The organism is Paenibacillus sp. LHD-38, assembly GCF_031157315.1.
Lineage (GTDB): Bacteria > Bacillota > Bacilli > Paenibacillales > Paenibacillaceae > Pristimantibacillus.
On sequence record NZ_JAVIFU010000007.1, the window covers coordinates 1 to 57671 of the forward strand.

Annotated in this window: 38 protein-coding genes and 2 pseudogenes (1 of these 40 running past the window's edge); 33 read left to right on the forward strand and 7 right to left on the reverse strand. The window is 49.8% G+C overall.

What is annotated here, in order from left to right; all coding sequences use genetic code 11:
- The first annotated feature begins 482 nt into the window (after positions 1–482).
- The 6 genes from RCO25_RS07810 (at position 483) to RCO25_RS07835 (ending at position 10443) form a co-directional block, all read left to right on the forward strand.
- Positions 483–3368 carry a family 78 glycoside hydrolase catalytic domain gene (locus RCO25_RS07810; RefSeq protein WP_308995580.1) on the forward strand — a complete coding sequence of 962 codons (2886 nt, stop codon included), beginning with the start codon at positions 483–485 and terminating at the stop codon, positions 3366–3368.
- Between the two features lie 98 nt (positions 3369–3466).
- Positions 3467–5206, forward strand: coding sequence for a sensor histidine kinase (locus tag RCO25_RS07815; protein WP_308995581.1), 1740 nt, complete (start codon positions 3467–3469; stop codon positions 5204–5206).
- 11 nt (positions 5207–5217) lie between these two features.
- Positions 5218–6825, forward strand: a complete 1608-nt coding sequence (locus tag RCO25_RS07820) for a helix-turn-helix domain-containing protein (RefSeq protein ID WP_308995582.1) — start codon at positions 5218–5220, stop codon at positions 6823–6825.
- Positions 6826–6986: 161 nt separating this feature from the next.
- Positions 6987–7919: an ABC transporter permease gene (locus RCO25_RS07825; RefSeq protein ID WP_308995583.1), complete on the forward strand. Its 933-nt coding sequence runs from the start codon at positions 6987–6989 to the stop codon at positions 7917–7919.
- A 21-nt stretch (positions 7920–7940) separates the two neighbouring features.
- A complete protein-coding gene (locus RCO25_RS07830) occupies positions 7941–8819 on the forward strand; it encodes a carbohydrate ABC transporter permease (protein ID WP_308995584.1) in 879 nt (292 codons plus the stop codon).
- Positions 8820–8904: 85 nt separating this feature from the next.
- Positions 8905–10443: an ABC transporter substrate-binding protein gene (locus tag RCO25_RS07835; protein WP_308995585.1), complete on the forward strand. Its 1539-nt coding sequence runs from the start codon at positions 8905–8907 to the stop codon at positions 10441–10443.
- 154 nt (positions 10444–10597) lie between these two features.
- On the opposite strand, the gene RCO25_RS07840 is transcribed toward RCO25_RS07835, so the two are convergent.
- A complete protein-coding gene (locus RCO25_RS07840; RefSeq protein WP_308995586.1) occupies positions 10598–12607 on the reverse strand; it encodes an alpha-L-arabinofuranosidase C-terminal domain-containing protein in 2010 nt (669 codons plus the stop codon).
- A gap of 117 nt (positions 12608–12724) precedes the next feature.
- Positions 12725–12973 (reverse strand): hypothetical protein, encoded by a 249-nt coding sequence (locus RCO25_RS07845; protein ID WP_308995587.1) that lies wholly within the window; start codon positions 12971–12973, stop codon positions 12725–12727.
- A gap of 264 nt (positions 12974–13237) precedes the next feature.
- On the opposite strand from RCO25_RS07845, the gene RCO25_RS07850 reads away from it, so the two are divergent.
- A complete protein-coding gene (locus RCO25_RS07850; RefSeq protein WP_308995588.1) occupies positions 13238–15007 on the forward strand; it encodes a DUF5605 domain-containing protein in 1770 nt (589 codons plus the stop codon).
- 14 nt (positions 15008–15021) lie between these two features.
- Positions 15022–16134, forward strand: coding sequence for a glycoside hydrolase family 5 protein (locus tag RCO25_RS07855; RefSeq protein WP_308995589.1), 1113 nt, complete (start codon positions 15022–15024; stop codon positions 16132–16134).
- A 482-nt stretch (positions 16135–16616) separates the two neighbouring features.
- Here RCO25_RS07855 and RCO25_RS07860 read toward each other — a convergent pair whose 3' ends face one another.
- The 4 genes from RCO25_RS07860 to RCO25_RS07875 all read right to left on the reverse strand — a co-directional run bounded on the left by RCO25_RS07860 (position 16617) and on the right by RCO25_RS07875 (position 22011).
- On the reverse strand, positions 16617–18995 hold the full coding sequence (locus RCO25_RS07860) for an ABC transporter permease (RefSeq protein ID WP_308995590.1): 2379 nt from the start codon (positions 18993–18995) through the stop codon (positions 16617–16619).
- Positions 18996–19000: 5 nt separating this feature from the next.
- Positions 19001–19759: an ABC transporter ATP-binding protein gene (locus RCO25_RS07865; RefSeq protein ID WP_308995591.1), complete on the reverse strand. Its 759-nt coding sequence runs from the start codon at positions 19757–19759 to the stop codon at positions 19001–19003.
- Positions 19760–19854: 95 nt separating this feature from the next.
- Positions 19855–21291, reverse strand: a complete 1437-nt coding sequence (locus RCO25_RS07870) for a sensor histidine kinase (RefSeq protein WP_308995592.1) — start codon at positions 21289–21291, stop codon at positions 19855–19857.
- A gap of 21 nt (positions 21292–21312) precedes the next feature.
- Positions 21313–22011 carry a response regulator transcription factor gene (locus RCO25_RS07875; RefSeq protein WP_308995593.1) on the reverse strand — a complete coding sequence of 233 codons (699 nt, stop codon included), beginning with the start codon at positions 22009–22011 and terminating at the stop codon, positions 21313–21315.
- 807 nt (positions 22012–22818) lie between these two features.
- Here RCO25_RS07875 and RCO25_RS07880 point away from each other — a divergent pair.
- From RCO25_RS07880 to RCO25_RS07960, 17 genes are all read left to right on the forward strand, one after another.
- Positions 22819–23799 (forward strand): ABC transporter permease, encoded by a 981-nt coding sequence (locus RCO25_RS07880; protein WP_308995594.1) that lies wholly within the window; start codon positions 22819–22821, stop codon positions 23797–23799.
- A 46-nt stretch (positions 23800–23845) separates the two neighbouring features.
- Positions 23846–24697, forward strand: coding sequence for a carbohydrate ABC transporter permease (locus tag RCO25_RS07885; protein WP_374992082.1), 852 nt, complete (start codon positions 23846–23848; stop codon positions 24695–24697).
- A gap of 72 nt (positions 24698–24769) precedes the next feature.
- The gene (locus RCO25_RS07890; RefSeq protein WP_308995751.1) at positions 24770–26392 is read left to right on the forward strand and encodes an extracellular solute-binding protein; all 1623 of its coding nucleotides are present in this window, start codon (positions 24770–24772) and stop codon (positions 26390–26392) included.
- 102 nt (positions 26393–26494) lie between these two features.
- The gene (locus RCO25_RS07895; protein WP_308995596.1) at positions 26495–28234 is read left to right on the forward strand and encodes a sensor histidine kinase; all 1740 of its coding nucleotides are present in this window, start codon (positions 26495–26497) and stop codon (positions 28232–28234) included.
- Positions 28231–28947, forward strand: coding sequence for a response regulator transcription factor (locus RCO25_RS07900; RefSeq protein WP_308995597.1), 717 nt, complete (start codon positions 28231–28233; stop codon positions 28945–28947). The genes RCO25_RS07895 and RCO25_RS07900 overlap by 4 nt, the downstream gene beginning before the upstream one ends.
- Positions 28948–28967: 20 nt before the next feature.
- Positions 28968–31334: a glycoside hydrolase family 95 protein gene (locus RCO25_RS07905; RefSeq protein ID WP_308995598.1), complete on the forward strand. Its 2367-nt coding sequence runs from the start codon at positions 28968–28970 to the stop codon at positions 31332–31334.
- Between the two features lie 229 nt (positions 31335–31563).
- Entirely contained in the window at positions 31564–33105 is a 1542-nt protein-coding gene (hutH, locus tag RCO25_RS07910) for a histidine ammonia-lyase (protein ID WP_308995599.1), read from the forward strand.
- Between the two features lie 21 nt (positions 33106–33126).
- Positions 33127–34800 carry a urocanate hydratase gene (gene hutU, locus RCO25_RS07915; protein ID WP_308995600.1) on the forward strand — a complete coding sequence of 558 codons (1674 nt, stop codon included), beginning with the start codon at positions 33127–33129 and terminating at the stop codon, positions 34798–34800.
- A gap of 10 nt (positions 34801–34810) precedes the next feature.
- A complete protein-coding gene (gene hutI / locus RCO25_RS07920; protein WP_308995601.1) occupies positions 34811–36085 on the forward strand; it encodes an imidazolonepropionase in 1275 nt (424 codons plus the stop codon).
- Complete coding sequence (locus RCO25_RS07925; protein WP_308995602.1) at positions 36082–37350, forward strand: Zn-dependent hydrolase; 1269 nt, start codon at positions 36082–36084, stop codon at positions 37348–37350. Before hutI ends, RCO25_RS07925 begins: the two co-directional genes overlap by 4 nt.
- A gap of 1 nt (position 37351) precedes the next feature.
- Entirely contained in the window at positions 37352–38677 is a 1326-nt protein-coding gene (locus tag RCO25_RS07930; RefSeq protein ID WP_308995603.1) for an amidohydrolase family protein, read from the forward strand.
- A 75-nt stretch (positions 38678–38752) separates the two neighbouring features.
- Positions 38753–39040 carry a hypothetical protein gene (locus RCO25_RS07935; RefSeq protein WP_308995604.1) on the forward strand — a complete coding sequence of 96 codons (288 nt, stop codon included), beginning with the start codon at positions 38753–38755 and terminating at the stop codon, positions 39038–39040.
- 16 nt (positions 39041–39056) lie between these two features.
- A complete protein-coding gene (sigK, locus tag RCO25_RS07940; protein ID WP_374992083.1) occupies positions 39057–39629 on the forward strand; it encodes an RNA polymerase sporulation sigma factor SigK in 573 nt (190 codons plus the stop codon).
- 418 nt (positions 39630–40047) lie between these two features.
- Positions 40048–42708, forward strand: a complete 2661-nt coding sequence (locus tag RCO25_RS07945; RefSeq protein ID WP_308995605.1) for a winged helix-turn-helix domain-containing protein — start codon at positions 40048–40050, stop codon at positions 42706–42708.
- An 87-nt stretch (positions 42709–42795) separates the two neighbouring features.
- Positions 42796–44043 (forward strand): NAD(P)/FAD-dependent oxidoreductase, encoded by a 1248-nt coding sequence (locus tag RCO25_RS07950; RefSeq protein ID WP_308995606.1) that lies wholly within the window; start codon positions 42796–42798, stop codon positions 44041–44043.
- A complete protein-coding gene (locus RCO25_RS07955; protein ID WP_308995607.1) occupies positions 44043–46598 on the forward strand; it encodes an Ig-like domain-containing protein in 2556 nt (851 codons plus the stop codon). The genes RCO25_RS07950 and RCO25_RS07955 overlap by 1 nt, the downstream gene beginning before the upstream one ends.
- The gene (locus tag RCO25_RS07960; RefSeq protein WP_308995608.1) at positions 46591–47157 is read left to right on the forward strand and encodes a hypothetical protein; all 567 of its coding nucleotides are present in this window, start codon (positions 46591–46593) and stop codon (positions 47155–47157) included. The genes RCO25_RS07955 and RCO25_RS07960 overlap by 8 nt, the downstream gene beginning before the upstream one ends.
- A gap of 445 nt (positions 47158–47602) precedes the next feature.
- Here RCO25_RS07960 and RCO25_RS07965 read toward each other — a convergent pair.
- Positions 47603–47803 (reverse strand): annotated as a pseudogene (locus RCO25_RS07965) (MFS transporter); the annotation flags it as partial.
- Positions 47804–47905: 102 nt separating this feature from the next.
- Here RCO25_RS07965 and RCO25_RS07970 point away from each other — a divergent pair.
- The 8 genes and pseudogenes from RCO25_RS07970 to RCO25_RS08005 all read left to right on the forward strand — a co-directional run.
- Positions 47906–48127, forward strand: a pseudogene (locus RCO25_RS07970) (TetR-like C-terminal domain-containing protein); the annotation flags it as partial.
- A gap of 521 nt (positions 48128–48648) precedes the next feature.
- A complete protein-coding gene (locus RCO25_RS07975; RefSeq protein ID WP_308995609.1) occupies positions 48649–50199 on the forward strand; it encodes a response regulator transcription factor in 1551 nt (516 codons plus the stop codon).
- A 217-nt stretch (positions 50200–50416) separates the two neighbouring features.
- A complete protein-coding gene (locus RCO25_RS07980) occupies positions 50417–51379 on the forward strand; it encodes an ABC transporter permease (RefSeq protein ID WP_308995610.1) in 963 nt (320 codons plus the stop codon).
- Positions 51380–51392: 13 nt separating this feature from the next.
- Positions 51393–52262, forward strand: coding sequence for a carbohydrate ABC transporter permease (locus tag RCO25_RS07985; protein WP_308995611.1), 870 nt, complete (start codon positions 51393–51395; stop codon positions 52260–52262).
- A gap of 31 nt (positions 52263–52293) precedes the next feature.
- Complete coding sequence (locus tag RCO25_RS07990) at positions 52294–53967, forward strand: type 2 periplasmic-binding domain-containing protein (RefSeq protein WP_308995612.1); 1674 nt, start codon at positions 52294–52296, stop codon at positions 53965–53967.
- Between the two features lie 156 nt (positions 53968–54123).
- Entirely contained in the window at positions 54124–55878 is a 1755-nt protein-coding gene (locus tag RCO25_RS07995) for a sensor histidine kinase (RefSeq protein ID WP_308995613.1), read from the forward strand.
- On the forward strand, positions 55875–57167 hold the full coding sequence (locus tag RCO25_RS08000; protein ID WP_308995614.1) for an ABC transporter substrate-binding protein: 1293 nt from the start codon (positions 55875–55877) through the stop codon (positions 57165–57167). The genes RCO25_RS07995 and RCO25_RS08000 overlap by 4 nt, the downstream gene beginning before the upstream one ends.
- A gap of 12 nt (positions 57168–57179) precedes the next feature.
- On the forward strand, positions 57180–57671 hold the 5' end (the start) of the coding sequence (locus RCO25_RS08005) for a glycoside hydrolase family 88/105 protein (protein WP_308995615.1). The gene runs 537 nt beyond the window's last position; only the first 492 of its 1029 coding nucleotides appear in the window; it begins with the start codon at positions 57180–57182; its stop codon lies beyond the right edge, outside the window.

The following is a 57671-nucleotide window of genomic DNA, read 5'->3' on the forward strand; positions in this document are numbered from 1 at the left end:
AAATGGACACTAGCTACCTGAGCTAAAGGCCCCTTGAGTTTTTAGCCTTTGTCTACGAGTATTTATTTTCAGATAATTCAGATAAATATCCATGTTAGCGTTTATGCAACGCTACTGATGATTTATAAACACCTTTGACCGTTCAAGAGAAATGGGTCGCTACATGACAAAAATATATACGCTTAGGAAGCCGCATATTAGCGGCTTTTTTCATTATTTCGATATGTGTTTCTGGACGGCTCATGTGTTTAGGATAACGAACAGGATTCTCCAGAAAAGAAGGTAAACGGAACGCAGCCTATGCGGCTGCTTTTTTTGAATGTAGGGGTGAGTTATACTCCATTCGAATTGAAAGGCGGCCATTTTGGTCGGAAAACCATAAATATAAAGTCGTTATACCGAAAGCGGACGGAGGATGGAATTCGGTAAAATAAAATCGGGATATTAGACTGATTACGGCAAATGAAAGGGAGAATGTTGATATGGCAGAACTGAAGGTAACTCATCTAACCGCGGAATACCGCCGCCAACTGCTCGGGACGGATGTTACTCATCCGCGCATGAGCTGGCGTATTGAATCCGACCGTCAGGGGACCTCGCAAAAGGCTTATCGAATCCAGACGGCCGGGGAGAACGGGAATTTCGATGAACCGCTGTGGGATTCTGGCCTTTGCGAGTCGGACAAGAACGTTCTGGTTCCGTATGATGGGCCCTCACTTTCATCCTGTACCCGGTATCTGTACCGGGTGAAGGCATGGGACAATTTCGGGCGTGAGTCTGAATGGAGCGAGCCGGCGTGGTGGGAAACGGCGTTCTACGACTCGAAGGAATGGGTGGCGCAGTGGATTACGCCTTCTTCCGAATCGATTGATCCGCAGGCAGAGCCTGCATTCTTGCTTCGTAAGCCGTTCTCACTGAAGGGCACGGATATCGCTTCGGCGCGCATTTATGTAACCGCTGCCGGCGTGTACGAGCTTTACTTAAACGGGGAGAAGGTCGGAGACGACGAGCTTGCGCCAGGATGGACAAGCTATCGCTCCCGCCAAGCCTATCAGACCTACGATGTGTCGGCGCAGCTTCAGAAGGGTGACAACACGATCGGAATCATGGTAGCCAACGGCTGGTACAAAGGACGGCTGGGCTGGGAGAACAAGGCCAATCATTACGGCGATCGCCGTGCTGTTCTTGTACAGCTGTATGTTAGATATAACGACGGAACCGAAGAGGTGATGGGATCCGATCCAACTTGGAAAGCCTCGACGGGAGCGATACGCTTCTCTGAGATTTATGATGGAGAAACGTACGACGCCCGCATGGAGCAAAATGGATGGAGCGAGCCGGGATTCGACGATTTGTCTTGGGGCGCTGCCGAACGTCTGGAGCTGCCGCTCACGCATTTGGTCGCGCAAGAGAATGTTTCGACACGCTTGACGCAAACACTGAAGCCGCTGGCTGTAATCGTTACGCCATCCGGCGATACCCTGCTGGATATGGGACAGAACATGGTGGGTCGAATCCGCTTTAACGTCTCGGCGCCGGAGGGTACGGTAATTAAGCTGACCCATGCCGAAGTTTTGGACAAAGAAGGCAACTTCTACATGGGCAACATTCGCACCGCCAAACAGTTGGTCACATTCATTGCCAAAGGCGAAGGAACCGAAACCTATGCGCCGCATTTTACATTCCAAGGATTCCGATATGTCAAAGTGGAAGGCTACCCGGGTCAAGAGAAGGGATTGCCGCCAGAAGCATTTACCGGCGAAGTGATTCATTCCGATATGGATCAGACGGGAGCATTCGAATGCTCGGATGAAATGGTGAATCAACTGCAGCGGAACATCGTGTGGGGCCAGCGGGGTAACTTCCTCGACGTTCCAACAGACTGCCCGCAGCGCGACGAACGCCTTGGCTGGACAGGTGACGCGCAGGTATTCGCCGGTACGGCTTTGTTCAACTACAACGGCGGACCGTTCTTCACCAAATGGCTGCGTGATCTGAAGGCAGACCAACTGGCCGACGGCCAGGTTCCATTCGTCGTGCCAAACATTATTCAAGGGTATTCGTCAGCTGCTTGGGGCGACGCCGCGACAGTGATTCCATGGGCGATGTACACGAGCCTGGCTGATGAACAAATTCTCGCCGAGCAATACGACAGTATGAAGGGTTGGGTGGATTACATCCGCTCCCAGGGCGACACCGAGCATATCTGGAACACTGGCTTCCATTTCGGAGATTGGTTGGCCTTGGACGCCAAGGAAGGAAGCTATATGGGCGCCACTCCGAGCCACATGGTAACGGCGGCATATTTCGCACTTTCCACGCGAATTATACGGGATGCCGCCAAAGTGCTTGGCTTCGAGGAGGACGCCGCTTATTACGGGGCGTTGGCCGAGCGGATCGCTGCGGCGTACCGCGATGAATTCATCACGCCGAACGGGAGGGTCGCCGCTCGAACGCAAACCGCCCATGTGCTGGCTCTTGTCTTCGATCTTGCTGAGTCGAAGGACCGCGCAAGAATCGCGCGCGATCTGAACGAAATGATCGTGGAAAACAACTATCACCTGACCACCGGTTTCGTTGGTACGCCTTATCTTTGCTTCGCGCTCTCGGATAACGGATACCATGAAACGGCGGTTAAGCTTCTTCTACAGAAAACGTATCCTTCCTGGCTCTATTCCGTTTCCAAGGGAGCGACCACGATTTGGGAGCACTGGGACGGGATTAAGCCGGACGGCTCGTTCTGGAGCGATGACATGAATTCCTTCAACCACTACGCCTATGGGGCGGTGGGCGAATGGATGTACCGCAAAATAGCCGGTCTTTCGCCGGATGCGGAACAGCCGGGCTACAAGAAAGTCCGGATCGAGCCCGACTTCACAGGCGGAAGGCTGAGCCATGCACGGGCGTCGTATGAATCGATGTACGGGACTGTGGAAGCCGGATGGACGTTTCATGACGGGCAAATCCGTGTCGAGGCCGTCGTTCCAGCCAACGCAGCCGCGTCGATCCTGCTGCGCGGAGCGCATGCAGGCGAGGTAAAGGGCAGCATAAAGGACGAAGGAATATTGTCCATCACACAAGAAGCAGAAGGAGTCCGGGTAGAAACCGGATCGGGCCGTTACGTGTTCACATACGCTAGGACGGATTCTACTTACCGGATTTACACGCCTGACATGCGGCTAAGCGAAGTCGTTCAATGGGAAACGGCCAAACAAATCCTAGACCGCCATGCGCCGGGTTTTTCCGGTAATTTGAATCATTTTGCCAACCTGCCTCTAGCAGCGGCAGCGAATAGCCCCATGGGTACTGCCATATCTAAAGAGCAATATGAGGCCATCAGCCGTGAGCTCTCCCAGATCCGTGAGTAAAGGCGGAGACGTCTCCCATCCTTTGGCTTGTATCGCGAATGAAAAAGAAAAGATATAATACAAGGAAAGTCAACCGTAATAAAGGAGGAACGGCGGCATTGCTCAGGATCAAACCAGTAGTCAACTCACTCCGCTTCAAATTTTTTGCCGCCGTTCTCGTTATTTTCATTCCTCTGGTTACCGTTCTTATCGTCAATAATTACTATTCCGTCGACGTAGTCCGAAACCAGGTGGCGCAATCTAACAAAAATATGTTGAGTCTGTATAAGGACCAGATCGACCGCAATCTCGAAGAAGTGGACAAATACCTGGCTAATACGTTGGAGAGCGATTTGAACGTGCTTGATCTCGAATTTCCCAAAGAGATGGACGAGGATCGCTATAACATCGCAAAAATTACCCTATTTAATATGATTCGTGAAGATCTCGGCTACTATCCAATTCTGGATTCATTTTTCGTCTATTCCGAGATCAACCGCGACCTGATCGTGATTCAAAACTCGTTAGATACTTTTGAAGCACGCGAGTCGGCGCGGAACGAAATGCTGGAAATGATTAAACTTAACGCCAATTCAATCGATTACGCACGCTGGCATCTCTGGGAAGGCAAGAACGATTATTACTTGTTCCATCTATTGAAGTCCGGCAATGTGTATATGGGGGCATGGATGAGCAGCGATAAATTGATGGTGCCGCTCAATCTGATTGATCTGGGCAAATCCGGGGTTGCGCTTATTACGACGGACAACGACGAGCCTATCAGCCATAAGAACCTAATTCAGGATAAGGAAATCGACTTGGAATTCCCAGAAGAATCCTATACCATCACAGGGGAAGGCAAGGATCAGTATCTCGTGATGGGTGAGCCTTCCACGCAGGGCAAATTTAATTTAGTGGTTGCAGTGCCCGACAGCACGATTCTTCAGAAGCTTCCCTATCTGCAGCGGATCTCATCTTTCATCTCGCTGGCAGCCGTCCTATTTCTCTTTCTCTTCATCTTTATGATGAGAAGAGTATTCCTGAATCCGGTCAAGCGGATCGTCATTGCTATGCGGAAGCTTCGGGACGGCAACTGGGATTCCAGGATGGAGCAGGTGCCGACCTCAACGGAGTTCGAAATTGTAAACGAAACGTTCAACCGCATGATCACCGAGATTCACGATCTTAAAATTAACGTGTATGAGGAAAAATTAAACCATCAACGAGCGGAGCTGCGCCATCTGCAGCTTCAGATTAATCCTCACTTTTTTTTGAATTCGCTCAATATCATTTATAATCTGGCGACAGTAAGGGATTTTGCACTGATCCAGGAAATGACCAAATGTCTGGTGTCCTACTTCCGGTTCATGTTCCGAAGCAATTCCTATTTTGTGGCGCTTAGGGACGAGCTTGCCCACACGGCAAACTATCTGAGGATCCAGCAGCTTCGATTCCCGGATATCTTCCAATACCATGTCGAGATGCCCGATCATCTGCTCGATACGGATGTTCCGCCTTTGATCGTTCAGACCATGGTGGAGAACACAATCAAATACGCGGTCAACATGGAGGAGCTGATCCTTATATCGGTTGAAGTCTGCATAGAAGAGACCGGGGGAGATTCGCGCCTTGTCATTCACATTAAGGACACGGGTCCCGGGTTTCCGAAGGAGGTACTCCAGCGGCTTGCGTATGAGGGAGAACCAGTCAACGAGACAGGGGAACAGATCGGGATTTGGAACGCTAGGCGCAGGCTTCGCTTGCTGTATGAAGACCAGGCGGATATTGGTTTCTATAACGAGAACGAATCGGGAGCCGTTGTGCGGATTTCCATTCCCATAAAGACAAAAGATCCTTGAGGTGATGATTCATGTATCATGCGTTGCTTGTTGACGATGAAGTCCACGCGGTGAGAGGACTGCAGGCAGGCGTTCATTGGGACCGCCTGAATGTAGGATCTGTGTATACGGCGCATAGTTTGAAGCAGGCACAGGAAGTTTTCCGTTCCCAGTCCGTGCATTTGATGGTTTGTGATATCGAAATGCCTCAAGGGTCTGGATTGGAGTTGGCCGCTTGGGTCAAGGAGCATTATCCCGATACCGAGACCATTTTCCTGACTTGCCATTCGGATTTTCAATTCGCCAAACAAGCCATTCAACTCGACAGCTTCGATTACTTACTGAAGCCCGTTGATTATTCGGAGCTTGAATCGGTGATCGGCAAGGCGTTCGACAAGATGGCCAAAGCCAGGGAGCTGCGTTCCTTCGAGGAAACCCATCATCATTACAGGCAGCTATGGGAATCGCATCAGCCGGTCGTGGCAGAGCTTTTCTGGCAAGACCTGATTCAGCGGAAAATCCCTTCAAATCCGGAAGCGCTCTGCGGGCACTTGCGGAAAGCTGGACTCGCGTATTCCGAAAACATCCGTTTTCTGACCGTCTACACCCGCGTCCAGCGCTGGCACAAAGAGCTGTCCGAACGGGATCAGCGAATCATGGAATATGCCCTTCGCAACGTGCTGCAGGAAGCCATGGAAACAACACCCGGCGCGGCGGTCATTCCGGCAGCTAACGGTTCTTTTCTGACCGTGATTCCTTTGGAATTGCCTGTGAACGAGGCGGAAACACGTGAGCATTGCGATGCGTTCATCCGCAATTGCAATCAGTATTTGTATTGCGATATCAGCTGTTACGTCGGCGATCGCGTGCCGCTTTACGAATTGGTCGGCATGCTGCGCTCCCTTCAACAGCTTGACGAGAATAACGTGACCCAGATCAACCGGACGTTCATCCTTAGTGAGTCCAAGAAAAAAGGGTCAAGGCTGGATCCGGCACCTCTCGCCGGATGGGCGGAATGGATGAAGCAGGGTGCACGGGATAAGCTGTCGGAACAGGTGTCGAAGTATTTGGAGTCATGGAAAGCTTTCGACGGCTCTGTCGATGCGCAAGCCCTGCATGCCTTCTACCAGGACTTCCTCCAGATGATATTTTTCGTCCTTCAGTCGAAAGGTCTGCAGGCTAATCAGGTATTCGCGCAAAATCTGCTGACGGACAAGCCGGAATCCGTGCTTCGCTCGCTGGCATCCCTGCAGGAGTGGGTAAGGTATGTCATCGAAGTCGCGATGAACCACATTCATGCCATAGAAGAAAACTTATCCGTCGTGGACAAAGCTAAACGTTTTATTGCGGACCAGATCGGACAGCAGGACTTATCTCGGGAAGACATCGCTAGACATGTTTATCTCAATCCGGACTACTTGTCGCGAATCTTCAAGAAAGAGACGGGAATGTCGCTTTCGGACTTCCTTCAGCAAAGCAGGATCGAATATGCGAAGGAGCTGCTCGCCAATACCGGTCAATCGGTCAGCGACATAGCGGTCGCTTCCGGGTACTCGAATTTGTCCTACTTCTCGACGATCTTCAAGAAAGCAACAGGAGTGAACCCGGTGGATTATCGCAAGCGGACGCAGCAAAATTAAGCTTTGAGCCGATTCCGTACCAGCGGAATCGGCTTTTATCTTTTATGGACCCGGAGATGGTCGGAATTTTGAAAGTGGGAAGTCGTTTTTTTGGTAAGCGGCACGATGTCCTGTCCCTTAGAATGAGAATATAACAACAGCAAGAAAGAAGGGGACAGCAGATGGTACAAACAGGATGGACTCCGTTTTTCAAGAAGCTCAAGCGTTACCGGGCATTATTTTTGATGATGGTTCCAGGGATCGCTTACCTCATTATCAACAATTACCTGCCAATGTTCGGAGTCGTCATCGCCTTTAAGGACATCAACTATGCCAAGGGCATACTCGGCAGCGATTGGGTGGGGTTCAAAAACTTCGAGTATCTGTTCAAGACGGCAGATGCTTTCATCATCACCCGCAACACCATTCTTTATAACGTATCATTCATTATTCTTAATACGGTAATGGCCATCGCGGTTGCGATTCTGCTCAATGAGGTAAGAAGCAAGCTCTCGGCCCGTTTCTATCAAAGCGTCATTCTTCTTCCATTTCTGATTTCTATGGTTATCGTAGGTTATCTAGTACTCTCAATGCTAAGCGCTGAGAGCGGTTACCTGAACCTGAATCTGCTTCCGATGTTCGGAATCGAGCCGATATCCTGGTACTTCGAACCGAAATACTGGCCTTACATCCTAACCATCGTTCAGGTCTGGAAGTCTACCGGATACCTGTGCGTCATCTTCCTGGCAGCGATCATCGGCATCGACCACGAGTATTACGAAGCGGCGACGATCGACGGAGCGACGAAATGGCAGCAGATCCGCACCATTACGGTACCGCTCATTGCGCCTACCATTACGATCATGACGCTGCTGGCGATTGGGCGCATTTTCTACTCAGATTTCGGCTTGTTCTACCAAGTGCCGCTCAACTCCGGTCCGCTGCAGCCGGTTACGGACGTTATCGACACTTACGTTTACCGCGGCCTCATGACGCTCGGGGATATCGGAATGTCATCCGCAGCCGGTCTGTACCAATCCTTGGTCGGATTTATCCTGGTCCTGCTGTCCAACTACATCGTCAGCCGACACAACAAAGAAAACGCCTTGTTCTAAGCGGAAAGAGGGAAAATGACTATGAAAACCAACGATATGAACCAGACCGTCGTCCATGCGATATTCATCATTCTTGTAGTGCTGTGCCTGTTTCCATTCGTACTTCTTATCATGTCCTCGTTCACGGAGGAAAGCGCGATCGTAAGTAACGGATATTCGTTCTGGCCAAGCGAGTTCAGCCTGGATGCTTATTCGTACCTCTGGATACAGAAGGCGGCAATGTTCAACTCCTACGGGATCACTATCCTGATCACGATCATCGGCACTTTCGTAGGACTGCTGATCAGCGCCTTGCTTGCTTATCCGTTATCCCGGCGGGATTTGCCGATGCGCAGCATCCTAAGCTTTCTGGTGTTCTTCACGCTCCTGTTCAACGGAGGCCTTGTGCCGACGTACCTGATTTATACCGAAGTTTTCCACATGAAGAATACGCTGATGGCCCTGATTATTCCCGGACTGCTCACCAATGGTTTCTTCATTCTGCTGATTCGGACTTTTTTCGCCAATTCGATTCCGGTCCAGATTATCGAGTCGGCTTATATCGACGGAGCTACGGAGTTCAAGATTTTCTACCGGATGGTGCTGCCGCTGTCGCTGCCGATACTAGCGACGATCGGCCTCATGCTGACGATCAACTACTGGAACGACTGGTTCAACGGCCTCATCTATATCACGGAGCCAAAACTGTTCAGTATCCAGAACCTGCTCAACCGGATGCTGGTTAACATCCAATTCCTCCAGCAGAACAATCTGGGCGGACAACAGATGGCGGCCAACCCGCCGATGAACTCCGTGCGGATGGCAATGGCCGTTATCGGAATCCTGCCGCTGATCCTAATTTATCCGTTCTTCCAGAAATATTTCGTCAAAGGCCTCACCATCGGGGCGGTCAAGGGTTAATACCAGGATAAGCCAGTTCCGGGCCTTTGCGCCCGGTTGGTATAGATTACAGCTGCAGTGCCAACATAATCTAGGGGGAAAATACATGCCAAGAAAGTCAAAAGCCGTAACACTTCTGCTCTCTGTTCTGCTAATCCTGTCACTGCTCGTTTCCGCTTGCTCAGCATCGAACAATACGGGCAATAATGCCGGTTCTTCCGATCCGGCTGCCAATGACGGCGCAGCAGCCACTTCCTCATCTAACGAGAAAGAACTGGAGTTGACGATAGCGTTCATCGGACTCGGGAATATGAATGAAGTCGCTCTCGTTGAGGAACAAATCAGCAAAATTACTAAAGAAAAAATTAACGCAACGGTCAAATTGATGCCGATCGACATTGGCGCGTGGGTACAGCAAGTCAACCTGCTGCTTGCAGGCAATGAGCCTCTGGATCTTCTTGTTACTTCTTCTTTCTTCAACTTCAGCTCGCAGGTAGCCAAAGGACAGCTGCTGCCGATCGACGAGCTTGTGGAGAAACATGCTCCAACCATTAAAGATACGATGGAACTGGCTATTTTCAACGCAACGAAAGTCGGAGGCAAGAGCTATGGCGTGCCGAGCGTGCGTGATACGGCGGCCGACCACGGTTTCGTGGCCAGAAAAGACCTGATGGACAAGTATGGCCTGACGTTCGATAATGTAAAAACGTATGCGGATCTTGATCCGATCTTCCAGAAGATCAAAGAGAACGAGCCGGGGATGTATCCGCTGGTTCAGCGCTCCCAAACTTTGGGGATTGGGGCTGAAATCGTGCGCGGTTACATCGATACGCTCGGTGATACGCCAGGTGTCCTAATCGTCGACAATCAGGATCTGAAAGTCGTGAACCTCTACGAACAGCAAATGTATAAGGACGCACTGCAGCTTGCCCGCAAGTGGTATCAGGCTGGATACACCATGCCGGATGCCGCAACGACGCAGGAAGGCAATAATAGTCTGGTGAAAGCGGGCAAAGGCTTCAGCTACCTGTCCAACATGAAACCAGGCTTCGAATCCCAGGAGAAAACGATTAACGGATATGAAATGGTGGCTGCCCGATTCGTGCCCCCGATTTCCACTTCCGACTCCGGTACGGGATTCATGATGTCGATCCCCAAAAATACACAGGATCCGGATCGCGCAGCACAGCTGCTGAACCTGCTCTATACTGACAAGGACATCGCTAATCTGATCGCCAACGGCGTCGAAGGTAAGCATTACGTAGATGCCGGCAACGGACAGATCAAAGCGCCGGAAGGCGGAAGCAACTACGTCTTCAACCAATGGCAAGTAGGCAACAACGCGCTGGCTAAAGTATGGGAAGGCACGGCGCCGGATATTTGGGAGCAGACGAAGGCGTTCAACAATTCGTCAACCTTCTCCAAAGCGCTCGGCTTCTCGTTCGATTCTTCTCCTGTGAAGACCGAGATCGCTGCGGTAGCCAACGTAAACAACCAATACAAGGCTGGTCTGGAGTCGGGAACGATCGATCCCGCCAAGCTGGATGAATTCATCAGCAAGCTGAAATCTGCCGGCCTCGATAAGATCATAGCCGAGAAGCAGAAGCAGCTCGATCAGTGGGCGGTAGAAAACAACGTGCAATAACTGGATATAAGGATAGATATTTTTTTGAACGGCTAAGTGTAAACACCCCGCGATCAGAGGATCGCGGGGTGTTTTTTGTAAAGAATATTCTCTCCGGTGTCCCCCAAAAGTAATAACGAACGCAAGGCCTTCGTCACCTGTTGGGGGACATTGTTTATATTTTGATGCGGAGGATCGCGGCGGCGTACGGCGGCAGCGGATAAACGCCGTCATCGCATCTGAAATCCGATTCCTTGGGCGACACCGATTCAGGCCGGTCGATCGTATTCGCGTCATTCGGATTCCCGGAGGTCAGTACCGTTTGTATGCCTTGCACCGGAACGTTTCCCGCGCCGTGAATATGGATTTCCGTCTCCAATAGATAAGGAGACGGATTGACCAGCTTGATAATCAGTTCGCCTGCTGTACGGTCCAATGTCGAAACGGATGTCAGATACGGAATCGGCGCCGACTGGTACTCCTGGATGAGCTCGCCATTTAGGAAACATTTTACCGTGTCATTGACGATAGTCACCTGCATGTGCTGCCAATCCGCTTCCTGGACGGCGATCTTTCGGTTGGGCGCCAATTTGACGCGGGACCAGCCGACGATGCGGACCAGGCGGCTTTCTCCATCTGGATCCAATTCCCATAATAGATAATTCTGCTTGTCCCACGGCTGATGCCGGTCCAACAGGCGAAGCCGGATTCCTTCCGAACCTAGTATCGCTTTGACGGAAACGTCATACTGGCTCCAAGAAGGATCGCCGATCCACAGCGTGCCATGGAACTCCCTGCACTGCGGCTGACTGCCGGATAAGCGGTTCAGGTGCAGCAGGGTTTCGCTGCCGTTGCTTACGACGAGATCCTGAATCCGGTCAAGCGCCTTCTCCTCGACGCCCAAGCCTCCGTAAAGGTCGGCCGGACGGCTTTCTGTAGCGACATAGCTATCTACCACGTACTTTCCGCGATGCTTGCCGAACATCTTCTGAATGTGAAAGGAAGGCGTGCCGTACACTTTCGTTCCGTCGAAATAGATCAAGCTGGGATCCCATACGGTATGATGAATATTGGCGAATAGCGGAGCATACGACGACATGGTGACCAGATCCTGATTTCTTTCCATGCCCGTCATAAAAGCCGCCTCGCTGAGCGCTCCGAGCAGGGTGCCGCTCTTGTTGTCGACGATCATCGCATATTCCCCGACATAAATCTTGGGTCCATTGCGGTCATAATGGTCATACATGTCATGATATTGCTGATAGAAATCGTTATCCGCGTAGAAGTGCTCATCCATGATCTCAACCGGCAACCCCTTCGTCTCCGTCCCCACTTCCCAATGCGTGTTCCATATGGTCACGATTTCCGGATATTTCTCTTTTACGGCTTCATAGAAAACCCGGTATCTGAGGTTATACTCAGGTCCGAAATTTTCGTTGCCGATCTCCAGGTATTTCAGTCCAAAAGGTTCGGGATGGCCGTTCTTGGCACGCAAGGAACCCCAATAGCCGGCGACCGGCCCGTTCGCGTATTCGATGGCGTCAAGCATATCCTGCACCCATTCGGACAGATCCTCCATCGGGATCATTTCACCGGGCCTGCCCTGGCAGGTCAACCCGCAATTCACCACGAACATCATGTCCAATCCCATATCTTCGGCCATTTGTAGATACTCGTGATAGCCGAGGCCGTTCGTCGTGCGGTACTGCCACAACGTCCAATGAGAGGTCCTTTCGGATAGGTCTCCTATCGTTTTTTTCCACCTGTATGCGGTCTCGACTGAGAACCCTTCCACGAAGCAGCCTCCGGGGAACCGCAGGAAGGAAGGCTTAAGCTGCTGAAGCATGCCGACCAAATCGGGACGCAGCCCGTTCTTTCTATGAAGGAAGGTGGTCGCTGGGAACAAGGAAACGAGCTCCAGCCAGAACGTTCCCGCTGATCGGGTGGAGAACGCGAGTATCGCCTCGGCGTCATCCCGGTCGCTTTCCAGCGTCAATTCATACTTCCGCCATTCACCGGAGGTTAAAGTAACCGAGCCAGAGGCATAAATGTTTCCCGAACGGTCTTCCAGGGTGATCTCGAGATCTCCCTGAAATCCGTCGGCTTTCTTCCCATAAAATGAAAGGTTGTACGTCTCCCCGGACCGAACGGGAATGCCCCAAAACCCGGTATTGCAGACGGACACTCTGCCGTGCGGAACGGACGCCGCCTCAACCCTCAGGGAAAGCGGATTCGTTTCGTTCAGCGGAAGCGCGTCGTCGAGTTTGATTTCAGCTTCGCATCCTTCTGGAATCTGTGTATATCAGCCGGGAATGGGATCACTATGTTCAAAAGACGAGACCCAGCCGGCCGGAGAATGAAGCTTGCAATTTTCGACATGGCATCTGTCCGGAACCAACGTATCTTCGAAAGACCGGTTACGGATCAGCTCCGCGTAGATCCCTCCGTCTCCGGCATGGCTGATTTCTTCGAAAAATAAACCGTACAGGGTTGGGCTTACCGGAAAACGAATTCTATCTGCGTGAACAGTTACTTTTGCTGATTTACGCATGAGCAGGCACTCCTTTACGGATATCTAAAACTGCTACCATTATAAAACAGTACGTTCTTCAAAGCTTTCAATATGGCGACTATGAGTTTGTGTTTTGACGACTTGCCGAAATGCGGGAGGAAGTCAGATTATCGAAAGCGGAAAGTCGTATTATTGGTGGGTGTTCTGCCGGATAGTTCTTTAGAATGAGAATCAAAGCAATAGTATAGAAAATGATTATACACAGCAAGGCAAAAAACCAGAACAGTAGGGAGATCAATGAACATGACCTTTACCGAGAAGACCCGCATTGGCACGATCTACAAAAATGAAGCGGCCCGCGGGGTTATCATGCGCCGGATACCGGCGCTGCACACAGCTGCGCCGCATATCACGTCCCTCTTCAAGAGCCTGTCCCTGGATCAATACTACCAATTCAATCAAGAAGAGCTGTCGCAGCCGGATTGGATAGCAGAAACGCTGTCCGAGCTGGCTGATATACCTTATGAAGTGTTAACCCTAGAGCCGGAACCCGAAATGATTCCGACCGCAGATTACGAGCCTTCCGGTGTCCCGTCCGCTTCCGCTGTCGTTCAGGCGCCTGCCCGGGCCGAACAATGGGGCGTTTACGAAATCGAAATTAAGGGCCCGAGCCACGGCAATCCCTTCACGGAAGTTTCCCTTCATGCCGAGTTCAGTTCAGGCGGCACGACCGTCCGAATGGGGGGATTCTACGATGGAGACGGGATATACCGTATTCGCTTCATGCCGGATATCCATGGTGACTGGAAGTTCCGTACATCCAGCAATGCGCGGTCGCTCGATGGTATTGAAGGAGCCTTCCGGAGCGTGGAGCCTTCACCAGGCAACCACGGCCCTCTGCGTGTGAAGGATACTTTTCATTTTGCCTACGCAGACGGAACATCTTACATTCCTGTGGGGACAACCTGTTACGCCTGGACTCACCAAGGGGACGAATTGGAGGAACAGACGCTCGAAACGTTGAAAGCTTCCCCGTTCAATAAGATGAGGATGTGCGTGTTTCCAAAATCGTACCTGTTCAACGAGAACGAACCGGTCTATTATCCCTTCGAAGGATCCTTGGCGGAAGGCTGGGATTACACCCGACCCAATCCAGCATTCTTCGAGCACCTCGAGAAACGCATAGCCGATTTGGACATGCTGGGCATCGAGGCGGACCTCATTCTGTTTCATCCTTACGACCGCTGGGGCTATTCGGAAATGCCTCCAGCAGCGGACGACCGTTATCTTCGCTATATCACGGCAAGGCTTTCCGCATACCGCAACGTGTGGTGGTCGCTGGCAAATGAGTATGATCTTATGTGGTCCAAGGAGGAGGACGATTGGGAGCGGTTTGCAAAATTAATCAAAGAAAACGACCCGGCCAACCATCTCATTTCGAACCATAATTGCCTAAGCTTTTACGATTATAGCAAGCCCTGGGTTACGCATTGCAGTATCCAGCGCATCGACGTCTACAAAACCTCGGAGGCAACGAACGAATGGCGCGAAAAGTGGAAAAAGCCCATCGTGATCGACGAGTGTGCATACGAGGGGGATATCGATCAAGGCTGGGGCAACATCAGCGGAGAAGAGATGACCCGCCGTTTCTGGGAAGGCGCAGTTCGCGGGGGATACGTAGGCCATGGCGAAACCTATCTCAATGCGGAAGAAATTCTATGGTGGTCCAAAGGCGGTAAACTGACGGGAACGAGTCCGGATCGGATTGCTTTTCTTCGCGGAATTACGGAAGAAAGCCCCGGAGGCGTGCTCAATCCGCTGCCGTCCGACTGGGATGTGCCTTGCGCGGGAATCAAGGACGAATATTACTTGTATTATTTCGGATTCAACCAGCCTCGTTTCCGGAAATTCAACCGCAAGCCGGGAATCCGATACCAGGTCGAAGTGATCGATACTTGGATGATGTCCATAGAGAAGCTTCCGGGTACTTATGAGGGTTCTTTCCGAATCGAGCTTCCGGGGAGAGCGTACATGGCAGTGAGACTAACGAAGGTTGACACGAAACACGAATGAAAAGGAGAACCAAAATGAAACAAATCAAAGGTGTTAACCTAGGGAATTGGCTTGTCTTGGAAAAATGGATGAATCCCGTTATGTTCTCTGGAACAGAATGCGAAGATGAAACATGGCTATGCAGAACTTTGCCCCATGATATAAAAGTCGACAGATATACCCAACACAGAGCTACCTACATTACGGAACGTGACTTTGCTTATATTGCAAGCAAAGGATTAAACACTATACGTATCCCCGTTCCCTATTTTATCTTCGGGGATGTAGAACCATTTGTAGGTTGCGTAGAGTATCTAGACAAGGCATTCAACTGGGCAGAGAAATACCATCTTCAGATTCTGATCGACCTGCATACGGTTCCGGGGAGCCAGAATGGTTTTGACAACGGCGGAATTTGCGGAGTGTGCAAATGGAGCCAGAATCCGGAGGCAGTGGAGTTTGTGCTGACACTGCTGGAGCGTCTGGCGCAGCGCTATGGAACTAGGGAAGGATTATGGGGCATTGAGATCCTCAATGAGCCTATTTCTGAAGAAGTGTGGAATCTTGTCATCGATCGCTATCCGGCAGTCGATAAGGAAGAGGCGGAGGGTTCCGGTCCGGTACCGAGCGAGTTTCTGCGAAACTTCTATATTGAGGCCTACCAAAGAATGAGGAAGTATTTACCGGTAGATAAGGTTATTGTATTCCATGACGGGTTCCGGCTCCACGAGTGGAAGGACTTCATGAGACAAGAGGAGTTTGTAAATATTGTTCTCGATACGCATTTGTATCTGATGATAGCAGAAGTAATGGGCTGTGAGAAGAATTTGGATGCCTACATCCATTACATCGATAATAACTTCGCTAAAGATGTTACCGAGATGCAGGCCTATTTCCCGGTCATCGTTGGAGAGTGGTGCCTCTTTAACAATACCGAGGGCCTGAAAGAAATGAACGAAGAAGAGCGGAAGCGCCTCTATATGAAAATTGCTAACGCGCAACTGCAAGCTTGGGAGAAGGGGCAGGGTTGGTTTTACTGGAGCTACAAATTACTGTTGGATACGGTCGGCGATTCAGCGTCAGAAGGCTGGGACAGCTGGGATATGGGCAAGAGCATTGAGCAGGGGTGGCTGCCTGATCGGTATTGATGCGCAGAATTCCGGTATCCATTTAGCATGCCGAACGCCAATTTAGTTTCTGTAGAGAATAATGTAGGATATAGTACAGGTAGCGTAAGGACTGTAGAGAGATTCTCGGCAGTCTTTCTATTTACAGCCAAGCCGTGTGATAATCAGGATCTTCTCCTGATTGTCGCCCGGCTTTTTCGCGCTCTTTGTCCCAATAAACATATTTATGTTCCATTAAATCCGAATCTACTCCCGTGAATGGAAATTTTGCGTGAATCATCTGTTTAAGAGGGAGAGGGGCAGAGCCTCATCAGGTGGAAGGGCTGCTGAAAACGAACCTCTATTTCCGATATTTGAAATTCACCATTTTCACTACCGCAGTTGGTCTTATGAAGGATGGCAGCTTCAACCAGTGTGTACCAAAGCTACCGGAAATCGAGAGATAAAAGCGAGTGGAGAAGGCAGTCCCTCGTTTGTCACCTCCTTCGCTTAGCTGATGCCTGTTATTCAACTACAAGAATTCGAGGCGAAGCTTTCCGAATGACTTTGGATGATGCCCATGAGCCGAGCGCAGCTGACAGAATGCTTATGCAAGCCACGGCTATAATACCGCCCCAGTTTAGAATGACCTTTAATTGAACAATACCGTAGCTCGATAGAATAGTTTCTAATAGGACAGGGAGCAGGTAAACGCCTGCTACTATGCCTAGCAGGGCTCCTACGGCCGCTAGAGCGGTTATGCCTAGAGTGATGGACAATCGGATTCGGTTGGAGGTCATGCCTATCGATTTATAAATACCATAGGTTTTGCTCTCAATCCGAATATTAATGCGGCAGGTGCTGTAAATAATAATAAAGGTCACGAAAATAAAGAGCAGTCCCATCAGGCTCATCGGGTAGATTAGAATATTAGCGGCTTCCTTGAAGACGGAATCGAGAAGCGTCTGCTGCGTTACGACAGAGGTTGACTCCTTGAATCCGTCATTCAGATCGCGGACGACTGCATCGGCTTGCGATAGACTGTTCACGTTAATGAAGGCGACATCCATTTCGTTGTAGCCAGGGCTAACCGTTCTTACTCCCTCGATGGTCATTCGAGCGGAATTGGACATATTCGAGATCGCTTGATAAATGCCTGTGATGATCAGGGATTGTTTCTTGCCTTCGATATACACCTCGATAACATCGCCCAGTTTTTTGTCCAAGCTCCTCGCCACATTTACTCCAATAGCGATTTCGTTCTTTTGGCGAGGGTTATGGCCTGTCACCGTCGCGAAACCAAACTTCTCGTAGCTTCCATCCAATACGCTTAAATAGATGCTTAGGTTAGGAGCGTTAGTTTTCCCCATGTTCGGAGCGGGTTCCGAATTGACGATAGCGGTCAGATTGCCCTGCCACCCAAAGTCTTTAATTCGGGAATCGGAGGTCAAGGCCTTCTCGAATTCAGCACGCGGGAAGGTGGATTTATTGATAACCATGGCTGCAATGTTGGCTGAATCATAGCCCCATTTCGCCGCTGTTTGCTGGATCCCAATGATGCTGCTCAGCACCACATATCCTAGCACAAGCACCGAGGATGCCATCAGGGTCAATACAAGCATTAAAGCAGAGCCCTTCAGATTTTTAATCAGGTTTCTTAAACCGATTTTGCGCGCGCCGGTCGAATTCATCCTTGATTTTATTTTGTTGTTTTCCATCTCGGATATGCCGTAGCGTATCGCTTGTACCGGCTGCACGGAACGTGCTTTCTTGGCATATAAGACGACGCACAGTAGAACGAGTACAAATAAAAGCAGTCCGACGAGAAGGGCAGCGCCGATTCCTTGAATGTTGAGATCAGAATGGTCCGTTCGAAGTGAGGATACAGAAAGATTGATGATAACTTTGGACAGCATGGTACTTAGCGCCAATCCGGGAATTATCGCAATGACAGACAGGAAGCCATATTGAATGACATAGGTGCTGATCGTTCGACGAGAGGTCAGCCCTAATGATTTCAAAACGCCTACCGTTTTGTAATTGGCAAGAATCGCATCAGAAATCGTGAAGCCGATTGTGATTAGCGCAATAAGCATCATGACTAAACCAAGGAAAATCATGACAAAGCCTATAATCTGATTAATGATCAGATAGAAGGAGGATATGCCCTCGAATTCCATTTTGGATTCCAAGAAAGGAGTGCCAAGCTCGCTCGTGAAGCGATCCCAATAACCGGTGTTCGCGCTGTAATCATCAAAGCGCAATCCCATCATATAGTTGTCTTCACCCTCAAGTGCAGTGAACTTGCTCTGATAATCCTCGCTATTCATCCATACGCGTGCCGTGTTCGTAAACGGTGCTCCGTAGGGAACATCAATGACGATAGCGGATACCTTTAGCTCCAAAGGCGCCTTGCCGGTATTGAAACCAATGGTATCGCCGACGGCAATATTATTGGCGTAAGCCATGGAAGTCGGAACCCATACCGTGCCCTTCTCCGGTCTGGCACTTTGCTGGCCCTCTGCAAAAACAAGCTTATCAACGCCAATAGGAAGCTTCGGCATATCCATCATGAATAAATAAAGATTCGGAATATCTTGCTCTTGATGGGTAATCCCCGATAAGGTGCGGTAGCGCATGAGACTCGATACATCGACGCCTGTTTGTGATTCCCACCATTGATGGATAAGCTCGGGATTATGAAGCCCTTTCTCGAAGGTTAGGATTTGATGGGAGCCATTGGTCTGGTTGTGCATATCGGTAAACAGATTTCCAGTGTTTGAAATGATAATGGTTGCTGTAGCGACAAGCAGGGTGGATAACAGGATGAGCAGTGCAATGAACAGGTTCTGTATTTTGCTCTTTTTGAGGTATGACAAGCTAAGCGTCCAAACGGCAGACATCAAGATTACTCCTTCCCCGAAACGAAAGAAAAGATCATGGATTCTCTGTCCAGGGTATTCTTGTCGTCGAACTTCTCGAATTCAAGGATGCCGCCGATCTTGCCGTCTCTAATAAAGATCAGCCGGTCGGCCCGGCAAGCGGCCTTAATGTCATGGGTAACCATGACGACAGTCTGGCCTTGTCGGTTCATCTTGGTCAGAATATCAAGAACGGCTTTGCCGTGGTCGTAATTCAAGCTTCCGGTAGGCTCATCCGCGAAGATGATGTCGGGGGAATTAATTAACGCTCTGGCAATGGCGGCGCGCTGCTGCTGCCCGCCCGAGGTTTGAGAGGGAAGCCGGTTGTTTTGGCCTTCAATGCCCATGGCATTGATTAGCTCATGTGCTTTGGCCTTTACTTTATTTTTTTTGTTCCCGGCAATGTAACCAGGCAACGAAACATTGTCCAGGATCGAAAGATCCGGAACCAAGTTGATGCTTTGATAGATATAACCGATTTTCCTGGTGCGAAAGTCGGAAAGTTCTTTTTCGTTATATTGGTCAATGCGCTGATCGCGGAAATATACCTCGCCGGCTGTGACGTTATCGAGCCCGCTTAACAGATAGAGCAAGGTGGATTTACCCGATCCGGAATTCCCCATAATGACGGTGAACTCCCCTTCGTGAATCTCCAGATCAAGATTCCGAATCGCATGATACTGCTCATTGCCGGTGTTGTAGGTTTTGCAAAGATTTCTTGCATGAATAATCGCTTTCTTAGCCATTGGTTATCACTCCCAGTTTCTATGTAAGTAATAGTATAGATCCTCGATCTTTAAAAAAGCTTATCAAGTTATTAATAAACTATTACAGTGGAAACTTAGCATAACGGGAGTGTAAAATGGAATGTAGTTCCTTGTCCCTCCTTGCTCTTGAAGGAAATGGAACCCCCATGCGCCTCAATGATGGTCTTGCAAATTGAAAGGCCGAGTCCTGTGCCCTCTTGGGCGAAGGTATTGCCCTCTGTTTTCGCTTTTCCTCTGAAATAACGCTCGAATAGAAAAGGCATGTCCTGTGGCAAGATGCCTCTTCCTGAATCCGTAATGGTGAATTTCAGCTGTGCGGACGCAAGCTCTACGCCAATCCGGATGGTGTCGCCCCGCGAGGTGTGCTTTAGTGCATTGGATACAAGATTCGTAATGACCTGCTCTATGCGGACGGCGTCGATCGGGATGAGTACATTCGGTATGTCCTGGGACTCGATGTAGTTCACGCCGTTTGTGCGCACATAATGGCCAATCGGTTTTAAAATATCCTGAAGGACGTTCAAACTATACTGCTCCTTAGGATCTACTGAAATTTGGCCCAGCTCCTGCAAGGCATGAATGAGCAGGTCCTCTATGAGCCGGGCCATTTTGTCCGTGTTGCTCCGCATCACTTCGACATATTCCATCATCGTTTCTGTATCTGGACACACTCCCTCTAGTATCGCTTCAATATAGGCTTTTATGGTAGTAAGAGGTGTTTTGATCTCATGAGAGATATTTGTAATCAGCTCTTTCTGCGCTTTCAAATGTTTGACTCTCTGTGTGCTTAGATGCTTAATTTCCATTCTCATTTGGTCGAACGTGGCATATAGGTCGCCTAGCTCATCCATTCGGGCATAATTGGTTTTCTCCTCGTAATTTCCTTTTAAGATCGCTTCGGAATGGTGCTTAAGCGTATGAATGGGCGAGATAAGATGGTGCTTGATTTTGTTTCTTACCATAATCAGCATAATTGCTAATATTAGGGAAAATGAAATCGCGAGAAAAAATATAGCAAGAGGAATATGATTGGATTTTTGGCTATAAACCATGTCTTTAGGCAGGTAAAATAGGGCGTTTCCGGTTTGCGTTCGGGATACTTCGTCTATGACGGGAAAAGCAATTTTAAAGAGGTTGCCCTCTTGTTCCGCATCATGCAAATCATAGTGCAGAGAAGTACTCAGGTTCAAGCGGGGAGCCGGCATGGACTGAAAGGAGGTGAAGGCAACCGTTCCGTCCAATTCCGCATATATCATGTTCATTTCGTTGTGTGTAGACATCGTGTCCAAAGTCTCTTGTACCTTCTTGTTTCTGATATCTCCGCTGTTCTGCTCCAAATAGAGAAGGATGGGGTTCACCGCCAACCGTGCTTGGTTAATGACGTATTTTGGGTTGGATTCACTGTCATTATTAAAAATATAGAGAAGCAAGCAAGCAATGCATGCGGTCATGATGATAAGAATTACCGTAACGGCTGTTAACCATTTTTTTAACCAAAGGCTCAAAGACATGTGTCATCTCCAATCGTATGCTTAGTCCAGACTGAACTTATATCCTACGCCCCATACTGTCTTCAGATAGGCAGGATGGGATGGATCCGCTTCGATTTTCTCCCGCAGCCTGCGTATATAAACCGTAACCGAATTCTCGTCACCGTAAGAGTCATATCCCCAAACCGCATCTAGCAATTGGGTTTTGGAGAACACCTGGTTTTTATGGCTGGCCAAATGATAGAGCAGCTCAAACTCTTTCGCGGAGAGGGCAGCCTCTTTGCCGTCAACCGTTACTTTGTAAGCCTTTTTGTCGATAACGAGATTTCCCAGACTTAGCGAGTGAGGATCTTGCTGCGCGACAGCCATGCTTTCATATCGGCGGAAGTGGGCATTGATCCGGGCTAATAATTCGCTTAATGAGAAGGGCTTTGTCATATAGTCATCCGCACCGAAACCAAGGCCAAGGACTTTATCGGTATCACTCCCTCTGGCGCTTAAAATAAGGATAGGGACGTTGCTTTTCTCGCGAATTTCTCTGCAAAGATCTATGCCGTCTATATCCGGAAGCATTATATCGAGAATAATATAATCCGGCTGCAGAAGCTCCATCATGTGCAAGCCGTCTTTCCCATTTCCTGCGATAGCAGTCTCGAATTTGTTCTTAGTTAAATAGTCCCTTAGAATGCGCGAGATATCCTTCTCGTCTTCTATGATAAGTATAGTTTTTTGTCGATTCATCGTTATTCACCATTTTCAATGTTTGATTTGAGTAGCTAAACGAAAAAAAATAACTTTCAAAATTGGTTATATATCCATTTCTTTGAAGGTACTAAGTATGAAGTCGAATGCGGCTGATGCATGTAGGGCTTATATTATGCCGCAGGCATCGTTAACCTCTGCATAAACCTTGAAAGGCCGAGGTATACACACAGCTGGAGCTGCGCACAGAGCCATATTGAACCTAATTCATGGTCGGAATTCCCTTTTCATTCTACTTTATTTTCCATTTTTTTAATAGGCTGAGCAAAGCTCGTAGTATTGATAATGAATACATATGCACTTGAAGTCGCTTAAGAAAAGAACTTAGTCTTTGCATGATCCAATCGGCACGGACTATGAAGTCAATGAGATTACGCTGATCGATATCCTATCCTCGGTACCGAGGCAGATTTTATCGTGGATAAGGTGGGCACTGAGAATACAATTATTCACATGGACAAGAATGCCCCGTAAAAGGGGAACCGTATTTTATAATAGGTGAAATCATGGATCTTAAAAACTTTGGTCGACATCCATCATCATGGCGGGGATGAGCGGACGCAGAGCATATCACGCGGCAGCTGCTCATTATGTATCTAGATCACAAAAATGAAGAGGTCATTTCCATTATACTCCCCAAAAAAGAGTTGAATTTAGCCTTGATTTAGGTTCGAAATTCACGAAGCTCAGTGTATTTGGCCTTAAAAAATGACAACGCTTTCTTAAGAATGTTGTCTTTTAAACGCTAGAGCAGGAGAGTAAGATTAACACAAAGGAGGATAGCATATGAACTTTGAGACAGATTTGGCAACACCGTTTAAAGCAAAACGCCACCAGCAGATATGGAAGCGCTTCAAAAAACAAATTGTGCTTCAATTATTTGTGGGAATGGGCATGGTATTCCTGCTGATATTTTCCTTCACGCCGATGTTCGGGGTTGTGATGGCTTTCAAAGACTACTCGATCGTCACCGGCATAAAGGGGATTTTTACGAGCGATTGGGTGGGACTTAAATATTTTGACGAATTCGTCAATGATTATCGATTTGGTCAAATTGTTAGAAACACGCTCGTCCTAAGCTTCCTCAAAGTGATCTTCGCGTTTCCGGCACCTATTTTGTTCGCGATTTTACTGAATGAAGTAAGACACATGGCGTTCAAACGGTTTGTGCAAACGGTAAGCTATCTTCCGCATTTCATTTCGTGGGTCGTTGTGGTAGGCATCGCGTTCTCTTTTCTATCAGCCGATATCGGGATCATAAACAAGTTACTGGTCAAAATCGGTCTCATTGACATGCCGCTGGATATCCTCACAAACGCGAACTATTTCTGGGGACTAGCTGTCGGCAGCGCGGTGTGGAAGGAAATGGGCTGGTGGACGATTATTTTCCTGGCGGCGATAGCAGGCATCAATCCTGCGCTTTATGAGGCGGCTCAAATCGATGGCGCGGGAAGACTGTCCCGAATTCGACATGTTACGTTTCCTGGCATCAAAGGAACGATTGTTGTGGTGCTAATTCTGACAATTGGCAGTATTCTTGGCGGCGGACTGGTAGGATCCAACTTCGAACAAGCCTACTTGCTCGGCAACGATGTCAATAACCCGACGTCGGAAATCGTACAAACCTATGCATTCAAGGTCGGGTTGGCGGATGGCAGATTCTCCTACGCTGCCGCAATCGATCTGATCCAGTCGATTATTTCCGTTTTGCTGATCTTCTCCAGCAATTACATTGCGAAGAGAGTTTCGGGCTCGAGTCTATTTTGAAGTCAAGGAGGGCAGTCATTTGCTGACAACTCAGAAACAGAAGGATATGCTGCTGGACAGCGTCATTTACGTTTTATTGTTCTGCATCATGATCGCAACTTTATATCCATTTTATTACGTACTGGTCATTTCGTTCAATCAAGGCAAGGACTCCTTGCTAGGCGGCATCTATTTATGGCCCAGAAGCTTTTCATTGGAGAACTATGCCACATTCCTTACGGATTCCAATTGGTATAATTCACTGCTCATTACCGTTGCCCGTACCGGAGTAGGAACGCTGCTCGGCGTGTTGTTCACCTCTCTAGTCGCTTACGGATTGTCGCATAAGGACCTTCTGTTTAGCAAAGGTTACTTTGCCGTAATCATTTTTGCCATGTACTTCTCGGGCGGACTGATCCCTTATTACGTCGTACTGCGATCGGTCGGACTTCTGAATACGTTCGGTGTTTATGTTATTCCATCGATGCTTAGTACCTTCTTTTTGCTGATCGCAATATCTTTTTTTCGGGAAATACCCCTTGAGCTAAAAGAATCTGCATATATAGACGGGGCTAATGAATTCGTAATTTTCTTTAAAATTATTCTTCCGGTTTCAACCCCTCTTCTTGCGACCATGTCGCTATTTCTCGGGGTGGGACAATGGAACTCGTGGCTGGATTCGGCATATTTCGTGCAATCGGACTCTCTGAGGACGCTGACCTTCAGGATGATGGAAATTATCAACAAGAGCAACATCCCGATTGAGTCTGTAGGTGCCGCGGCCAGCGCGTCCGGCGTCACTAATTATTCGCTGCAGGTTACATCCATGGTGGTTTCGATCGCCCCCATCGTTTGTGTTTATCCTTTTTTGCAAAAGTATTTCGTTAAAGGCATCATGCTGGGGTCGGTAAAAGGTTAGTCGATCGTCAATATCGTTATTAAAGCACCCGCTTTGATAATATAAACAACAAAACATGGAGGGGTTTTCTTGATGCGAGGTCAACGAACAAAACGGTTGGTACTGTCGCTGTCCATTATCATGTTGCTGACTATTTTGTCCGCATGCAGCGGAGGTAACTCGGGAGAAGGCAGCAATAAGGGCAACAACAAGGGCAACAACAAGGGCGCCAATGTTTCGGCCGAGGAGCCAGGCGCCGACAATTCGGACACCGAAACGGCTGCCGGCAATCAGGATGTCGAAGAATTGACGTTATTCATTAACCACAGTTGGTACCCTATAAAAGAATGGAAAGGATCGGTGGCTGATAAAATCACTGAGAAAACCGGCGTTAAGCTCAAGGTTACAGTAGCTACGGATGACAAACAGCTGCCGCTTATGATCGCATCCGGCGATTTGCCCGATCTGATTTTCACAGCCTCCGATATTGACAGGCTCTCTAATTCGAACATTTCGCATCCATGGAATGAACTGGTCGAGAAGTATGCACCGAATTTTGAAATCGATCCCACGCGGATCGCGATTAATACGATGGAAGACGGCAATTTCTATACCATACGTAATGCGTTTGCGACTGAGCAGGAATGGGAGACCAACAAGTATGCGCTAGGCAATGACGGCAACCCGGGTATAGCCGTGCGCGAGGACATTATGAACGAACTTGGCAACCCGGAATTGAAAACACTGGACGACTTTGTAAAGCTTCTGGGCATGGTGAAGGAGAAACATCCCGAGTTGGTTCCCCTCGTCATGGATAAAAACTGGATCGAATCTTATTTCATGACACAGTTTGGCATCGAAGCCGGCTTTGGATCCTGGTACGAAAAAGAAGGGAAAGCAGAGTATTACCTTAAACATCCCAAAATGCTTGAATTCTTCAAGTTTATGAACAGCCTATACCGCAACGGATATATTCTGGCGGAAAATTTCGCGCACGCCAACGATCAAATTGATGATGAATACGCGGTCAGCGGAAAAGCCTTCGCGCATAGCCATACGGTCAGCATTGCGGAACGCGACAACATCTCCACCAAGCAGAACGGTGCGGCTTATACGTTTAAGATGATCCCGAGCGCGCTATCGGAAGAAGCCGTGCGCGTGAATACCGGGGTGGGCTGGTCCGGCACTTTCATTACGAAAAACAACAAAAATCCTGAGAAATCAATCAAACTGCTGCAGTTCCTCGCCAGTGACGAAGGAAAGAAACTTACCATGTTCGGCATCGAAGGCGAACATTGGACATGGAACGAAGAGGGGTATCCGAATCTAAAATACAATACAGCTGACTCCGATTTCGTCAACAGTAACGGCATTAAATGGTGGTTCCTTTATTCGGATGCCATTGTAGAGGGACTTTGGGGGTATGTACCGGGTACCCAAACAACCCAGGCTTTGCTGGAGACGAAGGCGATTACTACGTACAAACCGGAGGTCGGAATGATTCAGGTCAAAGCCGATTCTGAAGAAAAAACGATCAAAACAAAGATCGACGAGATGGTTACTAATGAGAAAGTGAAGATCTATCTCGCGAAATCCGAAGAAGAGGCCGTTCGGAGCTATGAAACGATGATGAAAACCGCCGAGAAGATCGGGCTGCAAAAGCTTGACGCTTGGGCCAACAAAACGTTCGAGGAGAAACAATCTTTGTTTAAATAACGCGAATAATCCGGTAGGGGCCTTCGAAGCCTCTACCGGATTTTGCGGGCTCATGATACCCTGAAAAGGAACAGATGAGGAATGATGCAGGGGGGAGCGGTCATGAGCATTGTCAGGAAGATCATTCTAGGATATGTCGTCATCATTTTCATCCCCGTGATTGTATTCGGGATCTATTACTACAACCAAATCTACGGAAACTTAACGCATCAGCTCGTCGACGGGCGGCAAAAGATTCTCGAACAAGCCTATTCCAACTTGCGGGCGGATATGGTCCGAATTGAATCGATACACAGGCTGCTTCAGTACAATCCTTACGTAACCGATTATTTGGACGGGATGTATGAAAGCGAATCTGAAAGCGTATACGCCTATCTTAGATACATAAGTCCATTGTTTACCCAATCGATGTTCGTCAACAGCGAAATCGAATCCATCATGATCTATAAACGAAAGGATGAGGTCTTCCCGATTGCAAAGCAATTTCTGGATAAAGATGACATTGATCCAGCATTGCGGCCAGTCATCGATCATTTGAAGCCGGGAAGCGGGATATGGATTCGGCAGGCGGACGGACAATCCGAGCCTTCATTTATATACTATCAGGATATTTATAATAACTATATTACTGAGAAAATAGGCTTGCTCGAAATCAGGATCAGCCACGAAATGATTCGGAAGTTTTATGAGGCGGCAGGCGCCGGAAACCATTGGAGCGCCTTGTTGTTCTCGGAGGAAGGCGATTTGTTATTCTCTACAGGCCGGCATTCGACTGCCGATAACCGTGCGTTGATGGAATTGATCGCAGGCCGGGATGCCGACGGCTATTTCATTACCCGCAAGTCGATTGTCAATCAATTGTACATCGAGGATTTGGGCGTTCGAGTCGTGGTTACCGGTCAGGTCGAAGACGTATTTCAAACGGTGAGACGGAAGGAAATGTTCCTAATCGCAGCGATTGTCGTTCTTCTCGTCGTTCTATCGGTTATCTATTATTTCCTCGCATCGACGATTGCCAAACGTATCCTGCGATTGGCGCGGCATATGCGGACGATTCGCGACGATAACCTAAAAGTAATGATCAACCGTCAGGACAACCAAGACGAGATTGGGTTTCTTACTTCAACCTATAATGCGATGATTCAGCGCATGGATGAACTCATTAACAATGTCCACCGTGCCGAAATCCTAAACAAGGAAGCGGCGTATAAGGTGCTTCAGGCGCAGATCAAGCCGCATTTTCTATATAACACGCTCGAAACGATCCGGATGCTGGCGGAAGCCAACAATGATAAAGAAGTCGCTGACATTTCGTATTGGTTCGGGCGACTTATGCGGTATAGTTTGTCTTCTCAGAAAGACGATACTGTGCTCAGGAGCGAGATCGAAACGGTCATGTTTTATTTGAACATTCACAAGATGCGGGTCCGGGACCGGCTCGACTATCAGTTCGAGATTGTTGCGCAGGCCGACAAGATACAATGCCCCCGGTTTATGCTGCAGCCTCTTGTCGAGAATAGCGTCATCCATGGATTATCTGTCCTTCGGCCGGTCCAGATCAAGCTGCTCGTCGAGGAGATCGACGGGTATGTCCGCATCGTCATTGCCGACAACGGAGCAGGCATTCCAATGGATAAGCTCGAAGGAATACAAACGCTCTTGACGCGCGGACTCGATGCAAAAGCGATTCAATCTGATGAGGGAGGCTTAGGGCTGTACAACGTGAGTGAGCGAATCAAGGCATTCTACGGCGGGGAGTCTCGTCTTGAGATCGAGAGTGAGCGGGGGAAAGGCACGACATTGACGTTATTTCTATTGAAAAAGGCGGTATCTGTTACATGAAAATATTGATTGTGGATGACGAACCTTTAATCCTGCAGGGACTCGTCAAAATCGTCAAAGAGGCCGCCCCCGACCAAACGGAGGTCATTGCTGGCAACAACGCATACGAAGCGCTGGAGTTAATGAAGAATAATAAGCCTGATGTTACCTTAACTGATCTCAATATGCCTGAGATAGATGGATTCGAATTGATCCACGAAGCTAAGCAGCACGATCTATGTCAACGGTTTATTATTTTGACCGGTTATGATGAATTCGAATATGCGCGCAAGGCGATACGCGCAGGCGTCGTAGACTACTTGCTCAAACCGATCAACAAGGATGAGATTGCCGTATTGCTGCATCAGATATTCAAAGAGCTTCCCATTGATGCCGATTCCGATTATCGACACCATGCAGCCAAAATTCTCTCTTACATCGACAGGAATTACTCGCAGGAACTTTCGCTGGATATGCTCGCCGAATATATGAATCTGCACCCGAACTATATCTGCAGCCTATTTAAAAAAGAAACCGGGGCGACGTTTATCCATTATTTGAATACCTTGCGTATCAACGAAGCGAAAAAACTTTTGGTAGAGATCCACCAGATTCCGGTCAATATGATCGGCAGCAAGGTAGGCTATGAAAATCGGCATTACTTCAATAAAGTGTTTAAGAAGTATACAGGAGTTACGCCGGGCAAATATCGTGAGGACAGATCTAACAATTAACGGAGCAGGAGTGATTAACGTTGAAGTTATTTTATCAAACGCCGGCGGCCAGATGGACGGAAGCACTGCCGCTCGGAAACGGACGGCTTGGAGCCATGGTTTTCGGGGGAATCGAGACGGAGCGGTTGCAATTAAACGAGGATTCTCTCTGGTCCGGTGAGCCGAAAGACGGGACAAATCCAGGTGCGCTAAAGGTAATTCCGGAAATTAGACGTTTAATAAATGAAGGATTGTATGTTGAAGCAGATGAGCTCAGCAAAGAAGCGATGGGGCCGTATACGCAGTCTTATATGCCTTTGGGGGATTTGGGCCTTCATTTCTATCACGGCAATCTAGCAGATGATTACACCCGCGAATTGGATCTAGAGACGGCAGCTACAATAGTTCGATATAGGATCGGCGATGTTATCTATAAGCGAACTAGTTTTATATCTAATCCGGACCAGACATTAATTATCCGTTTGGAGTCGAGCACGCCAGGCATGTTGAATTTTACGGCGAAATTATGGAGTCCTCTCCAGCATCATACGGACTGGAAGACCGATCGTATTCTGATGAAAGGAAATGCACCGGTACATGTTGACCCGAATTATTACCGCACAAGCACTCCGATCGTTTATGGAGAAGATGTAGGTATTCATTTTGACGGAAGGCTTGGCATTAAACTCGAGGATGGAAGCTTATCTACAGATCACGATGGTATGCATGTGAAATCCGCAACAAACGTGACGCTCGTATTCAGCGCTGCGACCAGCTTTAATGGATTCGATCGTAATCCCGTCACAGACGGGGTGGACCCTGAAGCTATCGCAGAGAAATTTTTAACTGCTGCGCTTGAGAAAAGCTATTCCCATTTATACGACTCGCATCTTAAAGATTATCTTCATTTATATCAACGCGTATCACTAGATTTGGGAGAGTCCAATACAGATGCGGACAAGCCGACGGACATTCGAATATCGCAGTATGGATCAAAGGATAAGAAGCTCGTAGAACTATTATTTCAATTTGGCCGTTATTTGTTGATTTCCAGCTCTAGAAGTGGAACACAGGCTGCTAATTTACAAGGAATATGGAACAAGGATGTAAGGCCGCCATGGAGCAGCAACTATACGTTAAATATCAATGCGGAAATGAATTACTGGCTTGCCGAGACTTGTAACTTATCCGAGTGTCACGAACCACTGCTCACATTTACGAGAAACCTGTCACAGACGGGAGCGGATACGGCACGTATAAATTACGGAGCGCGAGGATGGGTTGCCCATCATAACAGCGATATCTGGTGTCAATCGACGCCGGTTGGTGATTTCGGAGAAGGGGATCCCTCTTGGGCAAGCTGGTTTATGGCCGCACCTTGGTTATGCCAGCATCTATGGGAGCATTATGCGTTTGGCAGAGATATTGCTTATCTGCGGGAAAAGGCTTATCCGGTTATGAAAGAAGCAGCGCTCTTCTGCCTCGACTGGCTGCAGGAGGAGCCTGATGGAAGTTTGGCAACCTCGCCTTCGACATCACCTGAACATAAATTTATTACGGAAGAGGGTTCAATGGCCGCTGTGAGCAAAGGCGCAACGATGGATCATGCCTTAATCTATGAATTATTTACGAACTGCATCGAAGCTGCAGGTGTACTGGAAACGGATGATGCTCTGCAGAAAGAACTTGCCCATGCAAGAGCAAGGTTAACCCCGTACAAGATCGGGAAGCATGGTCAGCTTCAGGAGTGGCTTCATGATTTCGATGATCAAGATATTTATCATCGTCATGTTTCACACTTGTATGGCGTCTATCCCGGTTGTCAGTTGACTCCCGATTCGGAGCTTGAAATGTTCAAAGCAGCACAACGCTCACTAGAGAGACGAAGCGATATCGGTACAGGATGGAGCCTTGCATGGAAGCTGAGCCTATGGGCTCGTTTCGGGGACGGGAACCGCGCACACGGTTTAATTGACAACGTGTTGAATTTGGTGCGGGAAGATAAGGCTGGCGTTACAGGAGGAGGCGTTTATCCGAACCTGTTCGGTGCTCATCCGCCATTCCAAATCGATGGTAATTTCGGATTTACCGCAGGTGTTGCTGAAATGCTGATGCAATCGCATACGGGTTCCATTCATCTGCTTCCCGCGCTGCCAGATACCTGGGAGTCCGGATCAGTAAAAGGCTTGCGTGCAAGAGGCGGTTTCGAGGTAGATATGGCTTGGAGCAACGGTGTGCTTATTAAAGCCATCATTACGTCGTTAAACGGTGGTGTTTGCCGCGTTAAGGCAGCATTACCTATTGAAGTGGAAACCGACAACTTGTCAATATCATTTCAAGATGCCGGGAATGGCGTCATTATTTTTGATACGTTGCCTGGAATGACCTATACGATTAAGCAAGCATGATAGAAATTCTCTAAGTATGAAGAAGAGGGAATAAAGACGATATCTGCTCATAAAGCAGAAGGAGCATGAAGAAGAAACCGAGGGCATATCATTCTATTAGAGCATAAAGCGTAATAAAAGCAACGGTCGAGCCTGAAGTAGACAGCCATTCCGTGTCCAGTGATTAGAAGCCGATACCTTACCCAGGGTATTGGCTTTTTTAATTACTCAGAGAAAGGCAGGTGCCAACATGTTGCCAATGGACGAAAATGCGCTGTCCGTTGACGGCGGTACGATGACCCTTGAACAAGTGATCCGGGTAGCCCGCTATAAGGAGCGGGTGCAAATCAGTCAAAGCTGCCTTGATCAAATGGCGATTAGCCGGGCGTACGTCGAGAAGTTGCTTCGCGAGAAGCGGGTGGTATATGGGCTGACGACCGGTTTTGGCAAATTCAGTGATACTTATATTTCGGCGGAAGACACGAAGCGGATGCAGCTGAATCTCATTCGAAGCCATGCCTGCGGGATTGGACCGCCGCTGACGGAGGAAGCGGTAAGAGCGACCATGCTGCTGCGCGTAAATGCTTTATCGCTGGGCTATTCCGGCATCCGGCCGGGGGTTGTTCAACTGCTGGTTGATATGTTGAATGCCGGAGTGACGCCGGTCATCCCGGAGCAAGGATCGCTTGGGGCAAGCGGGGATTTAGCGCCGTTGTCGCATCTGGCGCTCGTGCTGGTCGGCGAAGGAGAAGCCTGCTTTCTCGGCGATCGGCTGCCTGGCAACGAGGCGATGGCCCAAGCCGGCTTAAAGCCTATCGCGCTGGAGGCCAAGGAAGGTCTCGCCTTGATTAACGGGACGCAGGTGATGACGGGGATCGGGGCGCTCGCTTGTTATGACGCCGTCAATTTAGCTGGTTGGGCGGATTGTGCGGCGGCGTTAACGGCTGAGGCGCTTCGCGGCATTCGCGACGCTTTCGAACCGTTTACCCACGCGCTTCGCCCGCATCCCGGACAGGGACAATCCGCCGCGAATATTCAGCGTTTGACGCAGGGCAGCCGGTTGATGACGGGGCAGGGAGAGTTGCGCGTGCAGGACGCTTATTCGATCCGCTGCGCGCCGCAGGTTCATGGCGCCAGCCGGGACGCGCTGCGATATATCCAGGAGAAGCTGGAGATCGAAATGAATGCGGCAACGGACAATCCGCTTATTTTCGCTGCAGAGAATCGTGTCATTTCCGGAGGTAATTTCCACGGTCAGCCGATCGCCTTAGCGATGGATCATCTTGCCATCAGTGCTTCCGAGCTCGCCAGCATCTCGGAACGCCGTATCGAAAGACTCGTCAATCCGTCTTTGAACGAGAAGCTTCCTCCTTTTCTGGCGAAGGACGGGGGCGTCCAGTCCGGCTTTATGATCGCCCAATATACGGCTGCCGCGGTAGTGTCCGAGAATAAGTCGCTTGCGCATCCGGCAAGCGTAGACTCGATCCCCTCGTCGGGGAACCAGGAGGATCACGTCAGCATGGGGACGATCGCGGCCCGCAAGGCGAATCAGATTGTGTTAAACGCCTATTCGGTGCTAGCTATCGAGCTGCTGTGCGCAGCTCAAGCCGCCGATTTTCGCGGTCAGGAGAATCTGGGTAAGGGAACGAAATGGATTTATGACCAGTGCCGCGAGTATGTGAGCTTCATGGATGAAGACCGCGTGTTGTCAGGCGATATTCGCGTCATGGCGGAATGGATGAGAAAGACCAATGTGCGGGAAGCCATCGCGTCCGTCGTCCGGATTGAATAATTGGATTGGAGGTTTGACGCTATGAAGGAACGAGTCGTTCGTGCGCCGCGCGGCGCTGTGCTGAATACGAAGGGCTGGGTCCAAGAAGCGGCGCTGCGCATGCTGATGAACAATCTGGATCCGGAGGTGGCCGAATATCCGGGAAAGCTCGTCGTCTACGGGGGAATTGGTAAAGCCGCGCGAAATTGGGAGAGCTTCGATGCTATCATCGATACGCTGAAGCAGCTGGAGGACAACGAGACGATGCTGGTGCAATCCGGTAAGCCGGTCGCGGTCTTCCAGACCCACCGGGACGCGCCGCGCGTGCTGCTCGCCAACTCGAACCTGGTGCCGGCATGGGCGAATTGGGATACTTTTCACGAGCTGGACAGGAAGGGGCTTATGATGTACGGCCAGATGACGGCAGGCAGCTGGATTTATATTGGCAGTCAAGGCATCGTTCAGGGCACTTATGAGACGTTCGCTGAATGCGCCAGGCAGCACTTCGGCGGTACTTTGAAAGGAACGATTACCGTAACGGCCGGCCTCGGCGGAATGGGAGGTGCTCAGCCGTTAGCCGTCACCATGAACGAAGGCGTACTGATCGGGATCGACGTTGACAAGACACGAATCGAGAAGCGAATTCATTCGAGTTATTGTGATTGCGTACTGGAAAGCCTGGATGACGCGATCTCACTTGCGGTCGAGGCTAGGGCGGAGGGGCGGGCGTTATCCATCGGTCTGGTCGGCAATGCGGCTGAGGTACTGCCGGAAATGCTGCGCCGCGGATTCATCCCGGATATTATAACGGATCAAACCTCGGCTCACGATCCGCTGAATGGTTATTTGCCGGCGGGCTTATCATTGGCGGAGGGCAGCAAGCAACGCGGGGAAGATCCGGCGACTTATGTCAGGAAGGCAAAAGAGAGCATGGCTGTGCATGTGAACGCGATGCTCGAGATGAAGCGGCTCGGTGCCATCGCCTTCGACTACGGAAACAATATTCGCCAGGTTGCTTACGATGAAGGTGTGGAGGACGCCTTTTCTTTTCCGGGTTTTGTCCCCGAATACATCCGTCCGCAGTTTTGCGAAGGGCGGGGTCCGTTCCGCTGGGCGGCGTTATCTGGCGATCCAGAGGATATATACAAGACCGATGAAGTGATCCTGAAGACGTTCGCCCACAATGAACGTTTATGTAAATGGATCCGAATGGCGCAGGCCAAAATCGCCTTCCAGGGCCTGCCGTCCCGGATCTGCTGGCTTGGCTACGGCGAGCGGGCGTTGTTCGGCCAAATCATTAACGATATGGTCGCTTCCGGGGAGCTGTCGGCTCCGATCGTGATTGGGCGCGACCATCTTGACGCAGGCTCCGTGGCATCGCCAAATCGCGAGACGGAGGCGATGCGTGACGGCAGCGATGCGGTCGCGGATTGGCCGATTCTGAACGCGCTCCTCAATACGGCGGCCGGCGCAAGCTGGGTATCGCTGCATCAAGGCGGCGGCGTAGGTATGGGTTATTCCATTCACGCCGGCATGGTTGTCGTCGCGGACGGCTCGAAGGAGGCGGAGGCGCGATTGGAACGCGTTTTGACGACCGATCCGGGCATGGGCATAGTCCGCCATGCGGATGCCGGCTATGATCTGGCAATCGATACCGTTAAGAAGATGGGAATTCGGATGCCGATGGCGGACAGACAGGTGACCGGAAAGGAGTGATACTACCCGTATGCTGTATATCAAGAACGCGGCGCAAGTCGCCACCATAAGCGGGGGCAGCCATGCGCCGAAGACAGGAATAGAGATGGAGAGGCTGAACATCATCGAGAACGGCGGTGTCGTTGTGGATGGTGAACGCATTGTCTTCGTTGGAGCCGACCAAGAGGCTGTGGAGTATGTCTCGCGCCATGGAGGCGAAGACGTCAACGTTATTTTGGCTGAAGGAAAGACCGTCACCCCGGGTCTGATCGACCCGCATACGCATGTGGTGTTCGCCGGGTCGCGGGAGCATGAGCTGACACTTCGCCTCCGCGGCGCCACCTATATGGAAATCCTGCAAGCAGGCGGCGGTATTCTGAATTCTACGAACAAAACCCGCGCCGCATCGGAAGCGCAGTTAATCGGGGAGACTCGGAAGCGGCTTGACCGTTTCCTTGCCCACGGCGTCACAACGATCGAGGCGAAGAGCGGCTACGGGCTGCGGCTTGCGGATGAATTGAAACAGCTGCGGGCGGCCCGTTTTCTTCATGACGAGCATCCCGTCGATCTCGTCTCGACCTTCATGGGAGCCCATGCGGTTCCTCCTGAGTACAAGTCGGATCCGGATGCCTTCGTTACAATCTTGACGGAGGAAATGATACCTGCTGTCGCCAAAGAAGGGCTGGCTGAGTACTGTGACGTCTTCTGCGAGGAGGGCGTGTTCACTCCCAAGCAATCGAGGACAATTCTGGAAGCCGGCCTGAAATGGGGGCTGAAGCCGAAAATTCATGCCGACGAAATCGTCCCTTACGGGGGAGCTGAGCTGGCTGCCGAGATCGGAGCCGTATCGGCCGAGCATCTGCTGCGGGCGTCGGACGCCGGCATTCGGGCAATGGCAGAGAAAGGCGTCATTGCGGTGCTTCTACCCGGCACGGCCTTCTTCCTCATGACGAAGCCGGCCGATGCGCGGAAAATGATCGAAGCGGGCGTGCCGGTCGCCTTGTCGACCGACCGGAATCCGGGCTCCAGTCCGACGGAGTCGCTTCTTTTTATGATGAACCTGGCTTGCTTAACGATGCGGATGACGCCTGCCGAAGCGCTGACCGCCTGTACGATCAATGCGGCTCATGCGATCGGACGCGCGGACCGGATCGGCAGCATCGAGGCCGGGAAGCAGGCGGATTTGGTTATTTTCGATGCCCCGAATATCGAGTATATGCAGTACCATTATGCCGTTAATTTAACGGAGACGGTTATCAAGAATGGCATTCCTGTCATTGTAAATGGCCAAAGGAACTACGCATGAAGCGGCTGGCGATTAATGCAGCTAGATTGGAGAAAGCCATTCATGAACTCGGCCGAATCGGCGTGAATGAGCAGGGCGGCTTGGACCGGACGACGTTTACGCCTGCGGAGTTAGCAGCCCGGGACTGGGTAAAAGCGAGAGCGGCGGACCTCGGCTTGGACGTTCGCGTCGACGAAGCGGCCAATATTTGGGCTGTCCGGCGCAGCAAGCACAACGCGCTTCCGGCTATAGTATTCGGTTCCCACGTCGATACAGTGCCGAACGGAGGCAAGTACGACGGAGCGCTCGGTGTCTTGTTAGCTTTGGAGGTTATGCTTGTGCTGAATGAACAGGGCATTCGGACCCGGCATCCACTCGAACTTGTTTCCTTTAGCGCGGAAGAACCGAATCCGTTCGGTTTATCGACATTCGGCAGCCGGTCGGTTGCCGGCAAGCTGACAAGGCAGGACTTGGAAGGCGTCCGGGACGACACCGGAAGGCTGCTGAATGATGCGCTGCGTCAAGCGGGCGGGGATCCGGAGCTTTACGAGCAGGCGCGACGAAAGCCGGAAGAACTCGCTGCTTTTCTAGAAGTGCACATCGAACAGGGGAAGAGACTGCTGAATCGAGGCATTCCGGTCGGCATTGTAACGGCGATCACGGGAATTTATCGTGAGGAAGTGACGGTAATTGGCGTGCCGAATCATGCGGGAACGACACTTATGCAGGATCGGACCGACGCGTTATTGGGGGCGGCCGAAGCGATGCTCGCGCTGGAGCGGGTATGCCTTACGCATCCATCCGATGAAACTGTAGGGACGGTCGGGAAGATCTCGAACGAACCGAATGCGGCCAATATTATTCCCGGCAAGGTGCATTTTCACATGGAGATCCGCGGGAAAACGAGAGCCGACATCCAGGAAGCGATCGAGAAATGGGAAGTGCATGCGGCTCTTATTTGCTCCAGAAGAGGGGTTCGAATCGAGCGTCGTCTGCTGCTGGACCAGCAACCGGTTGCTATGGATCCGCTCGTTGCCGGGACTTGCGCTTTGCAGTCGGAGAAGCTCGGATATTTGCATGCACCGCTTGGCAGTATGGCCGGACATGACGCGGCGCATATGGCGTCGCTCACCCATTCGGGGATGCTCTTCGTCCCCAGCCTGGACGGAAAAAGCCATTGTCCGGAGGAGGAGAGCCGGATCGAAGATATCGAGAAGGCGGGCAACGTTCTTCTTCATGCCATTTTGGCGCTGGATGAGAAATTGGATGTGTTTAAGGAGGGTTAGCGTGAGCAAACGGAAGCTGTATGCAGCGGAATATGTCTATGCAAACGGAGCGTTTCAGAAAGATTTTGCAATCGTGGTGGAGAACGGCGTCATCGCGGAGGTTGGACCTTCGCTAAAGGTATCCGCTGCGTTTCCTGATGCCGAGCTTGTCCGCTGGGAAGGGAAAGCGATCGTGCCGGGCACGGTCAATGCGCATAATCATTCTTTTCAAAGCTTGCTGCGCGGCATCGCCATCGATAAATCGTTTATGGAATGGAGGGATCAAGCGTTGTACCGGTACACTCCGCTTCTTGATGAAGAAGCGGTCTATGCGGGAGCGCTGCTGGCTTTCGGGGAAATGATCAGGTATGGCGTCACGACCGTCAGCGACTTTTTCTATGTTCATAACGGCGGCACGGCCTATGACGAGGCGGTCATTCGAGCCGCGAAGGACGTAGGCATCCGGCTTGTTTTTGCCCGGACGATGTACGATTGGAGCGGCGCTCCCGCGGCGTACAGGGAGACAGTGGAAGAAGCCGTGGAACGGACTCGTTCTCTTGCTGTCAAATACCAGGGTGACCCGATGGTCACGGTCCATCCGGCGCCACACAGCCCGCACGCGGCTTCGCCGGAAATGATTAAGGCCGGACATCGGCTTGCGATCGAGCTGGATACCCCTTTCCATATCCATGTCGCGGAAGAAATGTTTGAGGTCGAGGAGACATTAAGGTATTACGGTCTTAGGCCGCTTCATTATTTGGACTCATTAGGCGTATTGGATGAACGGATGATCGCCATTCATTTGGTATGGTTGGACGATTCGGAAGTCGAGCTGATTGGCAGCCGTGGCGGCTCGCTGGCTTATTGTCCCTCCAGCAATATGTTTCTCGCAGACGGCGTCACCCGAATCCCTGACCTCTTGAAATCAGGCGTAAAAGTTTCCTTGGGAACGGACGGGGGCTGCAGCAACAACCGGATCAGCGTATTTGAAGAAATGCGGATGTGCGCTTTGCTGCAAAAGGTTTCCCGGTTGGATGGGACCTGCATCACCGCGAATGACGTGTTCCGGATGGGAACTGCGAGCGGCGCCGAAATGTTAAGACTGCAGACCGGTACGATCGAGGCCGGCAAAGCGGCGGACTTCACCGCGGTGAACATTCACGATTTGTCGTTGGCGCCAAAACGCGAATTGTTCGCAAATGTTGTATATGCCATGCAGCCGACCGCGATTGCCCATGTCGTCATCGACGGCAAACTCGTCTTCAGCAAAGGCGGATTATTAACCGTAGCCGAGCAAGAAATTAGTTCGCGGGTGAATCGGTTATTCGAGAAGTGGGGCGGCGCATGAATGACCTAATCGGATAGGCGGCGTGTATGATCCGTCAGCTAGTTCTTAGCTGTTGTACTGAGAATGCAAATTATTATGGAGGAGAAAGACTCAGAAAAGCTCACTATAAAAAAGTTTTTAGTGTTTAACGGAAATGACCTGTTACCAACTGGTGATATATCTTTTGACTATGATGTAGGTGACATCGTTGGGAGTGGTGGTAAGGTTGCCGACATGAAGCGGCTGCCTTCTCCTCGCTCTTTGAGAGGCACAACATTAAAGGACGAATTTGAGACGAACTCTGTCTCCAACCATCGGAACCGGTCCGATTATATCCTAATGGGAGTTGTAGAAACCCTGGTAGGACAAGGTCTCGGCAGATAATATCGGATTACCGAGGATAGCTGTTCCATCACTGGCAGAGATAAGGCCTAGTTTGGTTTTTACATCGGGTTGTGTCCACAACGTCAAAAAATTCGACAATACTGGGGAGGATCTCGAGGACCTGATCTCGATCGGAATGATCGGATTAATCAAGGCAATCGAGAACTTCCAAACCAGGAAAGGCACGAAGCTCGCGACGTTCGCGGCTCGTAGTATCGAGAATGAAATACTTATGCATCTGCGGTCTTTGAAGAAGACGCGGAAGGACGTGTCTCTTCATTATCCGATTGGCACGGACAAGGAAGGCGACGAAATTACGTTGATCGATATCCTCGGCACGGAGGCTGATGATATCGTGGAAAAGGTGCAGTTGAAGATTGAGAAATCGAAGATCTATAAAAACCTCGATATACTCGATGACCGCGAGAAGGAAGTTGTTATTGGCCGCTTTGGTTTAGAGCATGGCGGGGATGAGCGGACGCAGCGGGAGATTGCGAAGGAGCTTGGGATCTCGCGGAGTTATGTGTCGCGGATTGAGAAGAGGGCGCTCATGAAGCTTTATCATGAGTTTTATAAGGCGAAGAGGTAACATTGTGGGAAGACAAGATCTCATTACTGGCAGCGATGAGGTCAGGGGTTCGATCCCCTAGGCTACACCTTAAAGAAAACATTGAAGTCTACGATTAATTTCGTGGACTTTCTTATTTTGATGGATTGTCTAGGGGAGATGAACATTTATGGGTAAACAAAATTTGCATTGTCCCATAATGTAACACTAATTAAATAGAGTTACAGCCAAGCCGAGTGATATTCAGGATCTTCTCCTGACTGACGCTCGGCTTTTTCTCGCTCTTTGTCCCGATAAACATATTTTATGTTCCATTAAATCCGAATCCACTATCATGAAAGGAAATTTTGTGTGAATCATCTGTTTAAGAGGGAGGAATATGATAGCCTTTCCGTGAATACAACATAAAATGGAAAAAATGAGAAAAGGAAGAATGAATATGACGGATTACAATAAAGCGGCAGAGCCTTATCAGGTGGAAGGGCTGCTGAAAACGAAGCTCTATTTGCCCGATAGTTCCCCATCTCACATAACGCGGAGCAGGCTGAATCAACAGCTCGAACGTTCACTGGACGCTCGTCTCACAACGGTTGTCGCGCCGCCCGGATTCGGCAAGTCGACGCTTGTAAGCGGTTGGATTCGGCAAGCAGGGCTGAAAAGCGGCTGGGTGTCCCTTGATGCCAGGGAGAATGATCCACTGCGATTTTGGCGTTATTTGCGAGGCTCGGTCGAGCAAGCGCTCCATGTAAATCTTTATGCGGAAGCCGGCCTTGGCGGGTTCGAATCCGCCGAGAGGCTATCGGCACAGCTGCTGCATACCTTGATCGAATTATCGCATCAAGGCGAGCCTTTGATGCTTGTCCTCGATGATTATCATGTGATTGCAACGGAATCTATACACGAAGCGCTCTATGACTGGCTGGGCAAATTGCCTTCGACGATTCACCTTACGCTAATCAGCCGGCATGAAATCCCGATTCCGTTAGGGGCCTTGCGGGCCAATGGAAGGCTGAATGAGCTCAGCTTGTCCGATCTGCGTTTCACTGATGTAGAAATTGATTCTTATTGGCACAAACAGACCGGAGCTCCTCCGGATGGCAAGACCCTTCGTCATCTCGTTCGCAATACGGAAGGATGGGCTGCTATGCTGCAGTTATCAGCGTTATCCTATTCTGCCGGACAATTCAATGACGTTATCAAGCCGCTGACCGGACGCAATCGGCATGTGGCTGATTATTTGATGGAAGAGGTATACAGTCATATGGCTGAAGAAACCAAGCGCTTCATGTTCCAGACCTCGATTCTTGATCGATTATGCCCTTCTTTGTGCAGCGCGGTTATGAATGAGTCCGATGCAGGAGGTAGAATTCAAGAGCTCGTACGCCGGGGATTGTTCCTGATTCCGCTTGATGATGAACGAGAGTGGTATCGGTATCATCATCTGTTTGCGGATTTTCTGCGCGTCAAGCTCCAGGACGAAGAACAAGCAGAGACCGCCATGTTGCATGGCCGAGCGGCTAAATGGTACGAACGCCACGGCTTCCTGGAGGAAGCCATTGAGCATGCGCTATTCGCTGGAGACGAGCGCAGGGCGGCAACATGGATGCAGCAGCATGCCCATAACTGGTTGAAGGTCAGAGAGACGGTGATGCTTCGCCGCTGGCTCGAGCGATTGTCTGTGCATACCGTGAACGAAACAGGCAACCTGCTGCTCTTGCTCTGGATTGATCTGATGGATGGACAGACAGGATTGGCCGATGTGCTGCTCCGCAAGCTGAATACAGCGCTTGAGAGTATGAAAGTCGAGCCGCAGGCCTCGGGATTCTTCCGTATGCGGGAAGAGGTCCGGATTATTGAGAATTTTCATTCCGTCATGAGCGGAAACTTCGATCGTGCGCTTGCGCTTATTCAAGAGTACGGTGAGAGAGAGGACTTGCCTGATCCTGAGACACCGCTGCTGCTTAGCCTGGGACTTGAGCTTAATGAGGGAACGATTCCGTTTATTCGCGGGACCTTCGGCTTTAACGGCCGGATTGATAATGCCGAGAGCTATCACCGCGCATACGGAGAATTTATCGAGAAGAACGGTCTGCATGAGAGTGCTTATACTTCCTACCAGCAGACCGCAATGGCAGAGGTTTGTTATTTGCGCAACAAGCTGTCCCTCGCGCGAAGCTATGCGGAAGAAGGACTCCGGTTAGGCAGGAAATTCGGTACGATCGGCTCTTACGTACCGGCAGTACTCCTATTATCGAATATTCTAATCGCGGAACGGCGAATTCACGCATCGTTAGAGGTCATGGAGGAGGCGATGAGGCATATGCGGCACCATCATCAGCATACGTCAGCCTGGTACAGCAAGCTTGCGGCAAGCACGGTACTGCGTCAGCTTCAATTAGGGAATCCGTTGACTGCGCGCGAATGGGCGGATGAGCGCAAACGGATGGCTGCGGAACGGACAACCTCAAGGAGTGTCTTGTTTCCTAACGATGAAGATTTCATCTATATCCAGATCTTAATGGGGATAGGGGAATGGGAAGAGGCCTGCGAGAGAGCGCTTGATGCACTGACTATCGCAGAGACACGGGGGAATCAATTAAGCGAGCTCCAGGCGCTCCTCCTGCTTAGTGAGATCTATGCGAACAGGAATAATTCTGTCGAGAGCGGACGCCTGCTGCTTACAGCGGTACGGGTTGGATGTCAGCAGGGATGCATCCGGCCATTCCTGGATGCGGGACCTGCTGTTATGGAGCGTCTGGGCAAATACGAGTCGGCTTCTTCCCACTCCTCTGTGTGGTCCGAACAAGAGCTGGTCTTTATCCAAATGTTGGGCCATCATTCGGAAAATGCTGTTGCGGGGGATGTCCAGGCAGTTGCATTGTCCTCCAGAGGCTCCATGGATGCCCTGACTGCAAGAGAAAGGGAGGTATTGATCCTTATGGCGCAAGGGTTATCGAATAAAGCCATTGCAGCCGAGCTTGTCCTGACGGAAGGAACCGTGAAGCTTCATCTCCATCGGGTGTATAGCAAGCTGCAGGCGCAGGGCCGGGTACAGGCTATTCGAATTGCGGAGAACAGCGGACTGCTAGGAAAGTTATAACCTTCTTCTATATCTTTCGATAGACGCTGCCCGGCCTCATGCAGAGGTAAGATGGGGGCATAACGAAAGAGAGGAGGAGAAATAACGGTGAGAACGGACTACGATGTCATTATTGTCGGGGCTCGAATAGCAGGCGCAACGCTTGCCTATGAGCTGGGGCGAGCCGGTTATGAGGTGCTGCTCGTCGATAAAGGGCGTTTTCCCAGTGACGTGCTGTCCACCCATAATTTATTCAATAATTCGCTGGCGATGTTGAGAGAGATGGGCGTATTGGATAGGCTGCTCGCAACGGGAACACCCACTTATAAGCGGGCCTATGTACAGTTCGAGGATGCAATCATTGAAGGGATATTTCCCGAGGTGAATGGAGAATCCGAATGCCTGTGCATTCGCCGGATCTATCTGGACCGCATTTTATTCGAACACGCCTGTTCGCTGGAACATGTCCATACTCTGCAACATTTTCGGGTGACCGGTCTGCTGCGCGAAGAAGAGGTTGTTACGGGAGTCGAGGGGGTACAATCCGGCGGAGAAGCCGTGCAATATACAGCCAAGCTTGTTGTTGGAGCGGATGGCAGACGGTCAACGATACGCTCATTGGCAGGAAGCAAATGTCTGACGTCAATGCCAACCGACTTTGCTTCTTATGTGGGTTACTTCAAAGGTTTTCGCCAAGAACATGAGCCTTGTTCGGAATTTTATAAGCGCGGGGAATTTATCGCGATCGTGTTCCCGACCAGTGATCAGCTTCATGTTGTCGGACTCATGTATCCGTTGACTAACACGGACTTGATCAGCCGAATGAAACCGAACGCGGAGACGGGCTTTCGGGAAGCTATTCAATCCGGCTTCGGAGAAACATCATTTACCTTGAGGCTTCAGGAAGCGGAAGCGGCTGGTCCGATTCGCGGTCTGCTGGGCTATGACAACGATTGGCATGAAGCAATGGGCAAAGGGTGGGCCTTGATTGGCGATGCTCTGTCTTTCAAGGATCCTGCGTTCGGGCAGGGCATGCATGATGCCATGTATAGCGCCAGGCTGCTGAAGGAGGTACTTGGCCGGCATGGATTGGAGAACTTCCAGTGGGAGAAGATGGCGGCGCATTATGAAAGCGAGCTGACTAACAAGTTTCAGCCTCTGTTTCGATTAGCCTGCGAGATGACTCGCAATGTGCCGTATACACCGGAGCAAATAGCGGTCAATCACCTCATTGCCGTTCATCCGCAGGCAACAAGCGCCTTTCTCGGCATGTATAATCATGCGAACGAGCCTGGGAAGCTGGGGAGGTTAATCGGTGAAATTCTATCTAATTCAATTATTCAGGAGGAAATCTAATGTCCAAAGAACCGATGATTAAGCTTCAGCCGGGGGGCCAAGCGCCTATATTAAGCTACAATGTTCCGGAAGGGACTACTTATAGCGGCAGAAATTTTATTGATTTGCAGTTTTCAGAGAGCTATTTCAAGCCCAGCACCGCTGGGGCAGCATCGCTTGTTGTTGAGCCTGCACTTGATCAAAACGGCGCGTATTCGCAACATGACTTGAAAACGCTTGGAATTGATGCAGCGGAAGTCGAACGGATGGAGCTCCAGGGCAAGAAGCTTAACCTTTATCGTTCCTTATCCGGAAACTTGACCTATAACTTTCTCGATAACGAGGTGAATAAGGAAAATCCTTTAGTATCCAGTACTTCCGGACTTCGTCCGCTTGCGGGCGGCGATCCAATCGTTGCGATGAGGCCAATCGAAGATCCGGACCCGGAACCAGACCCGGATCCAATCCCAATCGACTTGTCGGTGGAAATCACATCGCCGGCTGCGGGCGCTACGATCAATGGTCCATTTACCGGTGCGTCCTTTAATATCACGGGCACAGCTGTCGTATCCTCCGGCGGCGGAACGATCAAGAAAGTTGAGGTGCAGGTTGGGAACGGGGCCTTCCAGACGGCTGCTGTAACCGGCGGAACCTGGACGCTTGCGAACGTCGTAGTGACTACAGCGGGAGCACTCAAGCTTGCAGCCAGGGCGACACATAGCGGTGGAACCACAAGCTTGCGGCAGATCAATGTGAATGTGGCCCTCGCACCGCAGCCGGACACACAATTGCCTACTGTTCAGATTGTATCTCCTGCAGCCGGCCAAATGCTCCCCGGTACAGGAAGCACCGTCTCGTTCAAGGTAGAAGGAACGGCATCGGATAATAAGCTGCTCACCAAAGTGGAGTTATCCGTCGATGGTCAAGCGCTTATGTTGACAGAGACAGGCAATGGATGGGCGAATTGGTCCAAAACCATTACGCTCGCTGCTGGCACACATACACTCGTTGCCAAAGCTACCGACGGCAATAACAATACGAATAATCACAGCTTGACGGTCAGCGTGGATACGACAGCTCCCAGAATCACCATTTCCAAGCCGCTTGGCAATACCGAAATAACAGGCAGCGAGCTCCAGGGTGCAATGATCGAGGTTACCGGAACCGCACAAGACGAGAATGGCATTCGGAAGGTCGAGCTTTCCTTGGGCTTAAGCCCAGTATTGATAGAAGCTCAACCCAAGGCGCCGGGAGACTGGTCAGAATGGAAGGGGTTTCTATTAGTCAAGGAACCTGGACTTCAGACTATTCATGCTATAACAACCGATAAGGCCGGCAATACGGCGGCGACAACAGTGGCCGTAAGGGTTGTCATCATGCCGGAAGTCGTCTCCAGACTGAAGCGCCTTATTATTGTTGAGCAGTACCGGCTCTCTTCTTATCTTGGCAATTATGGAGCGGGCCGGACGCTAAAAACGTTCTCGCTACTGCCAGGGGAAAAGTCCAAGATCAGCGTGCGAAGCTACACCCAGAGCGAGACAACATCCAAGAGTGCCTCCAGTGTAGTGGATTCATTCACGGATGAGAGCGCGATTGATCTGGAGAAATCGATGGCTAACGAACAATCCAATAGAAAAGGTTACGAAGAAAGCTTCAAATACAAGGTGAGTGCAGAGGCCAAGGCGAGTTGGGGCTTCGGAAGCGCTTCAATCAACGGAGAAGTAAGCGGAGGCACGAATGGCGCAAGGGAGGAATTTGCGAAAAATATGTCGAATGCCGTTCAGAAGCATGTGGCGAAAGCATCATCCAACCGTGACATGCAGGTTAACACAAGCTATGAGACAAAGACATCTTCCTCTGAAGAAACGGCTATCGTTAGAGAGATTGAGAATATCAATGTCGGCCGGACACTTAACTTCGTGTTCCGCCAAATGAATCAGGAGTTTATTACGCTCCTTCATCTGACTGATATCCGAATTGGATTTTTCAGCGTAGATATGGTTAATGGGAAGGAAGTGCCCGCCTATCGTGAAGTGACGCTGCCTCAGCTTGACGCTCTGCTGAACGACACGATTGTACCTGATAAACGGGCGGTTGTCCGCAAGTCGATTCTGCATCAGCTGGTTAATGTGTTCGATTATAAGGATCGGCATCATACCTTTGTTGAGGATATCGTTATGAAGGATACGGAAGGAAAAGATATCCCCTATTCCAACTATTTGCGCGTGAAAAAGGACTATACGTCAACCTACAAGGATGAAGCATCAGGGACGGAAATACAGGTGGCGGGCATCATAACAGCGGCGAATAAGCATGTGCTTCGCACGGAAGGAATGATTGTGGAGGCGCTGCTTGGACAGGGGAATGCGCTTGACGAATATTCGGAGAACTTGCAAAAAGAAACAATTCGCGCCAAAAAGCTGGAAAACGATCTGTTGCGGGAGCGCCAGCAGCGGGAGGACCATGCACAGCAAATCTTGAATAATCGTGACAGTGCGACTGCAGCTATTTATGCGAAGCTGTTCTACCCGCCGGTAAGCAAGGAAGAGACTGCAGAGGTTAAATCCGATGAGTGATCTCGTCCCAAAAGCACTGGGAAAGAGCAGCAGTGTAGCTGCAACTACGCCTTTGGCCAATAGTGACAAGGTGACGGGCACTTCGGCAGCAAGCGTTCCTGCTGCACAGCCAGCCAAGCCTGTATTAAAGCTTCATGACAAAGTGCCGAATAAAAGCGAGTCGGATGCAGTGGGCGTCATTACAGCTAAGGTGGTTCGGGGCACGCCGGAGTTCTCGGCACTTGTAAAGAACACGAATGTGGACATTGTGTTTAAGGACGAAGAAGCTACAGAAGCGGATAAGATGATGACTCCCCGCATGGAGGAGAAGCTGAACGAGCTCGCTGCGCTGGTCAAGGCGGAGTGGCCTGGTAAGAAGGTCCGGGTGACGGAATGCTGGGATGAAAGCAATGAGCATAGTGAGACCAGCACGCATTATGAGGGCCGTGGAGTCGACATCACCATCAGCGACTTGGATGGAGGCAAGCTTGGGAGGCTTGGGCAGCTCGCGGTTGATGCCGGATTCGATTGGGTGTTCTATGAGGACAACAAGCATATCCACGCCTCAGTTAAGAAGTAGTGTTGCGTGGGAATAAGGGGAAATGCTGCCGTTAGCCATGATCGGCAGCATTCTCCTTTTATTTACATTCCAGTACTTTTTGGTGCTAGATGAAGAATCAATGGAGGGGATTTTTTTTTCGAGCACTTGAAGGCGAGAACAAACAACTGAAGTAGGGGTGCCCCTAAAGCCTATGGCTTTTGGGGCACCCTCTTTTTTCCGCTATTTCCTTAACACACAAAATCCCATCTCTCACTGGCAGCGATGAGGTCAGGGGTTCGATCCCCCTAGGGGCGACGGCCCCCGGACTCCGTGCGGACGGAACGAATGCGTAGGAAGGCGTCTGCATCTATCGGTAAAAGTCCTCGTCGAGTAAGCTTTGTAGCTATTCAATCAAAGATTGGGGTATCTCAAGATGGATAAGCGAGCTTATCTCGCACAAACAAAACGAAGCAGTGAAACGAACTTAACGTCCTCGCGTTTTCGAACCAGTAACTGTCTTGTTTGTTCTTTTCTCGGTGAAAAAATAAACCAGTGCTAAGAGCGGCAAGATGGTTCCAATGAGAGATGTGAGCTTCCAGCCCCCATGGGTATAAGACCAACCGCCCAAGGATGATCCGATGGCTCCGCCTACAAATAATATAGACATGAATAGTCCGTTTAGGCGATGGACACGGAATGTATAACAAAGGGGGATATAAATGCAGGGGAAAAGAGGACGTCCGCGCAATATTGAAACGCAAAACTCGATCCTTTCCGCTTCCTATGATTTAGGACCCGATATATACAGCCTCGCCGGTTGGAGGTTCATGGAATTATGGAACAGGGGGTTCGGCGCGGAGAGCTGAAGAAGAATCTCGATATCGCATTATGCACAGATCTCATTTACGGGCCGATTTTCTACCGTTTATTAGTTACGGGGGATATGCTTGACGATAACTATGTAAGGCATTTGGTAACCCAGGTCTTTGAAGGAATCCGCTCGACTTAAAGCCGCATTTCGAACGACTTACGCCGGTCCATAATAGAAGGTAATTTGCGGTTATAGTTTCATTGCAATAAGCACATAACTAATTAGAATCCAATGTAAAGGAGAATCCATTATGAGCGATCAAAACAAACCTAACAGTCAACATGCCGCACCAAAATCAAGCGATCCGAAAAAACAGGGAAGATCTGCAGCACAGAAAAAATCGAAATAAAATATGAGTTGTAATTTGGTACTGAACGTCGGATTATTTGGTTAATGCTTTGCTTTTGATCCAAGAACGGTCCGGGTCGTTCTGAAATTCTCAGGTTCGATCCGGACCGGCAATGACATTTAATCTGCTTAAATAGTGAGCATCGGAATTGGCGGAGAAAATCAGGTGCATTTTGTGATGCTATTCGCGCCAATATTTCGGAGTAAGTACAACCTGATTGGATATTTATCTGTATTCACACTTAGAAACTTGAAAAATAGCACTCATATCTAGTATAAATGATGTATGACAGGAAAACTGGAGTGAAACCATGTATAAGGTGCTCTTGGTGGATGACGAATTTATTATACTAGACGGTATTGCCTCGGTCGTAGACTGGGAAGCGTGCGGCACGCAATTGATCGGAACGGCGCAAAACGGCGTGGAAGCATTCGAAAAAGTGAAGCGCGATCCGCCCGATATTATTATTAGCGACATACGCATGCCGGGGATGGACGGACTGCAGCTCGTAGCAGCGGTACGGGAGCTTTATCCGGATATATCGTTTATATTACTTACGGGCTTTTCCGAATTCGATTATGCGAAGACCGCAATGCATCACGGAGTCAATCACTATTTGCTGAAGCCGTGCAGCGAAGAGGCGCTTATGGAAGCGCTGTCGGAAGTCGTGCAGCGAAGGCGGGAGAAGGACGACAACGACCATTTCGTGCAATCGATCAAGTACGGCCTTGAACGCGTGCTGCCGCATGCGAAGGAGCAATTTCTGAAAGAGCTCGTCACGAACAAAACGTACGGCGTCATGGAATGGCAATATTTTGGCCGGTTGTTCGGGCTTCAGTTTCAAACCCAGCGCGTCCGGCTGCTGCTTGCGGAAATTGAGGGTGAGCACGAGTACGAGCATTTGTTTGCGGTCAAAAACATTGCCGAGGACGTGTTTCAAAATCCGATCCTAAGCTCGACGGTCGGAAGCCATGTGCTGCTATTGATGGAGGACGAGCTCAGCGAGGAGCAATTGTTCGAAAAAATCGACGCGATCCGCTCCACGTTTATGAAGTATTACCGTTTGGATCTGACGGCCGCGCTGAGCGAGCCCGGCGAGCTCGCGCATGTGAGGCGGCTGTACACGCATACGATTGCTTGCTTGAATCACCGGTTCTATCTTGGGGAGGGCAGCTTAATTACGGAGCGCGATATTTCTGTTCCGGAGGAAGCAGAGAAGCGGGACTTCGAATACGACCCGGAGCGGCTGGCAATGCCGATCAAGGCGGGCCACTGGGCGGACACGGAGCTTGAGCTGAAACGCATGTTCCAAGAGCTGTCCGAGCTTAGATATGAGATCGAGGAAACGAAATCGTATCTTATTCAAATTTTTATGGAAATTATTCGTATATGCTCACCCGCACAGATGAAAGGTTATATGGACAAGCTGCCGGGTCTGATCGCGGGCAGCACTCTGCAGTCGTTCCAGCTGTTTGTCATGACGATCGCCCGCGAAATTACACTGGACCGTTATGAGCGCAACCGCCGCAAGCAGTCGCAAATGGTGCAAAGCGTTATGCAGATCGTGCAGGAACGATACAGCGACGAAACGTTGACGCTGCAGACGATCGCCGCCGAAATTTACATGAATCCCGATTACATAGGCAAAATGTTCAAAAAGGAAACCGGCGAAAAGTTTACGAATTACGTTATGAACATTCGGATCGAGAAGGCGCTGGAGCATATCGAGCGCGGCGGCGACTTTACGTTCGGGTCGCTGGCGGAAGCGTCCGGCTTCGGTGATAACTATTCGTATTTCAGCAAAATATTCAAAAAATATACCGGCTTTTCTCCTTCCGAATACCGGAAATCGCCTTCATAAATGATTCGAATAGACACACCCTGCATCCGTATTTAGACGGAATGCGGGGTGTTTTTTGTTTGGCTTACGAACCCATGTCGGATTTTTTTCATCGGATTTTTAGCAACGGTTTTGAACAAAAAGGCATCGGAAATGAACATGGGCATCGTAAGTCGAAGACGGTATATTAGTAAGCGTAATCATTAATTAATTAACACGAAGGATGGAGGTTTACCCGATGGAACTGGAACAAGAGCTGGCTGCCAAGAGCGCAAAGGCGAAGTCAAGCACATTATCCTTCATCAAAAAGGAACTTATTCGGAATAAATATGTGTACCTCATGTTGATTCCGGTTGTCGCCTACTATTTGATTTTCAGCTATGCACCGATGTACGGCCTCCTGATGGCGTTTCAAAAGTCTTACAGTCCGATTAAAGGCATCATGGAAGGCAAATGGATCGGCTTCGACAACTTTACGATGTTTTTCGAAAGCTATTACTTTTGGCGGATTATTAAAAATACGCTCATCCTCAGCTTTTATAGTATTGTGTTCGGCTTTCCGGCCCCCATCGTACTAGCGCTGCTGCTTAACGAGGTTAGATTGAAATGGTTCAAGAGCACGGTGCAGACGGTCAGCTATATGCCGCACTTCATATCGGTCGTTGTCGTAGTCGGTATGTTGAAAACGTTCTCAGCTCTTGACGGAGGCTTGTTCAACGTCATTCGCAGCTTCTTCGATCTTCAGCCGATCATGTTTCTGGCAGAGGCGGATATGTTCAGGCCAATGTACATCTTATCGAACATCTGGCAGGGAGCGGGCTGGGCGTCGATCATCTTCCTGGCGGCGCTGAGCGGCATCGATCCGCAGCTGTACGAAGCGGCGAAGATGGACGGAGCGGGGCGCTGGAAGCAATTGATGCACATTACGCTTCCGGGTATATTGCCGACCATTGTCGTCATGCTGATTCTTCGTCTTGGCGCGGTTATGAATTCCGATTTTCAAAAAATATTGCTTATGCAAACAGCGCCTACTTATGAGACATCCGACGTGATATCCACCTTCGTCTATCGGTCAGGCATCCTGGAAGGCAATTACACATACTCGACGGCTATCGGACTCATTAACGGTGTCATTAACTTCTCGCTGCTTTTGCTCGCGAACCACATTAGCCGCAAGGTGAATTCCACAAGTCTCTGGTAAATAGGAGGAGCCAATGAAACGCTCAACAGGCGAATATATTTTCGATACAGTCAACTTGCTGCTGCTATGTCTCGTCATAGCGGTGTGCTTCTACCCAATGCTGTACGTGCTTAACTCATCGGTCAGCGATCCGGATCAAATGCTTCGATCGCGTTCGCTTATGCTGCTGCCGGAAGGCTTCCAGCTTGAAGCTTACAAATTTGTGTTCAATTATCCGAAGATCTACACGGGATATCTTAATACGCTCATATACGTTGTGGCGGGAACGGCGATCAACCTGCTCATGACCTCGCTCGCCGCTTACGGGCTTTCCCGTATGGATTTGATGGGCAGAAAGACGCTCATGAAAATGATTACGTTCACGATGTTTTTCGGCGGGGGCATGATCCCGACATTTCTGCTCGTGCAAAATCTCGGCCTTGTCGACACGAGATGGGCGATTCTTATTCCAGGCGCAATCAGCACCTTCTACTTCCTTATTATGAAGACGAGCTTTGAGTCGATTCCGATCAGCCTGATCGAATCGGCCAAGCTGGACGGCGCCAACGATTTCCTTATTTTGTTCCGTATCGTGCTTCCGCTGTCCAAATCGATTCTTGCGGTTATGATGCTTTATTACGCGGTTGATCATTGGAACGACTATGTTGGCCCGATGCTTTATCTACGAAGTCAAGAGCTATACCCGATCCAGATCGTGATGCGCGATATTCTAATTAGCAGCAGCACAGAAGCAATGGGAGCGGGAGCGGACACTGGCTTTGCGATCGGGGAAAACATCAAGTACGCGACGATCATTATTTCGACGCTGCCGATTATGATCGTTTACCCGTTCATCCAACGATTTTTTGTTCAAGGCGCTTTAATCGGTGCCGTGAAACAATAAATAATTAAACCTATCTTGGAGGCGATTCACTGTGAAGAAAAAAGCGGGGTTAATTCTTGTGAGCTCCATGCTGCTGATTAGCATCTTGTCGGCTTGCTCGGAGAACAACGGGTCAAACACAGGCAATACCGGCAACACCGGCAATACGCCGGCGGGAACAGAAGCGCCAAAAGGCGAAGAAGCGATATCTGTTATTCCGCTTCCGATTACGAACGAATCGTTCACGATCGATTACTGGCGTGCTAACGACGGCAAGTTAACGGCTTCTTTGCAAAATTTCGGTGAAATGGCCAGCTATAAAAAGAAAGAAGAGCTGACCGGTATCAAAGCGAACTTTACGCATCCGCCGCTTGGACAGCAAAAGGATCAGTTCAACCTGCTGATCGCCACGAAAGATTTGCCGGACGTTATTTACTATAACTGGGCAGATGCTGTCGGCGGACCCGAGAAAATGATCGAAGACGGCCGCATTATCCGCTTGAACGAACTGATCGATCAATATGCGCCTAACCTCAAAAAAATTATCGAATCCGATCCGGACGTGAAGAAGCAAATCGCGCTTGACGACGGCACAATCTACATGTTCCCGCTGCTTAAGCTTGACGCGGTGAAGCTGAACGCGACTTCCGGTCTCGTTATGCGGAAAGACTGGCTCGATAAGCTGAGCCTGAAATCGCCGACAACGATTGGCGAGTGGTACACGGTGTTGAAAGCGTTCAAAGAGAAGGATCCGAACGGCAACGGCAAAGCGGATGAGCTCCCGTTTACCGGAAACTGGGGTCCGGGCAACCTGACGAAGCTGCATGACTTCTCACCGGCATTCGGCGTCATCGGCGGCTTCCAAATGCAAGACGGAAAAGTAGCATATGGTCCGATCCTGCCTGGATACAAAGATTTCCTTGCAGAAATGGCGAAATGGTACCAAGAAGGACTGGTCGATCCTGAAATTATGACGAACGACGGCAAAGCGTTCGACTATAAAGTGACGAATAACTTAGCTGGATCTTACCAAGGCGGTGTATTCAGCGGCATGGGCAAATTTTTTAACCTGATGAGAGACACCGATCCGAACTTCAACCTGACGGGCGTAGCATCTCCGCTTGCGTCGGACGGTAAATCTTACGCAGCGTTTAACCTGAACAATAAAGTATTGACTTACGGCGAAGCGATTACAGCCAGCGCGGACGAAGATAAGCTGAAATATATTGTTCAATGGATGGACTACAACTACAGCCCGGAAGGCAGTGATTTGTTCAATTTCGGTATCGAAGGCGAGAGCTACACGAAAGAAGGCGAAACGTACAAATTTACCGACACGATTACGAAAAACCCGAACGGCCTGACGTACGACCAAGCGCTTGCATCCTACGCGCTTTCGATTATGGACGGTCCGATTAACCAAGACAGCAAATATTTGGACGCGCTGCTGTTTGACCAAGGTCAAAAAGACGCGAACACGGAATGGATGAAGCAGTCCTCAGATCTGACGCTTCCTCCGCTTCGCTTGACGATCGACGAAGCTAGCCAAGTGACTTCTATCATGAGCCAAGTTAATACGTACTTGAACGAAACGATGTCTGCAATCATTAACGGCTCGAAGCCGGTTTCGGAGTATGACAAAATGGTAGAAACGATCAAAGGCATGGGCATTGAAGAAGCGGTTAAGCTTCATCAAGCGGCTTACGAACGTTATATGAGCAAATAATAGGTCGTATAGAGACTGTTTACCGGGGCGGCTAAAAGCCTTGGCAAGCAGTCTCTTCTTCCAGCTTCGATCACGCGAATTTGAATTTAGAGTGCGCAGATTGCTCCTGAATATGTTATATCTAGTATATGAACGTTGCTAAGGAGGCACTCTCTCTTGATCAAAGCCTATCGGAATTTGAGTATAAAGCTGAAAATATTTTTTATCATTGCGTTAATTATGGTCCTAATCATAACGCTTGCGTTCAGCTCGCTCTATTACGCTTATTCGATTTACGATAAGCAGCTGTATGATAAATCGCACAGACTATTGAATTTATCGTCATCTTCGATTGATATGGAGCTTAAGAAACTGGAATCGATGTCATTAAGCATCATTTCGGACACGGTCATTCAACAAAGCTTAAAGGAACTGCTCGTTGACGACTCGGAATATTCCGGTTATATCATCCGCAAAAGAATAACCGATCGTCTATGGGCGCATATTAGCACGTCCGAGAGATATGTGCAGTCGGTTCATTTGGTCGATACGAAGGAAAGGGTAAGCAAATACGGCGGTTCTGTAGAGCTAGTGGGCGAGAAGTATAAGCGTATAAGTGAAATGGCGGCGGCCGGAAAAGGATCCGCGAGCTGGTTGTATCCGGATCGTTCCGATCCGATGCTGATTCTCGTAAGGCAAGTGCGAACTTACGAGCCTCTGACGCTTGAGCCGATCGGTTTCCTCATATTGCGTATTAATATTGAACGGATCGTTGAGGATTACGCGGGCATTGCTTCAGAGAACAGTGATGTGATAGTGAAGTCCGGACAAAGTGTCGTCTATCCATTCCGCAATCTTTCGCCTGAAATTGCTCAAACCGCGCAGCCCTTAAATCAGGCTGACGGTTATGAGATTAAGGATTTGAACGGGGAAGCGGTATTTTTGTCCCAGAAAAAATCATCGTATACGGGCTGGACGTATTACAATGTTGTTCCTTACAATCATATTTTCGAAAAAATCGTTTGGCTTAAAAATACGTTGATTATTGTGTTTACGGCAACGGTTGTCATTGTAATCATAATCGGAATGCTATTCGCCCGAAGCTTAACGAAGCCGATTCGTTTGCTTATCACCCAGATGAAGGAAGTGCAATACGGGGACCTGGATAATATGGGTGTCAGCTTGCACGGCGCAGTTATTCAGCAAATGGACGAGGTTGGACTGCTTCAGCGAACATTCCGGTTAATGATTGCCCGGATTAATACATTAATCAAAGAAAATTACGCGAATCAGCTCATTATTAAGGAAACCGAGTTTAAGGCGCTGCAAGCTCAGATCAATCCGCATTTTCTGTACAATTCGCTTGATTCGATCCATTGGCTGGCGAAGAAAAACGATCAAGGACAAATATCAAGCATGGTCGTGTCGCTCGGATATTTGCTTCGTTCGTCGATCAGCCTGAAACGTAACGTTATTACGATCGCGGAAGAGCTCGAAATCGTACAGCATTACATCACGATCCAAAAGTATCGTTTCCAGCATCGACTCGATTTCCACATGGACGTAGAAGAGCGCTATATGAACGTGCTGATCCCGAAGCTAACGCTTCAGCCTCTATTGGAAAACGCGATTCAATACGGACTCGAGCCGCAGATCGAGCCTTGCACCATTCGCATTTACGCGCAGGAAAGCGGGGACCGGCTTGCCATTATCGTCGAGGATCAGGGTCCCGGCATGGATGAACAGTATTTGCGCAAAGTGCTTAGCGGCGAAGTTGAAACAAGAGGTTCGGGTATCGGTCTTAAGAATATTCAAGATCGGATGAGGCTCGCATTCGGAGAAAGCTACGGCATGCAGCTGGAAAGCACGGTGGGGAGCGGCACAAAAGTAATGGTTATGCTGCCGCTGACTCAGGAGGTACAAGCAGGATGAGAGTGACGATACGGGTATGGATGCTGCTAGGAATGGTTGCGATATTGTTCGGCTGCGGCAAGGCGGAGTCTCATGATCCAGTTCGTTCCGCTGAAGAGAAAATTACGCTTCGGGTGTTCTGGTGGGGCGGAGACTTTAGAAATAACGCGACGATTCAAGCGATCGAAATGTACGAAAAGCAAAATCCGAATGTGAACATTGAGTTCGAATATACTGGCTTTAACGAATATTGGAAGAAGCTTGCTCCATATGCCGCAGGCAACGCGCTGCCTGACATCATGCAGATGGATGTTTCCTATTTGGCGCAATATGGAACTTTGGATTTACTCGAGGACTTAACGCCTTATATTCAGAAGGGATTTATCGACGCAAGTCATATTAGCCACAACAATTTATCGGGAGGCAAGCTTGGCGATCGTTTATTCGGCTTAAACTTGGGCGTCAACGCGCTGTACAGCGTCTATGATCCGGAAGTATTCAAGCTGCATGACATTGCGCCGCCGACCGAGGATTGGACATGGTCCGATTTTGAAGCGATGGGCGAGCAGTTGAAAGGCAAAGGTGTTTATGTCGGAACAGACCTTACGCCTGAGCAATATTTTGCCTACTACCTCAGACAGTACGGACGCACGCTGTTTGCCGCTGACGGCACGAAGCTCGGGTATGAGGATGATGAGTTGTTTGTGGACTATTTTGGCCGGATGCAGAGAATGGCGAAGGATCGTCTCATTTTCTCGCCGGATATATGGTATTCCGATGTTCGGTTATCGGATTCGGATCCGTTTTATACGGGAGGAGCGCTGCTTGGCTGGGGGTATTCCAATCATTTTATTACGACGGTTGAGAAATACGGCAAACCGCTGCAGTTAGCGCCGATTCCCGGTCCGAACAGAAATCAAGGTATGTTTCTGAAACCGGGCATGTTTTTTTCCGTAGCGAAAAACTCGAAGTATAAGGAAGAGGCGGCTAAGTTCATCAGCTTCTTCGTCAACGATCTGGAAGCGAATAAAGTAATGAAGGCGGAACGAGGCGTGCCTGTGTCAGCGAAGGTGAAAGACGATCTGAAGCCTTTCCTGGAACCGGAGCAGCTGCAAGTATTCGAATATGTGGAATGGGTGGAGCAGCACAGCAGCACGATCGATCCGCCGGATCCGGTCGGAACCGGGGAAGTGACGGCGGTGCTTCGCAATCTTTATGATTTGCTGCTGTTCGACAAAATAACGCCGCAATCAGCGGCCGTGGAATTTAGATTGAAAGCGAACGCGATTTTAGCGCGAAATATGAAATAAGGGGATAAAAAAATGAACATTAACGCAAAAGCAAGCGATTTGAAGCAAGTCGTAGGACGCGTGGCGGAGTACACATTCGGCATGGACCTGACATGGGATTGGCCTGGCGGAGTCGCCTACTATGGCGTCGGCCGGGCGTTTGAGGTAACGGGTGAGCAAGCCTATTTGGACCGGATGGTTGCCTGGGTGGATGAATATATCGAAGCGGGACTTCCGGGATGGACGGTCAACACATGCGCGATGGGGCATATGCTGCTCACTTTATACGAGCATACGAAGGATGAGAGGTATGCCGAGCTTATTTTCAGCAAGATCGACTACCTGGAGAATAATGCACTGCGTTTCAGTGACCGGGTGCTTCAGCATACGGTGTCGGCCAAAAACGATTTTCCGGAACAATGCTGGGCGGATACGCTGTTCATGGCGGCGTATTTCATGCTGCGCGCAGGCATCATGTTCGACAAAAAACAACTCGTGGAAGATGCCTTGCATCAATTTTTCTGG

Bases quoted from the DNA above. Each gene is read 5' to 3' on its own strand.
- RCO25_RS07810 (WP_308995580.1), top strand. From the start codon at position 483: ATGGCAGAACTGAAGGTAACTCATCTAACCGCGGAATACCGCCGCCAA.
- RCO25_RS07820 (WP_308995582.1), top strand. From the start codon at position 5,218: ATGTATCATGCGTTGCTTGTTGACGATGAAGTCCACGCGGTGAGAGGA.
- RCO25_RS07825 (WP_308995583.1), top strand. From the start codon at position 6,987: ATGGTACAAACAGGATGGACTCCGTTTTTCAAGAAGCTCAAGCGTTAC.
- RCO25_RS07830 (WP_308995584.1), top strand. From the start codon at position 7,941: ATGAAAACCAACGATATGAACCAGACCGTCGTCCATGCGATATTCATC.
- RCO25_RS07835 (WP_308995585.1), top strand. From the start codon at position 8,905: ATGCCAAGAAAGTCAAAAGCCGTAACACTTCTGCTCTCTGTTCTGCTA.
- RCO25_RS07845 (WP_308995587.1), bottom strand. From the start codon at position 12,973: ATGCGTAAATCAGCAAAAGTAACTGTTCACGCAGATAGAATTCGTTTT.
- RCO25_RS07850 (WP_308995588.1), top strand. From the start codon at position 13,238: ATGACCTTTACCGAGAAGACCCGCATTGGCACGATCTACAAAAATGAA.
- RCO25_RS07855 (WP_308995589.1), top strand. From the start codon at position 15,022: ATGAAACAAATCAAAGGTGTTAACCTAGGGAATTGGCTTGTCTTGGAA.
- RCO25_RS07860 (WP_308995590.1), bottom strand. From the start codon at position 18,995: ATGTCTGCCGTTTGGACGCTTAGCTTGTCATACCTCAAAAAGAGCAAA.
- RCO25_RS07865 (WP_308995591.1), bottom strand. From the start codon at position 19,759: ATGGCTAAGAAAGCGATTATTCATGCAAGAAATCTTTGCAAAACCTAC.
- RCO25_RS07870 (WP_308995592.1), bottom strand. From the start codon at position 21,291: ATGTCTTTGAGCCTTTGGTTAAAAAAATGGTTAACAGCCGTTACGGTA.
- RCO25_RS07875 (WP_308995593.1), bottom strand. From the start codon at position 22,011: ATGAATCGACAAAAAACTATACTTATCATAGAAGACGAGAAGGATATC.
- RCO25_RS07880 (WP_308995594.1), top strand. From the start codon at position 22,819: ATGAACTTTGAGACAGATTTGGCAACACCGTTTAAAGCAAAACGCCAC.
- RCO25_RS07885 (WP_374992082.1), top strand. From the start codon at position 23,846: ATGCTGCTGGACAGCGTCATTTACGTTTTATTGTTCTGCATCATGATC.
- RCO25_RS07890 (WP_308995751.1), top strand. From the start codon at position 24,770: ATGCGAGGTCAACGAACAAAACGGTTGGTACTGTCGCTGTCCATTATC.
- RCO25_RS07895 (WP_308995596.1), top strand. From the start codon at position 26,495: ATGAGCATTGTCAGGAAGATCATTCTAGGATATGTCGTCATCATTTTC.
- RCO25_RS07900 (WP_308995597.1), top strand. From the start codon at position 28,231: ATGAAAATATTGATTGTGGATGACGAACCTTTAATCCTGCAGGGACTC.
- hutH (WP_308995599.1), top strand. From the start codon at position 31,564: ATGTTGCCAATGGACGAAAATGCGCTGTCCGTTGACGGCGGTACGATG.
- hutU (WP_308995600.1), top strand. From the start codon at position 33,127: ATGAAGGAACGAGTCGTTCGTGCGCCGCGCGGCGCTGTGCTGAATACG.
- hutI (WP_308995601.1), top strand. From the start codon at position 34,811: ATGCTGTATATCAAGAACGCGGCGCAAGTCGCCACCATAAGCGGGGGC.
- RCO25_RS07925 (WP_308995602.1), top strand. From the start codon at position 36,082: ATGAAGCGGCTGGCGATTAATGCAGCTAGATTGGAGAAAGCCATTCAT.
- RCO25_RS07935 (WP_308995604.1), top strand. From the start codon at position 38,753: ATGGAGGAGAAAGACTCAGAAAAGCTCACTATAAAAAAGTTTTTAGTG.
- RCO25_RS07945 (WP_308995605.1), top strand. From the start codon at position 40,048: ATGACGGATTACAATAAAGCGGCAGAGCCTTATCAGGTGGAAGGGCTG.
- RCO25_RS07955 (WP_308995607.1), top strand. From the start codon at position 44,043: ATGTCCAAAGAACCGATGATTAAGCTTCAGCCGGGGGGCCAAGCGCCT.
- RCO25_RS07960 (WP_308995608.1), top strand. From the start codon at position 46,591: ATGAGTGATCTCGTCCCAAAAGCACTGGGAAAGAGCAGCAGTGTAGCT.
- RCO25_RS07975 (WP_308995609.1), top strand. From the start codon at position 48,649: ATGTATAAGGTGCTCTTGGTGGATGACGAATTTATTATACTAGACGGT.
- RCO25_RS07980 (WP_308995610.1), top strand. From the start codon at position 50,417: ATGGAACTGGAACAAGAGCTGGCTGCCAAGAGCGCAAAGGCGAAGTCA.
- RCO25_RS07985 (WP_308995611.1), top strand. From the start codon at position 51,393: ATGAAACGCTCAACAGGCGAATATATTTTCGATACAGTCAACTTGCTG.
- RCO25_RS08000 (WP_308995614.1), top strand. From the start codon at position 55,875: ATGAGAGTGACGATACGGGTATGGATGCTGCTAGGAATGGTTGCGATA.